Origin of the sequence: Caulobacter sp. 17J80-11, from assembly GCF_014349105.1 — a bacterium.
GTDB lineage: Bacteria > Pseudomonadota > Alphaproteobacteria > Caulobacterales > Caulobacteraceae > 17J80-11.
Window position 1 is genome coordinate 1 of sequence record NZ_JACSJI010000025.1, and the last position, 45,250, is coordinate 45,250.

The 45,250-nt window shown below is 70.3% G+C and carries 48 protein-coding genes; 19 read left to right on the top strand and 29 right to left on the bottom strand.

Annotated features, from left to right (window positions below):
• Window positions 1–154 precede the first annotated feature (154 nt).
• The 6 genes from H8B08_RS18115 to H8B08_RS18140 form a co-directional block, all read right to left on the bottom strand.
• Window positions 155–1,057, bottom strand: coding sequence for a DUF2092 domain-containing protein (locus H8B08_RS18115; RefSeq protein WP_187451604.1), 903 nt, complete (start codon window positions 1,055–1,057; stop codon window positions 155–157).
• Between the two features lie 332 nt (window positions 1,058–1,389).
• Window positions 1,390–3,786, bottom strand: a complete 2,397-nt coding sequence (locus H8B08_RS18120; RefSeq protein ID WP_304516291.1) for an arylsulfatase — start codon at window positions 3,784–3,786, stop codon at window positions 1,390–1,392.
• A gap of 71 nt (window positions 3,787–3,857) precedes the next feature.
• The gene (locus H8B08_RS18125) at window positions 3,858–4,829 is read right to left on the bottom strand and encodes a formylglycine-generating enzyme family protein (RefSeq protein ID WP_187451605.1); all 972 of its coding nucleotides are present in this window, start codon (window positions 4,827–4,829) and stop codon (window positions 3,858–3,860) included.
• A complete protein-coding gene (locus tag H8B08_RS18130) occupies window positions 4,826–5,299 on the bottom strand; it encodes a YidH family protein (protein WP_187451606.1) in 474 nt (157 codons plus the stop codon). The genes H8B08_RS18125 and H8B08_RS18130 overlap by 4 nt, the downstream gene beginning before the upstream one ends.
• Window positions 5,300–5,457: 158 nt before the next feature.
• Window positions 5,458–5,934 (bottom strand): hypothetical protein, encoded by a 477-nt coding sequence (locus H8B08_RS18135; RefSeq protein ID WP_187451607.1) that lies wholly within the window; start codon window positions 5,932–5,934, stop codon window positions 5,458–5,460.
• A gap of 184 nt (window positions 5,935–6,118) precedes the next feature.
• The gene (locus H8B08_RS18140) at window positions 6,119–7,117 is read right to left on the bottom strand and encodes an HAD family hydrolase (protein ID WP_187451608.1); all 999 of its coding nucleotides are present in this window, start codon (window positions 7,115–7,117) and stop codon (window positions 6,119–6,121) included.
• 171 nt (window positions 7,118–7,288) lie between these two features.
• On the opposite strand from H8B08_RS18140, the gene H8B08_RS18145 reads away from it, so the two are divergent.
• Window positions 7,289–7,633, top strand: a complete 345-nt coding sequence (locus H8B08_RS18145; protein ID WP_187451609.1) for a DUF1622 domain-containing protein — start codon at window positions 7,289–7,291, stop codon at window positions 7,631–7,633.
• A gap of 4 nt (window positions 7,634–7,637) precedes the next feature.
• On the opposite strand, the gene H8B08_RS18150 is transcribed toward H8B08_RS18145, so the two are convergent.
• The 4 genes from H8B08_RS18150 to H8B08_RS18165 all read right to left on the bottom strand — a co-directional run bounded on the left by H8B08_RS18150 (window position 7,638) and on the right by H8B08_RS18165 (window position 10,478).
• Window positions 7,638–8,021 carry an MliC family protein gene (locus H8B08_RS18150; RefSeq protein WP_187451610.1) on the bottom strand — a complete coding sequence of 128 codons (384 nt, stop codon included), beginning with the start codon at window positions 8,019–8,021 and terminating at the stop codon, window positions 7,638–7,640.
• Window positions 8,022–8,143: 122 nt separating this feature from the next.
• Window positions 8,144–9,001 (bottom strand): nuclear transport factor 2 family protein, encoded by an 858-nt coding sequence (locus H8B08_RS18155; protein ID WP_187451611.1) that lies wholly within the window; start codon window positions 8,999–9,001, stop codon window positions 8,144–8,146.
• Window positions 9,002–9,094: 93 nt separating this feature from the next.
• Window positions 9,095–9,814 (bottom strand): phosphoribosyltransferase, encoded by a 720-nt coding sequence (locus H8B08_RS18160; RefSeq protein WP_187451612.1) that lies wholly within the window; start codon window positions 9,812–9,814, stop codon window positions 9,095–9,097.
• Window positions 9,786–10,478 (bottom strand): dienelactone hydrolase family protein, encoded by a 693-nt coding sequence (locus H8B08_RS18165; protein ID WP_187451613.1) that lies wholly within the window; start codon window positions 10,476–10,478, stop codon window positions 9,786–9,788. Before H8B08_RS18165 ends, H8B08_RS18160 begins: the two co-directional genes overlap by 29 nt.
• Window positions 10,479–10,596: 118 nt before the next feature.
• On the opposite strand from H8B08_RS18165, the gene H8B08_RS18170 reads away from it, so the two are divergent.
• The gene (locus tag H8B08_RS18170; protein WP_187451614.1) at window positions 10,597–11,811 is read left to right on the top strand and encodes a glycine C-acetyltransferase; all 1,215 of its coding nucleotides are present in this window, start codon (window positions 10,597–10,599) and stop codon (window positions 11,809–11,811) included.
• Between the two features lie 26 nt (window positions 11,812–11,837).
• Window positions 11,838–12,875, top strand: coding sequence for an L-threonine 3-dehydrogenase (gene tdh / locus H8B08_RS18175; protein ID WP_370545533.1), 1,038 nt, complete (start codon window positions 11,838–11,840; stop codon window positions 12,873–12,875).
• A gap of 3 nt (window positions 12,876–12,878) precedes the next feature.
• On the opposite strand, the gene H8B08_RS18180 is transcribed toward tdh, so the two are convergent.
• From H8B08_RS18180 to H8B08_RS18195, 4 genes are all read right to left on the bottom strand, one after another.
• Window positions 12,879–13,844: a DUF5996 family protein gene (locus tag H8B08_RS18180; RefSeq protein WP_187451616.1), complete on the bottom strand. Its 966-nt coding sequence runs from the start codon at window positions 13,842–13,844 to the stop codon at window positions 12,879–12,881.
• A gap of 74 nt (window positions 13,845–13,918) precedes the next feature.
• Window positions 13,919–14,308, bottom strand: a complete 390-nt coding sequence (locus H8B08_RS18185; RefSeq protein WP_187451617.1) for a cytochrome-c oxidase — start codon at window positions 14,306–14,308, stop codon at window positions 13,919–13,921.
• 220 nt (window positions 14,309–14,528) lie between these two features.
• Window positions 14,529–15,572 (bottom strand): DNA topoisomerase IB, encoded by a 1,044-nt coding sequence (locus H8B08_RS18190; protein ID WP_370545528.1) that lies wholly within the window; start codon window positions 15,570–15,572, stop codon window positions 14,529–14,531.
• 17 nt (window positions 15,573–15,589) lie between these two features.
• Window positions 15,590–15,811, bottom strand: coding sequence for a hypothetical protein (locus tag H8B08_RS18195; protein WP_187451618.1), 222 nt, complete (start codon window positions 15,809–15,811; stop codon window positions 15,590–15,592).
• Between the two features lie 88 nt (window positions 15,812–15,899).
• On the opposite strand from H8B08_RS18195, the gene rlmJ reads away from it, so the two are divergent.
• From rlmJ to H8B08_RS18210, 3 genes are read left to right on the top strand one after another with little or no spacing between them, the layout of a single operon-like run.
• Complete coding sequence (rlmJ, locus tag H8B08_RS18200) at window positions 15,900–16,733, top strand: 23S rRNA (adenine(2030)-N(6))-methyltransferase RlmJ (protein ID WP_187451619.1); 834 nt, start codon at window positions 15,900–15,902, stop codon at window positions 16,731–16,733.
• Between the two features lies 1 nt (window position 16,734).
• Complete coding sequence (chrA, locus tag H8B08_RS18205; protein ID WP_187451620.1) at window positions 16,735–17,967, top strand: chromate efflux transporter; 1,233 nt, start codon at window positions 16,735–16,737, stop codon at window positions 17,965–17,967.
• Window positions 17,968–18,025: 58 nt separating this feature from the next.
• A complete protein-coding gene (locus H8B08_RS18210; RefSeq protein ID WP_187451621.1) occupies window positions 18,026–18,475 on the top strand; it encodes a hypothetical protein in 450 nt (149 codons plus the stop codon).
• Window positions 18,476–18,619: 144 nt separating this feature from the next.
• Here the strand turns inward: H8B08_RS18210 and meaB are convergent, their stop codons facing one another.
• From meaB to H8B08_RS18225, 3 genes are all read right to left on the bottom strand, one after another.
• Window positions 18,620–19,600: a methylmalonyl Co-A mutase-associated GTPase MeaB gene (meaB, locus tag H8B08_RS18215; protein ID WP_187451622.1), complete on the bottom strand. Its 981-nt coding sequence runs from the start codon at window positions 19,598–19,600 to the stop codon at window positions 18,620–18,622.
• Between the two features lie 52 nt (window positions 19,601–19,652).
• Window positions 19,653–20,642, bottom strand: coding sequence for an endonuclease/exonuclease/phosphatase family protein (locus tag H8B08_RS18220; protein WP_187451623.1), 990 nt, complete (start codon window positions 20,640–20,642; stop codon window positions 19,653–19,655).
• A 63-nt stretch (window positions 20,643–20,705) separates the two neighbouring features.
• Complete coding sequence (locus H8B08_RS18225) at window positions 20,706–21,023, bottom strand: heavy metal-binding domain-containing protein (RefSeq protein ID WP_163260318.1); 318 nt, start codon at window positions 21,021–21,023, stop codon at window positions 20,706–20,708.
• Window positions 21,024–21,137: 114 nt separating this feature from the next.
• Between H8B08_RS18225 and H8B08_RS18230 the strand changes: the two genes are divergently transcribed.
• Together H8B08_RS18230 and H8B08_RS18235 are read left to right on the top strand one after the other, a co-directional pair.
• Window positions 21,138–21,665 (top strand): DUF4112 domain-containing protein, encoded by a 528-nt coding sequence (locus H8B08_RS18230; RefSeq protein ID WP_187451624.1) that lies wholly within the window; start codon window positions 21,138–21,140, stop codon window positions 21,663–21,665.
• 70 nt (window positions 21,666–21,735) lie between these two features.
• Window positions 21,736–23,076: a M20/M25/M40 family metallo-hydrolase gene (locus H8B08_RS18235; RefSeq protein ID WP_187451625.1), complete on the top strand. Its 1,341-nt coding sequence runs from the start codon at window positions 21,736–21,738 to the stop codon at window positions 23,074–23,076.
• A 16-nt stretch (window positions 23,077–23,092) separates the two neighbouring features.
• On the opposite strand, the gene H8B08_RS18240 is transcribed toward H8B08_RS18235, so the two are convergent.
• From H8B08_RS18240 to H8B08_RS18250, 3 genes are all read right to left on the bottom strand, one after another.
• Window positions 23,093–23,365 (bottom strand): MoaD/ThiS family protein, encoded by a 273-nt coding sequence (locus H8B08_RS18240; RefSeq protein ID WP_187451626.1) that lies wholly within the window; start codon window positions 23,363–23,365, stop codon window positions 23,093–23,095.
• Between the two features lie 69 nt (window positions 23,366–23,434).
• Entirely contained in the window at window positions 23,435–24,112 is a 678-nt protein-coding gene (locus tag H8B08_RS18245; protein ID WP_187451627.1) for a TorF family putative porin, read from the bottom strand.
• Window positions 24,113–24,219: 107 nt separating this feature from the next.
• A complete protein-coding gene (locus H8B08_RS18250) occupies window positions 24,220–25,167 on the bottom strand; it encodes a nitronate monooxygenase family protein (RefSeq protein ID WP_187451628.1) in 948 nt (315 codons plus the stop codon).
• A gap of 131 nt (window positions 25,168–25,298) precedes the next feature.
• Here H8B08_RS18250 and queF point away from each other — a divergent pair, with 131 nt between their 5' ends.
• On the top strand, window positions 25,299–25,760 hold the full coding sequence (queF, locus tag H8B08_RS18255; protein ID WP_187451629.1) for a preQ(1) synthase: 462 nt from the start codon (window positions 25,299–25,301) through the stop codon (window positions 25,758–25,760).
• Window positions 25,761–26,010: 250 nt separating this feature from the next.
• Window positions 26,011–26,910 carry a DUF817 domain-containing protein gene (locus H8B08_RS18260; RefSeq protein ID WP_187451630.1) on the top strand — a complete coding sequence of 300 codons (900 nt, stop codon included), beginning with the start codon at window positions 26,011–26,013 and terminating at the stop codon, window positions 26,908–26,910.
• On the opposite strand, the gene H8B08_RS18265 is transcribed toward H8B08_RS18260, so the two are convergent.
• On the bottom strand, window positions 26,895–27,515 hold the full coding sequence (locus tag H8B08_RS18265) for a nitroreductase (protein ID WP_187451631.1): 621 nt from the start codon (window positions 27,513–27,515) through the stop codon (window positions 26,895–26,897). The two genes, H8B08_RS18260 and H8B08_RS18265, sit on opposite strands and share 16 nt — an antisense overlap.
• A 75-nt stretch (window positions 27,516–27,590) precedes the next feature.
• Here H8B08_RS18265 and H8B08_RS18270 point away from each other — a divergent pair, with 75 nt between their 5' ends.
• From H8B08_RS18270 to H8B08_RS18290, 5 genes are all read left to right on the top strand, one after another.
• Entirely contained in the window at window positions 27,591–28,217 is a 627-nt protein-coding gene (locus tag H8B08_RS18270; RefSeq protein ID WP_370545530.1) for an NUDIX domain-containing protein, read from the top strand.
• A 32-nt stretch (window positions 28,218–28,249) separates the two neighbouring features.
• Window positions 28,250–29,068, top strand: coding sequence for a serine O-acetyltransferase (cysE, locus tag H8B08_RS18275; protein ID WP_187451633.1), 819 nt, complete (start codon window positions 28,250–28,252; stop codon window positions 29,066–29,068).
• Window positions 29,069–29,182: 114 nt separating this feature from the next.
• On the top strand, window positions 29,183–29,389 hold the full coding sequence (locus H8B08_RS18280; RefSeq protein ID WP_163260306.1) for a DUF3126 family protein: 207 nt from the start codon (window positions 29,183–29,185) through the stop codon (window positions 29,387–29,389).
• A gap of 4 nt (window positions 29,390–29,393) precedes the next feature.
• Window positions 29,394–29,732: a cupin domain-containing protein gene (locus H8B08_RS18285; RefSeq protein WP_187451634.1), complete on the top strand. Its 339-nt coding sequence runs from the start codon at window positions 29,394–29,396 to the stop codon at window positions 29,730–29,732.
• Between the two features lie 97 nt (window positions 29,733–29,829).
• Complete coding sequence (locus H8B08_RS18290) at window positions 29,830–31,038, top strand: cation:proton antiporter (protein WP_187451635.1); 1,209 nt, start codon at window positions 29,830–29,832, stop codon at window positions 31,036–31,038.
• A gap of 70 nt (window positions 31,039–31,108) precedes the next feature.
• Here H8B08_RS18290 and H8B08_RS18295 read toward each other — a convergent pair whose 3' ends face one another.
• Entirely contained in the window at window positions 31,109–31,879 is a 771-nt protein-coding gene (locus H8B08_RS18295) for a PhoH family protein (RefSeq protein ID WP_187451636.1), read from the bottom strand.
• Between the two features lie 315 nt (window positions 31,880–32,194).
• On the opposite strand from H8B08_RS18295, the gene H8B08_RS18300 reads away from it, so the two are divergent.
• Window positions 32,195–32,725, top strand: a complete 531-nt coding sequence (locus tag H8B08_RS18300) for a gamma carbonic anhydrase family protein (RefSeq protein ID WP_187451637.1) — start codon at window positions 32,195–32,197, stop codon at window positions 32,723–32,725.
• A 196-nt stretch (window positions 32,726–32,921) separates the two neighbouring features.
• Here H8B08_RS18300 and H8B08_RS18305 read toward each other — a convergent pair whose 3' ends face one another.
• Entirely contained in the window at window positions 32,922–33,461 is a 540-nt protein-coding gene (locus H8B08_RS18305) for a PAS domain-containing protein (RefSeq protein WP_187451638.1), read from the bottom strand.
• 157 nt (window positions 33,462–33,618) lie between these two features.
• Here H8B08_RS18305 and H8B08_RS18310 point away from each other — a divergent pair, with 157 nt between their 5' ends.
• A complete protein-coding gene (locus H8B08_RS18310) occupies window positions 33,619–34,476 on the top strand; it encodes a hypothetical protein (RefSeq protein WP_187451639.1) in 858 nt (285 codons plus the stop codon).
• Window positions 34,477–34,602: 126 nt separating this feature from the next.
• Here H8B08_RS18310 and msrA read toward each other — a convergent pair whose 3' ends face one another.
• From msrA to hfaA, 6 genes are all read right to left on the bottom strand, one after another.
• Window positions 34,603–35,121: a peptide-methionine (S)-S-oxide reductase MsrA gene (gene msrA / locus H8B08_RS18315; protein WP_187451640.1), complete on the bottom strand. Its 519-nt coding sequence runs from the start codon at window positions 35,119–35,121 to the stop codon at window positions 34,603–34,605.
• A gap of 113 nt (window positions 35,122–35,234) precedes the next feature.
• Window positions 35,235–37,250 (bottom strand): S9 family peptidase, encoded by a 2,016-nt coding sequence (locus H8B08_RS18320; protein ID WP_187451641.1) that lies wholly within the window; start codon window positions 37,248–37,250, stop codon window positions 35,235–35,237.
• Between the two features lie 176 nt (window positions 37,251–37,426).
• Window positions 37,427–40,387, bottom strand: a complete 2,961-nt coding sequence (locus H8B08_RS18325; RefSeq protein ID WP_187451642.1) for a pitrilysin family protein — start codon at window positions 40,385–40,387, stop codon at window positions 37,427–37,429.
• 112 nt (window positions 40,388–40,499) lie between these two features.
• Window positions 40,500–41,723, bottom strand: coding sequence for a holdfast anchor protein HfaD (gene hfaD / locus H8B08_RS18330; protein ID WP_255500943.1), 1,224 nt, complete (start codon window positions 41,721–41,723; stop codon window positions 40,500–40,502).
• Complete coding sequence (hfaB, locus tag H8B08_RS18335) at window positions 41,650–42,678, bottom strand: holdfast anchoring protein HfaB (protein ID WP_304516292.1); 1,029 nt, start codon at window positions 42,676–42,678, stop codon at window positions 41,650–41,652. Before hfaB ends, hfaD begins: the two co-directional genes overlap by 74 nt.
• Complete coding sequence (hfaA, locus tag H8B08_RS18340; protein WP_187451644.1) at window positions 42,662–43,102, bottom strand: holdfast anchoring protein HfaA; 441 nt, start codon at window positions 43,100–43,102, stop codon at window positions 42,662–42,664. Before hfaA ends, hfaB begins: the two co-directional genes overlap by 17 nt.
• A 204-nt stretch (window positions 43,103–43,306) precedes the next feature.
• Between hfaA and H8B08_RS18345 the strand changes: the two genes are divergently transcribed.
• Window positions 43,307–43,993, top strand: a complete 687-nt coding sequence (locus H8B08_RS18345; RefSeq protein ID WP_370545531.1) for a rhomboid family intramembrane serine protease — start codon at window positions 43,307–43,309, stop codon at window positions 43,991–43,993.
• Between the two features lie 162 nt (window positions 43,994–44,155).
• Window positions 44,156–44,584, top strand: coding sequence for a CBS domain-containing protein (locus H8B08_RS18350; protein WP_187451646.1), 429 nt, complete (start codon window positions 44,156–44,158; stop codon window positions 44,582–44,584).
• Window positions 44,585–45,250: the final 666 nt, after the last annotated feature.

Consider the following 45,250-nt stretch of genomic DNA (forward strand, 5'->3'; position numbering starts at 1 on the left):
CCGCCGGCGCGGGCGCCGCCGCCCCCGCGCATGCTGCCGCCGCCGCCCCCGCGGGTGGGCCGGGCGTCGGCGTCGAACGGCGTCGAGATCACGATGAAGGCCAGGACGGGAACGAGGCCGCCGATCAGACGGGCGGCGCGCTTGGCGAAGGAGGTCATGGCGCGGTTCCTTCCTGCTGGAGGGCGCGGAGCGAGACGACCTGGATCGGCTTGGCGTCGGCCGGCGGGCTGAAGGTGAAGGCGTCGGCGGTGAAGTTGGGCCGCAGGCGCCAGTCCAGCCGGGCTTCGTATTGCGGCCGCTCGTCCTGGTCGGTGTGGATGATGACCAGCTTGCGGGGCAGGGGCTGGTCGCCGCGGTCGATCCACAGCTGCCAGTCGGCGCCGGGTTGGCTGAAGGCGAACTGGTCGGTGTCGTGGCCGTCGACCCGGGCGTAGCCGATGTATTGCGCGGAGGTCAGCTGGTTGAAGTCGGAGTCCGGCGTGCCCCAATAGAAAAGGTCGTCCAGCGGCATGTCGATGCCGAGGTCGTCCTGCAGCTTGTCCAGCAATTCCTTGATGGTGCCGGGCGCGGCGACCTGGGCGTAGTACTTCTGGCGCGGCGCGTAGATCGTGAAGGTCTTGCCGTCGTAGAAGTACTCGCGCCGCTTGCGGTCGGTGTCGACGTCGACGAACAGCGCGTCGGGGCGCTTGGCCTTATAGGTGTTCACGCCGTCGAACTTGACCACGGTGTCGTCGTCCAGAACGACGTCGTTGGTGGTCCGGGCGGTCAGCTCGAACACCTTCTGGTCGCGCAGGAAGGCGCTCATCTTGTTCAGCGCGTCCATGACCTTCGGGTCCACGGCCGGCGGCGCCTGAACCGGGCCGGCCTGGGCCGGAGCCGCGACCGGCTTTTGCACTGCGGGCTGGGCTGCGGGGGGCGTCTGGGCCGGTGTGGGGGGCGGAGTCTGGGCGGGGGCCGGGGCGGGAAGCGCCAGCACGACGGCCGTCGCGCCCGCCGTCGCGGCGAGCAGCCGTCGCGCCGTCGCGAAGTCCGTCTGAACCGCCGTGGTCCGTGGCATGGCCAACTCCTTCCGCCGAGGTACGACGGCAAAGTCGCCTCGGGGCGGTCGCCCGCCAATCAGGTCAAACCCTCAGGCGGGGCGGCGGAACGCCGGAATAACGCGGCTATTTTTCGTGTCGACCGCCGCGCGCACAAGAAGGAGGCGGCGCAGGGGATGCGCCGCCTCAGGCCTGGGAGGAAAGAAAGCGGATCAGGCGCCGCCAGCGCCGGGCCGGTCGGGGGAGGGCCGACCCGGGCGCATTCGACTACGTTCGCGCCTCGGGGGACATCGGGTCTGGACCGGACACGGACGGCGGACATGCCGGATTCCGCGTCGGAAACACCCGACGCCTACTGCCGGGCCATGGCGACGGCCAGCGCCTGCTGTGGGTCGACGAGGTGGTCGGCCGACTTGGCGTCCTGGGCGATGGCCAGTTGCACGCCGCGGACCATGCCGTTGAAGGCGTTGCCTTGCGCGCCGTAGTCGGGCGACACCGGCGCGGCGCTGTCGCGGCCCACGTCCAGACCGTCGTCGGCCGAGAAAATGATGGCCGCGGTGGCCTCGACCCGGCCCTCGCCGACCTTCTTGCCGTCGACGTAGAGGGTGGCGGTCCCGCCCTTGCCCGGGCCGCCGCTGTCGTAGGCGAATTCCATGCGCACCTGACGCTTGCCCGGCGCCAACGGCGCGTCGGCCTCGACGAAGTACTGCTTCAGGCCCAGGAAGTTGTAGCAGTACTTCAGCTTGCCGCCCGTGGCGTACAGGCTCCAGCCGCCGATGTTGCCGCCCTGGGCGACGATCACGCCCTCGGCGCCTGCGTCGGGCACGTCGATCTCGGCGGTGACCGAGTGCGACTTGTTCTTCAGGTTAAGCACCGAGTTCTCGGACAGCCGGCCCATCGCGCCGAGCAGGATCTGACTGTTCCCGCGGATCAGCACCGGGCGGCCGGCGATGTCGGGATCGCCCCGCTCCATGCCGCGGTCGTCGAGCGGCAGGACGTTGTGGCGGGCCGCCTCGATCAGGAACAGCCGCTTCAGCTCGCGCAGCTTGTCGGGAAACTGCTTCGACAGATCCTCGGCCTGGGTCCAGTCCTTCGAGGTGTCGTAGAGCTCCCAGACGTCGTCCTCGAAGGCCGGCGTCTTTTCGCCGACCAGCAGCCAGGGCGTCTTGTGCCGGGTCACCGCGGTCCAGCCCTTGTGGTAGACGCCGCGGTTGCCGAACATCTCGAAGTACTGGGTCTCGTGCCGCTCGGCCGCCTTCGCGTCGTTGAAGGCGTACAGCATGCTGACCCCTTCGATCGGCTTCTGCTGCACGCCGTTGACCATCACCGGTTCGGGGATGCCGGCCGCCTCCAGGATGGTGGGGGCGATGTCGATCACGTGGTGGAACTGGGTGCGCAACTCGCCTTCGCCGCGCACGCCGTGCGGCCAGTGCACGATCGTGCCGTTGCGGGTGCCGCCGAAGTGCGAGGCGACCTGCTTGGTCCACTGGTAGGGCGTGTCCAGGGCGTGCGCCCAGCCCACCGCATAGTGGTTGTAGGAGGTCGGCCCGCCCAGCTGGTCGATGTGGGCGTTCAGGAACTCGGGCGTCTCCAGCGCCGAGGCCCCGTTGAAATTGATCATCTCGTTGAAGGTGCCGTTCAGCGTGCCTTCGGCCGAGGCCCCGTTGTCGCCGATGATGTAGAACACCAGCGTGTCCTCGAGCACGTGCAGCTTGTCGAGCGCGTCGACCAGCCGGCCGACGTGGTGGTCGGCGAACTCCAGGAAGCCGGCGTAGACCTCCATCTGCCGGCGCAGCACGGGCTTCAGGTCCTCCGGCATGTCGTCCCAGGCGGGGATCTCCTTGTGCCGGGGCGTGAGCTTGCAGTCCTGGGGAATGACGCCGAGCTTCTTCTGCCGGGCGAAGATCTCCTCGCGCAGCGCGTCCCAGCCCGCGTCGAACTGGCCCTTGTACTTGTCGGCCCAGTCCTTGGGCACGTGGTGCGGGGCGTGGGTGGCGCCCGGCGCGAAGTACATGAAGAACGGCTTGTCCGGCATCAGGGCTTTCTGCTGCCCGACCCAGGCTATCGCCTTGTCGGTCATGTCGGCCATGAAGTGGTAGCCCTGTTCGGGCGTCTTCTCGGGCTCGACCGGCGTCGTCCCCTCGTAGATCGAGGGGTACCACTGGTGCGCCTCGCCGCCGATGAAGCCGTAGAAGTACTCGAAGCCGCCGCCGCCGGTGGGCCAGGCGTCGAAGGGGCCGGCCGGCGACGTCTCCCACACCGGCACTTCATGACACTTCCCGAACTGGGCCGTGGCGTAGCCGTTCAGCTTCAGGGTGCGGGCGATCGGCGAGCAGGTGTTGGGCAGCACCGAGGAATAGCCGGGCGCGCCGGTGGCGATCTCGGTGATGGCGCCCATGCCCACCGTGTGGTGGTTGCGGCCTGTCAGCAGCGCCTGGCGGGTGGGCGAGCACAGGGCGGTGGTGTGGAAGCGGTTGAAGCGCAGGCCGTGGCCGGCCAGCCGCTCGGCCGTGGGCGTGGCGCAGGGGCCGCCGAAAGCGCTGGCGGCGCCGAAGCCGGCGTCGTCGATCAGCACGATCAGGACGTTGGGCGCGCCCTTCGGCGGGCGCAGCTGCGGGATCGGCGGGAACTTCGCCTCGGGATCCTTGGCGTCGTAGGCCACGAAGCCTTCGTACGGCTGCGAAGGGATGGGCAGGATTTCGCGCTGGATGTCGGCCATGGCTGCGCCCTCGGTCTGGAGAGCACGCATTGGCGCAGATCACGCCCGCATCCGGCATCGGGGGCGGCCCGAGGGCCCGGTGCGGAACTCCCTAGGGGCTCCTAGGCCCGCTGCACGCAGCGGAAGCCGACGTGGCTGGTCGAGGTGTCGATCGGCTCGGCGTGGCGGGCGGCGGGGCGGTAGCGGCGGCAGTAGCTGGGCGCGCACAGGTGCGAGCCGCCCTTCAGCACCTTGCGCGGGATGCGGATCAGCGGCTGGGCCGGGTCGTAGCTGTCCTCCTCGCGGCCGCCGCGTGGATTGCGCGCGCCGCAGCAGGGCTTGTCGGCCGCGACCGGCCGGGTCGCCGACCACCAGTCCTTCGTCCACTCCCAGACATTGCCGATCATGTCGTGGAGGCCGTAGCCGTTGGGCGGATAGCTGCCCACGGGCGAGGTGCGCACGAAGCCGTCCAGGGCCAGGTTCTCCCAGGGGAAGCGCCCCTGCCAGACGTTGGCCATGTGCCGGCCCTCGGGCTCCAGCTCGTCGCCCCAGGCGAATTCGGCCTCGTCCAGCCCGCCCTTGGCGGCGAACTCCCATTCGGCTTCGGTCGGCAGGTCCAGGCCGGCCCACGCGGCGTAGGCCTCGACGTCGCGCCAGGCGACGTGGACCACGGGGTGATCGTCCAGTCCGTCGATGGAGCTGTCCGGTCCGGTCGGGTGGCGCCAGTCCGCTCCTGCCTGGAAGCTCCACCAGCTGAAGCAAGCGCGCAGGTCGACCGGCCCCTTGGTCGGGGTGAACACCAGCGAGGCGGCCCTCAGCATTTCGGGAAGGGCGCCGGGATAGTCGTTCGGGTCGGGCGGAAGCTCGGCGAAGGTGGTCCAGCCGGTGGCGTCCACGAACTCGGCGAAACGGCGGTTGGTCACCGGTTCGGCGTCGATCCAGAAGCCGTCGACGCTGACGCGCCGGGCCGGGGCCTCCTCCGCATAGTGACGGTCCGAGCCCATGCGGAAGTCGCCGCCCTCGATCCACACCATGCCGGGGCGCGGCGGCGTACGCGTGGCGGCGGGCTCTGCGGCGAAGGTTTCGGCGGTCATGAGTTATAGGCGATCCGGATGAGGATGCTGAGCGCGGCGGCGACGCCGATGGCCAGCAACAGGGCGGTGGTGATGAAGGTCGGCGTCATGCGGTACTGCACCGAGCGGCGCATGAGCTGCGCCGAGTAGAGCCGCTCGCGCCGGTCGGTCAGCTCGTGGCTGAAGCGCGAGTGGGTGACCAGGCCCATGACCAGCATGGCGACCCCCAGCAGGATCAGCGCCAGGCCGAAGTTGCGGGCCGAATGGTCGCCCACCGCCAGCGAGCCGGCCTTGTGCAACTGGTGAAACGCCTCGGAAATGGTGAAGCCGAAGCCGATCAGCGACAGCGCCGTGCGCACCACCGACATCAGCGTGCGGTCGGCGCTCATCCGCGTCCGCTCGAACGACAGGGCGGTGCGGTTCGACGAGAGGGTGGTGCTCGCGTCGCCGCCGATCAGGACGTCGGAGGTCGGGGGAGTGGGATCGGCCATCGCTGCCGCGCTCCTGCCGCGGAACGCTCAGTAGGGCACGGACGCGGACGCTGGGGGATCGGGGGATCGCCTGAGCCTGCGCGGCGGGCGCCCCGAGAAGCCTGGCCGTAGCGGTCCGCGCCCGGGGGTCGGACCCGGGCGTGCGGACGGCGCGGGGATCAGCGGACGGCGCCGATCACCACGACGGAGTCGGAGTTGCGCTCGGCCTGCTCGACATAGACGTAGGGCTGGCGGCCCTGACGGAACTGCGTCCACGGGGCCACGCCCGAGGGGGTGATGAAGGCGACGCGCAGCAGCACGGTGCGGGCCGCGACGCTGGAGGGAGGCTTGGGGAGGTTGTCCAGCCGGTTGGCGGCGGTCATCAGCATGGCGTCGGCGTTGGCTTCGCCGGTCGAGCGGGTCATCTGCGGGTTGGACAGGTCGCCGCGATCGTTCATGGCCATCGACACTTCGCCGATCTTGGTGGCCGGACGGCTCGAGGCGGGGAGGTAGTTGTCGCCCAGCGCGCGGTCGAAGCGGCGTTCGGACGCCTGGGTCCAGTTCTGGCGTTCGAACAACGGATCGGAAGCGAACACGGTGGCGGCGGGGACAAGCGTTGCGACGGCGAACACGGCGCCGGTGAGGAGCTTGCGCATATCGAAACCTCTTGAGTGCAAGTTGTCGGAATGTTTTCGGTAGAGCTTCCGTCGAGGAAGTCCCGCATTTTACCACTGTGGTAGGGGTGATGTTCCGGGTGCGGCCGTGAACTTTTGGCAATCCAAAATATTCGGGCGCGGACAACGGGTTCCGTTGCGACGCTGTGCGGTTAATAATTGGTAACTATTCGGGCGGGAAGATTTGCTTCCACTCCCGCCGCATGCTCACCACCGTCCAGCCGTTCTTGACCGCCGCGTCCCACGCCTTATCCAGGCGTCCGATCTTGGAATCCCGATCGTAGGCCCATTCGCGCACCGCGTCGTCGTGGTGGACCAGCAGCATCAGCCGCGCGCCCGGTCCCGCCTGCGTCCACTGCAGCATCTCCAGGTCGCCGTCGGAATTGCCGAAGGCCAGGATCGGCCGGCGCCCGATCTGCAGGTCGATGTTGATCGGCTTGCCGTCCTTGTCGTCGACGCTGCTGACCTTGGGCAGCTTGACCAGGACGGGGACGCCCTCGCGCATCTCCCAGCGGGTCTCGACGCTGGAGCCGATCACCTGCTCGGGCGGCACGCCGTAGACCGGCTCGGCGAAGGCCCGCATGAAGTCGACCCCGCCGCCGGAGACGATGAAGGTCTTGAAGCCCTCGCGGCGCAGCCAGGCGAGCAGTTCCAGCTGCGGCTGGTAGACCATCTGGGTGTAGAGCCGCTTGGTGGTCGGATGCCGGGCGGTGGCGAACCATGCCCGGGCGATCTGCTGGAACTGCTCGGTGGTCATGCCCGAGTGGGTGACGGCCACCAGCTCCACGACCTGCGCCTGGGTAAGGCCGGCCAGCCCGGCCGCGCCTTTCTCGACCAGCGACTTGAACGGTTCGCGCGCGGCCAGGGCCGGATCCTTGGCCGCCAGCTCGCGCCCCCGGTCCACCGCGAACAGGACCTCGAAGTAGACGGGCATTTCCGCCCACAGGGTGCCGTCGTTGTCGAAGGTGGCGATGCGCTCGGCCGGCGCCACGAAGTCCGGGCCCTGGGTGGTGACGCGCCGGACGAAGGCCTGCAGGGCGCGCTTGGCGGGACCGTCGTTCCAGGACGGCAGCGGATCCTCGGCCGCGCTGACGGGCGTGGCGAGGCCGAGGGCGGCGGCCAAGCCTGCAAGGCTGAAGCTGCGGCGGTTGAGCTCGAACGTCACAGACGGCCTCCGGGGCGAGGGCGGAATGCATCATCGCAGCCGCTCCCCCGCCATCCGGAGAAATCCGGAGCGGATGTCCCGGGGCCGGGGGCCTTTCTCGCCGCGGATCGGGAATAGCCCCGATGTCGTTACGCCCTGCGGGCTGCTCTGCTCACGCCCGTGGAGGCCGGCATGCGCACGTGGCTGGAGGTGTTGGTCGAAGTGGTCGCCCGCGGCGCGGAGTTCGCCACCGTCGCCCTGGTGGCGATCGGCGCGCTGGAGGCGGCCGGCCGCCTCGTCTGGCAGGCGGTTCACCGCACTGGCACGACGCAGTCCAAGCGGGAGATTTGGCTGCGCTTCGCCTCCTGGATCCTGCTGGCCCTGGAGTTCGCGCTGGGCGCCGACATCGTCCGCACGGCGGTCGCGCCGACCTGGGACGACATCGGCCAACTGGCGGCCATCGCCACGATCCGTACGGCGCTGAGCTGGTTCCTCGAGCGGGACCTGTCGAGCTTCGAAGAGGGCAAGAAGGCGTGAGCCGTCAGGCGCCGGCGCGGCAGTCGCGCACCTTGCCGTCGGGGCTGGTCAGGGTGGCGGCGTCGCCCTTGCCGCGCAGGTCGTAGCCCTGGCCGGCGTAGTGGATGCCCGAGCCGACCGGCTGGCCCTCCAGGATCGGCGAGGGGGCGTTCTGCAGCAGCAGGGTGGCGGTGGTCCGGGTGGTCGGCACCGTCCGCTTGAAGGTCATCACCTGCTGCGTCTCGGTGGTGAAGCGGACGCCGAAGGCGAAGCCGTCGGTGCAGGTGTAGCGGGCGGAGGTGGTGGTCGCGCCCGAGCCGGCCGACGACGACATCTCCGCGTCGCTGGCGCAGCCGGTCAGCGCCGCTGCGGTCGCGAAGGCGGCGAGGGGGAGGAAGGCGCGCTTCATGGGCTTCTCCGGGCGCGGACCCGGCCGCGCGGGGCGGAAACCGGCGGCGAGCCGCGCGGTTTCGCCGCCGCGCTCGGGCCGAACCCGGAGGGCGCGGCCGGAGAAGCTGTAGGCGGCCGGGCTCAGCCTGGCTGGCGGACCATCACCACCTCGTCGAAGATCAGCCGCCAGCCGCCGGCCCGCTTCTGCCAAATGCGCACGTAGTGGCCGCGCCGCGGGCCGTTTTTGCCGGTCCAGCGCACGTCGCCGTAGGTGTAGGCGAAATCGCCGGCCTTGGAGGCGGCGCCGGAAAGCGGCGTGGCGGTCATGCCGCTCGGACGGCGGGCGAGGGCGGCGACGGCGGCCTCGCGGCCGGCGGTCAGCTGCGTGCCCAGGCCCATGACGCGGGTGTCGTCGACCAAGACCGCGGCGAAGGCGCCGGCGGGGTCGGCGGCCAGACCGGCGTTCAGGCGGGCCTCGGCGGCCTGCACGCCGGCGAAGGCCCGCTTTGCGGACGGCGAACGCGCCGACGTGGGGGCCAGGCGGGCCAGCGGGGTGTCGACGCCCGGCAGGTCGCCCGTCGTCGGGCCGGAGCCGTGGTCCAGCAGCCACTTCCAGGTGCCGTCCGGCTGCTTGGCCCAGACGGTGAAGTAGTAGCCGATGGATTTGTCGTCATAGGTGGCCGGGCCGGTGGTGAAGCCGAGGTCGCCGGAGGCGGCCACGCCGGCCCAGATCGGCCACCACTTCAGGAAGGGCGGCCCCTTCTCGCTTTTCTGCTTCGCGAGGTCGGCCTGGGCGTTGGTCGGATCGGGGGTGAAGACGATGCCCTCGGGCGCGGCGTTGGCGCGGAAGCTGTCCACGACGCCGACCTCCTGCGCCAGGGCGGCGAAGGCGCGCTCGGCGGCGGCGACGTCGTCGGCGGTGGCGGCGGGGGTCTTGGCCGACGCGGTGGTCGCCAACAGGACGGCGATCACGCCGCCTAGGATCGTGGTGCTGCGCATTGGGCGATTATTCTCCTCCGCCTTCGCGGCGGAAGGAGACATAGCCAAGTTGCAGTCGCCAGCACGGTGCGACGAAGGCCGACGCCGGGAGGATCAGCCGCGCGGCGAGGGGCGCGGTTCGGGCCCGCCAGGACGGTTCGCTGCGGACGCCGGCGCCCAGGCGCGGGCTTCCTTGAGCAGGCGCACGACCTCTTCGTCGCCGGTCTGGGCGAAGTCGGCGTAGAAGATTCCCACCGCCATGAACGGGTCGGGAGTCTCCAGGCAGACCACCTCGTCGGTCTCGCCCTTCAGCTGGGCGATGGTCTCGGGCGGCGCGACCGGCACGGCCAGCACCACGCGCCGGGCGCTGGAGCGGCTGAGCGCCTTCAGCGCCGCGTGCACCGTGCCGCCGGTGGCGATGCCGTCGTCGACCACCACCGCGGTGCGCCCTTCCAGGGGGACCGGCGGGACGTCGCCCAGATAGAGTTTCCGCCGCCGCTCGATCTCCTCCAGTTGGCGTTTCGCGCCCTCTTCGATCCACGCGCGGGTGAGGCCGAGGTGCTGAGCGATCTCCTGGTTGACGACGATCTGCGGCTCCGGCCCGTCGACCACGGCGCCGACCCCTAGCTCCTCGTGGCCGGGCGCGCCGATCTTGCGCACCAGAAGCACGTCCAGCGGCGCCTTCAGGGCCTTGGCCACCTCGAAGCCGACCGGCACGCCGCCGCGCGGCAGGGCGAGGACGACCGGAGCCTGGTCCTTCAGGTGTTCGAGGGCGGCGGCCAGCCGGCGGCCGGCGTCGCGGCGGTCAGCGAAGATTTGGGCGCGGAACGCCACGGTGGTCCTCCCGTGCCGCGGGCCCGGCGAAGTGCCGGCCGAAGAAGTCGATCGCCTGGCGCACCACCTCGTCCATGGCGCCGGGCTCCTCAAACAGGTGGCCCGCGCCCGGCACGATGATCAGCGTCGCGTCGCTCAGCCGGTCGTAGGCCATCTTGTTCAGATCGATGACCGGACCGTCGAGGCTGCCGACCAGCAGCAGCACGGGGCTGCGCACCTCGGCCAGGTATTCGCCAGCCAGGTCCGGACGGCCGCCGCGCGAGACCACGCAGGCCGGGTTCAGGTGCGGATCGGCCGCCGCCACCAGGGCCGCGGCGGCCCCGGTGCTGGCCCCGAACAGGCCGACGGGCAGGTCGCGGGTCTTGGGATACTCCGACGCCCATTGCGCGACCCGCAGAAGCCGCTTCGACAAGAGCTCGATGTCGAAGACGTTGCGCCGGTCCTCCTCCTCGCCGTGGGTGAGCAGGTCGGCCAGCAGGGTCGCGAAGCCGGCGCGGTTCAGCTCCTTGGCCACATAGGCGTGGCGTGGGCTGAAACGGCTGGAGCCGCTGCCGTGCGCGAAGATCACCAGGCCCTTGGCGCGGTCGGGCACGTCCAGGAACGCGCCGACGCCGGGGGGATCGATCACCACCTCTCGGGGTTGCGGGGCTTTGCTTTCGGCCATGGCTCGCCCTCCGTTCCGGGCTCAACCCCATCGGGGAGGCATGGTTCCTGCGGCGGAGGAGGTGGTGGAAATGGGAGCGCGAACGCAGTAACGGTCCCGCCGACGAAAGGACGCCCGCATGCGTGAAGATTTCTACGGCCGGGTTCGCAGCGAACTCGCCGACATCGATGCCCAGGGCCTGACCAAGCCCGAGCGCGTGATCACCTCCCGCCAGGGCGCCGAGATCCGGGTGAAGCTGCCGGGCGGCGGCGAGCGCGAAGTGCTGAACTTCTGCGCCAACAACTATCTGGGACTGGCCGGCGACGAGCGCGTGACCCGCGCCGCGATCGAAGCTTCCGAGCGCTGGGGCGCCGGCACCGCCTCGGTGCGCTTCATCTGCGGCACCATGGACATCCACAAGCAGCTGGAGCGGGCCATCGCCGACTACCTCGGCTACGAGGACTCCATCCTGTTCGCGGCCGCCTTCGACGCCAACGGCGGGGTGTTCGAGCCGCTGCTGGGCGAGGAGGACGCCATCGTCTCCGACAGCCTGAATCACGCCTCGATCATCGACGGCGTGCGCCTGTGCAAGGCCAAGCGCTACCGCTTCGCCAACAGCGACATGGCCGACCTGGAGGCCAAGCTGGCGGAGGCCAAGGCGGCCGGCGCGCGCCAGATCATGATCGCCACCGACGGCGCGTTCTCGATGGACGGTTACATCGCCAAGCTGGACCAGCTGTGCGCGCTCGCCGACCAGTATGACGCCTTGGTCATGGTCGACGACTGCCACGCCACCGGCTTCCTGGGCCCGCAGGGCCGCGGCTCGGGCGCCTGGAACGGCGTGGAGAAGCGTGTCGACATCGTCACCGGCACCTTCGGCAAGGCGCTGGGCGGAGCCATGGGGGGCTTCATCTGCGCCCGCAAGGAAGTGGTCGCCCTGCTGCGCCAGCGCGCGCGGCCGTACCTGTTCTCCAACGCCCTGTCGCCGGCCGTCTGCGGCGCCAGCCTGGAGGCGATCCGCATCGCCGCCGGCCCGGAAGGCGACGCGCTGCGCAAGAAGCTGTTCGACAACGCCGCCCGCTTCCGCGCCGGCATGGCCGCGGCGGGCTTCAAGCTGCTGGAAGGCGAGCACCCGATCATCCCGGTGATGCTGGGCGACGCCAAGCTGGCCCAGGACATGGCCGCCAAACTGCTGGAAGAAGGCATCTACGTGATCGGCTTCTCCTTCCCGGTGGTGCCGCGTGGTCAGGCCCGCATCCGCACCCAGATGTCCGCGGCCCACGAGCCGCACCACGTCGACGCCGCGATCGCCGCCTTCACCAAGGTCGGCCGCGAGCTGGGCGTGATTTCCTGACTGTAGAGGTAGCCATGACGTCGACCATGAAGGCCCTGGCCAAGATGAAGCCGGCCGAGGGCCTGGAGCTGATCGAGGCCCCGATCCCGACCCCGGGTCCCGAGGACGTGCTGATCCGTGTGAAGCGGACCGCCATCTGCGGCACCGACATCCACATCTGGAACTGGGACGAGTGGTCCCAGAAGAACGTGCCGGTGCCGATGATCACCGGCCATGAGTTCTCCGGCGAAATCGTCGAGATCGGCAAGGACGTCGACCGGCCGCTGAAGATCGGCCAGCGCGTCTCGGCCGAAGGTCACGTCATCGACCTGAACAGCTTCGCCGCCCGCGCCGGCCACTTCCACCTGGACCCGAACACCCGCGGCATCGGCGTGAACCGCCAGGGCGCCTTCGCTGAATACGTGGTGGCCCCGGCCTTCAACGTGATCCCGCTGCCGGACGACGTGTCGTTCGAAGTGGCGTCCATGCTCGATCCGTTCGGCAACGCCGTGCACACCGCCCAGCAGTTCGACCTGGTGGGCGAGGACGTGCTGGTCACCGGCGCGGGGCCCATCGGCATCATGGCCGCCGCCGTGGCGCGCCGCGCCGGGGCCCGCACCGTGGTGCTGACCGACGTCAACGAGTACCGCCTGGACCTGGCCCGCAAGGTCGCCGACGTGCGCACCGTCAACGTCGCCAAGGAAGACCTGAAGGACGTCATGAAGGAGCTGGGCATCCAGGTCGGCTTCGACGTGGCGCTGGAGATGTCGGGCGCTCCGTCGGCCTTCAACCAGTGCGTCGACACCCTGATCATGGGCGGCGGCCTGGCCCTGCTGGGCATTCCGTCCCGGCCGATGGAGACCGACTGGGGCAAGATCATCCTCAAGGCGCTGACCATCAAAGGCGTCTACGGCCGCGAGATGTTCGACACCTGGCGCAAGATGCTGGGCCTGCTGAAGGCCGGCGTCGACCTGACCCCGCTGATCACCCACCGCCTGAGCTACGACCGCTACGTCGAAGGCTTCGAGGCGATGAAGTCGGGCCGTTCGGGCAAGGTCGTGCTCGACTGGGACAAGGCGGCCTAAAGCTTACGCGTTCAGGTGCGGCGTGGCCCGCTCGGACGGGGGCGGGATGTGGGCCTGGCGCTCCAGCGCCGCGCGGTCCCAGTCGCCGAGTTCTGCGGCCGCGTCGTAGGTGGATTGCAGGAAGGCCAGGAGGGCCGCGTCCGGATCGGGCGCGGCCCTCAGCGTTCCATAGGGCAGCACGAATTCGCCCAGGCTCGTCTCGTAGCGCGCGCCCTCGGGCTGCACGTCGGCCATGTTGAAGCCGGCCGGCTCCGGATAGGCGTAGGCGTAGAACATGGCGTCGGCCTGGGGCGAGCCCGGCCAGAAGCCGGCGCTGTAGCACTCGTGCGAATAGGCCTCCTGCACGATGCGGTCGGGGGTGTTGGGCACCGGGCCGTGATGCGGCGCCGTGCGGCCGGAGAAGCGGGTCGAGGCCAGGTCGAAACCGCCCCAGAAGAAGTGCGTCGGGCTGGCCTTGCCGAGGAATTCCCCGCGGAAGCGGTCCATCACCCGCCGCGCGCTCAGCAGCACGCGGTGGAAGCGCTCGGCCGCCGCCGGATCGTAGGCGTGGTGCAGTTCGTCCTTCTCGAACGGGATCGGGTTGGGAATTTCGCACGGCGTGGTCCACACGTGCGGCTCCAGCCCCAGGCCGCGCAGGCCTTTCATCAGCTTGGCGTAGAAGTCGGCGACGGTGCGCGGCTTGAGCGGCTTGGACCACTCCTCGCCGGCGTCGGTGCGCACCACCAGCCGGTGCTCGACGAAGTCGAAGGTCGCCTCGAACCAGCGGTCGCCGCAGGGCACGGGCCCGGTCGTGAGGCCGCGCTCGTCCGGATAGAGGGTGACGTGCCACCAGTGGTTCACCGGCGCGGCGTAGGCCAGCCGCACCTTGCCGACCACCTGGGTCCACATGTGCAGGGTCTCGACCGTGTCGGCCCAGTCCGCGTAGCGCAGCTGCGGCCAGACGGCGGGGTCGCGGGCGAGGCGGGCCATGGCGGCGTCCTTTCGAAGAACGCCGCCATTTATGCCCGAGGCTCCGCCGCCTCGCGAGCGGAGCCGTTGTAAAATCAGGCCGTGGCGGGTTTCGCCGAGGTGGCCTTGAACACGACGACCACGAAGATGGCCATCGACAGCAGCACGACGACCGAAGCGACCCCGAGCACCGGCGCGACTTCGGTGTGGCCCAGGATCTCCGCGGCCAGCGACGGCACCATGATCAGGAAGCCCAGCACGGCGACCCAGAAGTGCACGACGGCCAGCTTGGTCTGACCGGCCTGCGGGAAGGCGCGGTAGAACAGGCCGTAAAGCACCATCGACACCCAGCCCAGCAGGTTGATGTGGGCGTGCACCGGCGACAGGGTGAAGTTCTGGGTCGCGCCCATGTAGACGCCGAGGGTCATGCCGGTCAGCGCGGCCAGCACGCCCAGCTGCAGAAAGCGGTCGGAAATACGTTTCATGTCGTCCCAATCCCCCGATTGACGGACCGGTGTTCTCCCGGTTCGCGGCGGGGGTCAAGTTTCCTTCTCCCCTTGAGGGAGTAGGACGGGCCCGCGCGCCGGAGGGCGTCAGCCCGCATGCCTGCGCGGGAGGATGAGGGGTTTCGCTACGCCTCCGTAACCTGGCGAAGGTCGAGGCGGGGGGGAAGGTCGGCGCGACCCCTCATCCTCCCGCGCGGACCTACGCCCTTCGGGCTCCGGTGCGCGGGCTCCGTCCTTCTCCCTCAAGGGGAGAAGGATCCGCCTCCAGCAGCTTGATCAGCTCCGCCTCGAACTCGTCCGCTTCGGGATCGGGCAGGACCTCAGCCAGGCGGCCGTCGACGTAGGCCTCAAGCACGGCTGGGTGGACGTAGGCCGAGCGGCAGACGGCGGGCGTGTTGCCCAGCACGCCGGAGACCGCCTTCACGCAGCGGGTGACCACGTGCTTGGCCTCGGTCTTGGTGGAGGGCGGCGGCTCCAGGCGCAAGGCGCGGGCGGCCGAGACCGTGCCGGCCCAGGTGCGGAAGTCCTTGGCCGAGAACTCCTCGCCGGCGATCTCGCGGATGTAGGCGTTGACGTCGGCGGACTCGACGGACACCAGCGCGCCTTCCTCGTCGCGGTACTTGAACAGGTGCTGGCCGGGCAGGTGCTGCAGGTCGCGCAGGATGCGGGCCAGGCGCCGGTCGCGCACGCTGGTCTGGTGGTGCACGCCGCTCTTGCCCTTGAAGTGGAAAGCAAGCGCCGAGCCGTCAACGTCCAGGTGGCGCTTCTCCAGGGTGGTCAGACCGTAGCTGCGGTTCGCCCGCGCGTACTCGCGATTGCCGACCCGGATCAGGGTGAGCTCCAGCAGGCGCACGACGGTGGCCAGGATCTTCTCGCGCACCGGGCCGCGCCGGCCCAGGTCGGCGTCGATCCGCTCGCGCACCTGCGGCAGGGCCTGGCCGAAGGCGGCCATGCGCCCGTACTTGGTCTCGGCCCGGGCGGCGCTCCAGTCGGGGTGATAGCGGTACTGCTTGCGGCCCTTCTGGTCGCGGCCGGTGGCCTGGATGTGGCCGCGCGGGTCCGGACAGATCCAGACGTCCTCCCAGGCCGGGGGGATGGCCAGGCGGCGGATGCGCCCCAGCGTGTCGGGATCGCGCACCGTCTCGCCGTCGGGACCGCGATAGCTGAATCCCGAGCCGGCCCGGCGACGGCGGATGCCGGGGCCGAGGTCGTCGACATAGACCAGGTCCAGGGACTCGGGCACGCGCTGGATTTAGGGCGTCAGTGGGCCTTCGGCTCGCCGGCGGGCTTAGATTTTTTCGGCCGCACCTTCGGGGCGGTGGCGCGCAGGCCCATAAACTGACCGGAATAGGCCGGCATCATCGGCCCGCTGTGCCGTTCGACCGCGCCCTTGGGGGTGAAGGTGGCGCCCAGGCGCGTCAGGCCGACGTCGTCGCCAAAGCGCCACTTCATCATGTCGCCTTCGTAGGCGGTCTCTTCCATGTCACGGCTCCGGTTGCCCAGCAGCAACCGCCGTCGAGGGCGCCGGTTCCAACTTGACGCGCGTCGCGGGCGAGGCGAGGAGGCGCGCGTGAACTATCGCCACGCCTTCCACGCCGGAAACTTCGCCGATCTGGTCAAGCACGCCGCCCTGACGCGGGTGCTGGCGACCCTCATGGCGGAGCCGTCCCCCCTGACCGTGGTCGACACTCATGCGGGCGCGGGCCTCTACGACCTGACCGACCCCGCCCAGGTCCGTTCGCGCGAGGCGGAGCAGGGGGTGGCGCGGTTGATGGCGGCTCAGACTCCGCCGGTGTTCGACGCCCTGGTCGCCGCCGTGAAGGCGCGCAATCCGAAGGGCGGGGTGAAGGTCTATCCCGGCTCGCCGGCCCTGATCCTGGACGCCCTGCGTCCGCAGGACCGCTACGTCGCGTGCGAACTGCGCGAGGACGTGCACGCCGACCTGGCCGAGGTGGTGGCCGCCGCGCGCAAGCCGGCCGAGGCGCGGGCCGCCGACGGCTACGAGCAGGCGGCGAAGGTCGCACGCCAGACCCGCGGGCGGATGTTCCTGCTGATCGACCCGCCGTTCGAGCGCGCCGACGACTATGTCCGCGTGGTCGAGGCCGTGCACGACGTGCTGCGCGCCCGCCCCGAGGCGGTGGTGGCGATCTGGCTGCCTCTGAAGGACCTGGAGACCTTCGACGCCTTCGTGCGCCGGCTGGAGGCTATCGAGCCGCCGAAGACCCTGCTGGCCGAGGTGCGCCTGCGCCCGTTGGTCGATCCGATGAAGATGAACGGCTGCGTCATGGCCGTGGTGAACCCGCCGGCCGGGGCCGCGGCCGACCTGCAGGCGATCGGCGATTTCGTGGTCGAGGCTCTGGGCGAGCGGGGCGGCAAGGCCAAGCTCTGGTCCGTCGGCGGCTGACATGAAACCGAGCTTCGCCGAAGCCCTGCGCGTCTGGCTGAAGGTCGGCGTGCTCGGATTCGGCGGCCCGGCCGGCCAGATCGCGCTTCTGCACCGCGAGGTGGTCGAGCGCCGGGCCTGGTTCGACGAGGCCCGTTTCCAGCACGCGCTGAGCTTCTGCCTGCTGCTGCCCGGGCCTGAGGCCCAGCAACTGGCGACCTATCTCGGCTGGCTGCTGCACGGCGTGCGCGGCGGCTTGGCGGCGGGCCTGCTGTTCGTCCTGCCGGGCTTCGCCGTCATCGTGGCGCTCAGCGCCGCCTACGTCACGATCGGCGACGTGCCGGACGCGCAGGCGGTGATGCTGGGCGTCAAGGCGGCGGTGGTCGGGATCCTGCTGCAGGCCCTGATCCGGGTGGCCTCGCGCAGTCTGACCGGCTGGCCCGTGGCCGCCGTGGCCGGGGTCGCCTTCGTGGCCATGACCCTGTTTGCCGCGCCGTTCCCGCTGGTGGTGATCGCCGCGGGCCTGCTCGGCTTCGTGCTCGCGCCGCGTGGCGCGCAGACCGAGGCGGCGGCCCCGGTGAAGTGGGGGCCGACCCTCGTGACCGTGCTGGTCTGGACGGCGGTCTGGCTGGTCCCGCTGGTCGGGATCGGCCTGCTGTTCGGGGCGCAGAGCAGCCTGGCGGAGATGGGCGGCTTCTTCAGCCGGCTGGCGGCCTTCAGCTTCGGCGGCGCCTACGCGGCCCTGGCCTACGCCAAGGACGCGGCCGTGAACGTGTTTGGCTGGCTGGACGCGGACCAGATGCTGGACGGCCTAGGCCTGGCGGAGACCACGCCCGGGCCGCTGATCCTGGTGCTGGTGTACGTGGGCTTCGTCGGCGGCTGGAACACCGCGCCGGCCGGGCTGTCCTGGCTGTGGGCCGGGACGGGGGCGCTGGTCGCCGGCTGGGCGATCTTCGCGCCGTCCTTCCTGTGGATCTTCGCCGGCGCGCCGCACGTGGAGCGGCTGCGGGCCTCGGCCCGGCTGAGCGGCGCGCTGCGGTTCGTCGGTGCGGCTGTCGTGGGAGTCATCGCGTCGCTGGGCGTGTGGTTCTGCGGGCGGCTGCTGATCGGGGAGGAGGGGGCGCTGGAGATCCCCGCCGCCGCTCTTACGGCCATCGGATTGCTGGCGACCTTCGGTCTGCGCTGGGGGGTGTTGCGCACGCTGACCCTTTGCGCGGCCGCCGGATGGGCGTGGGGGCGGCTCGGCTTGGCCTGAGCCGGAACCGTGTTATGCTGCATCGCAGCAAACTGCCGCGCCTGCGAAGGAGAGTCCGATGGCCTGGTCCGCCCCGTCCGCCGATCGTCCCCTGCCGAACGAAGGTCTGCTGCGCTACGGCCTAGCCGCCGCCGCCCTGCCGCTGTACGCGCCGTTTCTGGCCGCAGCGGGCGCCGGAATGGCTTGGTGGTGGGCCACCGCCTGGACCCGCGCGCCGCGCTCCGTGTTCGCGCCCGCCGCGCCGAGCGCCCGCCGCATCGAGGTGACCTCCGCCCCGCAGACCGTCTCGCCGGCGCCGGCGCCGAAGACGATCGAGCCGGTGCTGCAGGCGCCGGTCCCGCCCCCGGCCGACGTCTCCGAAGTCGCCGCCGACGTGCACGCCGTGGCGGCGCTGGAGACCGCGCCCCTGCACTCCGACGCGGAAGCGGTGAAGGCCGCCGTGGCCGACGTGATCGCCGCCGCCAAGGCGCCGCGCAAGAAGCCGACCGGGCCGAAGGCGACGGTTTAATTCCTCCCCCTAGCGAAGCGCTGGGGGAGGGGGACCACCCGAAGGGTGGCGGAGGGGGCTCCAGCTTGGCGCAGCGGATTCCGTCGCGCCAGGGCGAGCCCCCCATCGCCGCTTAAGGCGGCTCCTCCCCCCAGAGGGGGAGATCTATTTCGCAGCAAAAGCCTCCAGCAGCCGCTCGGCTGCGGCGGACGGCGGCGTCTTCCCGTCGCGCACCGCCCGTTCCAGCTGCGGCGCGATCGCGGCCACGGCGGGGGAGGCGCGCAGCAGGGCTTCCAGGCCGTCGGCCACCACCGCCCACATCCAGCGCGCGTCCTGCTCGGACCGCCGGCGCGCGCGCGCGCCGTTCGCGCTCATCACCTCGCGGTGGCGCATGACTGTGGCCCAGACCTCGTCCAGGCCCTGGTTGAGCAGGCCCGAGGCGGTCAGCACCGGCGGGGTCCAGTCGGGCAGCTCGGGCGTGAGCAGGTGCAGGGCGGCGCGGTAGTCGCGCTGCGCGCGGCGCGCCTTGTCCGGGTCGGCGTCCGCCTTGTTGATCAGGATGGCGTCCGCCCGCTCGATCACGCCCTTCTTGATGCCCTGCAGCTCGTCGCCGCCGCCGGGGATCAGCACGACCAGGAAGAAGTCGACCATGTCGGCCACGGCGGTTTCGGCCTGGCCGACGCCCATGGTCTCCACGATCACCACGTCGAAGCCGGCCGCTTCGCACAGCGCCATGGCCTCGCGGGTCTTGCGGGCGACCCCGCCCAGCGCCCCGCCCGACGGCGAAGGGCGGATGAAGGCGTCGGCCTCGGCGCCCAGGCGGGCCATGCGGGTCTTGTCGCCCAGGATGGAGCCGCCGGTGCGGGTGGAGGAGGGGTCGACCGCCAGCACCGCCACCTTGCGGCCGGCTTCGACCAGGTTGCAGCCCAGGGCCTCGATGGTGGTCGACTTGCCAGCGCCCGGCACGCCGGTGACGCCCAGCCGCTGGGCGCGGCCGGCGTCGGGGGCCAGAATCTCCAGCAGCTCGCGGGCGGCGCGGCGGTGATCGGCGCGGTTGGATTCGACCAGGGTGATGGCGCGGGCCAGCGCCGTGCGGTCGCCCGCGCGCACGCGCTCGGCCAGGACGCTGGGATCGGGAGCGGTCATGGCCGGGCTTTAGCGCGGTTCGGGTCTAAGTCGAAGGCGCTGGCGACGGCGCTCAGAACCCGGCCTGGAACCGGCGGTAGGGGCCGTCCTCGTCCTGGTGACGGCGCACGGCCGGGGCGACCTCGAACACCAGCGGCCGGTGGTCGGAGCCGTTGGCCTCGCCGACCGCCCGATTCACCACCGTCAGGTCCTCGCTGACGAACACGTTGTCGATACCCAGCCGCAGCACGCCGGGCAGCATGGCCGGCCAGGTGCCGACCCGGGCCGGCGCGGCCGTCAGGCCGGCGTCCTGCTGAAACTGCTGCAGCAGGTCGCCGCTGAGGGTCGAGTTGAAGTCGCCCACCACCACGGTCCGTTCCGGCAGTCCTTCGTCGCGGATCCGCTGGACCAGCCGCTCCAGCTGGGCGCGCTGGGCCTGGTCGTCGGTGAAGGGCCAGGGCCGGGTCAGGTGCACCACCACCAGGCGGAACTGGCGCCCAGGCGCGTGGACCATGGCCTCGACCACCGAAAGTCCGTCCTGATTGCGCCCGCGCATGCGCTCCAGCGGCCAGCGCGAGGCGATCAGGTTGCCCGACATGTCGCCGCGACGGCCGCCGCCGATCACGTAGGGATAGTCTTCGAAGATGCGTCGGGACTGGCGCAGCTGCGGCTCGGCCGCCTCGACCAGGGCCACGACGTCGGGCTGGGCGTCGGCGATGGAGCGCGCGGCGTCGTCGAGCTGGTCGTTCTTCACCCACAGGTTGGCGAAGTAGACGCGCACCGGCTTCGCGCCCGCCTCGGCCGCGGGGGCCGAGGGCAGCCACTGCCGGCCCAGCGGGGCCAGCAGCAGGGCCGCGGCGGCGAGGAAGGCCATGAGGCTGCGGGCGCGGCCCATGACCTTGGCCAGGACGGCGCCGACGAGGGCGAGGACGAAGGCGGGACCGGCGAACTGTTTGCTGAGCGCAAACCCGGGGTGCATGTCGCTGAGCCATACGCCGGAGGCCGCGATCAGCCCCACCAGACCCAGCTTGCTGCCGAGCACGAGGCCCAGCAGCCCCGGCATCTTCAGCTTCTTCCCGCCCTTACCGCCCCCGCCGCCACCACTCGCCGCGCCGGACACTTCACATCACCCCAAGCGTACTGCCGTACCGGATACAGTGACCATCAACATCGTCCCCTGCCCGACGGTTTCGTAATCGAGGTCGACGCCGACCACCGCGTCGGCGCCCTTCTTGGCCGCTTCGGCCTGCATTTCGGCCAGGGCGGCGTCGCGCGCCTGGCGCAGCACCTGCTCGTAGGACCCCGAGCGGCCGCCGATCACGTCGCGGATGCCGGCGAAGAAGTCGCGGAAAATGTTGGCGCCCAGGATGGCCTCGCCGGTGACGACGCCGAGGTAGTCGCGGACCGGCTTGCCTTCGATGGTGGGGGTGGTGCTGACGATCATCGGTCTCTCCTGAGATTCGTGGCCAGAGATTCGGGTAACGAGGATCGCTTATGCCCGCGCTTGCGTTAAGGTGACGCCTGTCCTGGCGGGGACCGGACGGGCTATGGAGGAACCATGCGCGCGCGTTCCTTGAGCGAGGTCGAACAGTCCTGGTCGGCGGTGGACGGGGTCCGCAAGGTGTCCGACCGGGTGATCGGCCTGGGGCCCTTCGGCATCGGCCTGGACGGCCTGATCGCCATGACCACCGCCAGCGGCGTCGCCGCGCCGGTCGGCGTCGCGGCCAGCACCGTCTACACCTGGGGGGCGGGGCTTTTCCTCGTCTACCACGCGATCCGGGCGCACGCCTCGGCCTGGACCCTGATCCGGGTGGCGATCTACCTGCTGCTCGACACGGTGATGGGCGCGGTGCCCTTCCTCAGCGCCATCCTGGACGTGTTCTTCCAGGGCCACCTGTACGCGTCCCGTGCGATCCAGAAGGAGATCGAGCGCACCCACTGGGTGGGCGAGAGCCTGGCCGGCGCGCGAGCCGGCGGGCGGGTGGAGCAGCACCTGGCCGACATGCGCGCCAATCGGAAGAAGCGCGTGGTGTTCCTGGGCGGCGGGGTCGCCGGCGGCGTGCCCGCGCCGGCCCCGGTGGGCTGAGACTTCCGCTACCCGATTGTCTGCGGCCCCGCTCGGCGTCATGGTCTCGCCTGAACGGTGGAGACTCAACATGCGCGCGGCGGGGGCGGTTCTGGCTTTGGTGGCGGCGATCGGCGTAGGCACGCCGGCCCTGGCGTCGCCCTTCGCGAAGGCCGCGGCGGCGTCGCACGGCGCTTCCGCGATCGAGGCGCGCATGACCGCCACGGTCGACGCCAACACCGAGGCCTCCTACGTCCTGCTGCAGCGTCTGGTGGACGTGAACAGCGGCACCATGAACCTGGAAGGCGTCCGGGAAGTCGGGCGCATGATGAAGGCCGAGCTGGAGCCGCTGGGCTTCGAGGTGCGCTGGGTCAACCAGGACGCGGTCGGCCGCGCCGGCCACCTAATCGCCGAGCACAAGGGCAAGAAGGGCGCGAAGCGGCTCCTGCTGATCGGCCACATGGACACGGTGTTCGAGCCGTCGAGCCCGTTCCAGAAGTTCAAGCGCGAGGGCGACTGGGCGGAAGGCCCGGGGACCAGCGACATGAAGGGCGGCCTGGTGGTCATGGTCGAGGCCCTGCGCGCCATGAAGGCCGCCGGCGCCCTGAAGGACGCCAACATCGTCATCGTGCTGACCGGCGACGAGGAGCGTTCGGGCACGCCGCTGGCGACCGCCCGCGCCGACCTGATCGCAGCCGGCAAGGCCAGCGACGTGGCGCTGGAGTACGAGGCGCTGGTGCGCTCCGAAGGCAAGGACTGGGGTTCGATCGCGCGGCGCAGCTCGTCGGACTGGACCTTGAAGGTCAGCGCCAAGTCCGGCCACTCGTCCGGGATCTTCAAGCCGGAGGTCGGCGACGGCGCGATCTACGAGTTGGCCCGGATCCTTTCGGACTTCCGCAAGGAGCTGCCGGAGCCCTACCTGACCTACAACGTCGGCGTAGCCGGCGGCGGGGCGAGCGCGGCGTTCAACGCCGACGAAACCGCCGTGACCGCCACCGGCAAGGACAACATTATTCCAGCCGCCGCCATCGCGCGCGGAGACCTGCGCACCCTGACCGACGAGCAGACCGAGCGGGCGCGGGCCAAGATGCGTGAGATCGTGAGGCGCCACCTGCCCGGGACCGAGGCGGAGATCACCTTCGAGGAAGGCTATCCGGCCATGGCCCCGACCGAGGCCAACCGGGCGGTGCTGGGCGAGCTGAACGGCGTCAACCGCGACCTGGGCCTGCCGGAGATGCCGGAGCTGGACCCGTCCAAGCGCGGGGCGGGCGACATCTCGCACGTGGCTCCGTTCGTGCCCGGCCTGGCCGGGGTCGGGGCGGCCGGCACGGGCGCGCATGCGCCGGGCGAGCGGGTCGACCTGACCAGCCTGCCGCTGCAGGCCAAGCGCATGGCGGTGCTGATGTACCGCCTGTCGCAGGAAAAGCGCTGAGGCGCGCGCCTTCGGCTCAGTGCCGCTGGTCGGTGGGGCCGAAGGCGACGACCTTGCCGTCGTTCAGGCGCACGAAATAGTCGTCCCGGCGGATCCGCCAGCCGGACACGGCGTGGCGCTCGTAGGTGAGCTCGGTCAGCCGGCCCTGGATCTCGCGGGTGTCGGGTTTGCCGAGCGCGTCGATCACGGCGCTCTCGGTCATGCCGGCCTGCACCTCGGTGATGTGGCTGGCGCAGGCGCCGGCGAGGCCGCCGGCGAGGATGATGGCTGCAACTGAGGCGCGGTTCATGGCTGTTCCCCCTCTGCCGGAGAGGGAACGCCCAAGCTCGGCTGTTTGTTCCTGGAGAGCGGAAGGGCCCTAGAGGCGCAGCTTCAGCGCGCCGACCACGCGGGCGTCGTAGACCTCGCCGAACTCGTGGCCGTTGGTGTCGTAGTAGCGCACGTCGGCGGCCAGCTTGTCGGTCAGCTTGTAGTTCACGCCCAGGTTCCAGGCCCAGTAGTCCGTGCCGCCGTCCTGCTCGCGATAGCCCACCGAGCCGCTGGCGCGGGTCTTGGGAGAGAACTTCCAGCCGCCGGTGGCCTCGGTCCACCAGGCCTGCTCGGCGCCGCCGTAGTTGTCGGGCGTGTAGTTGACCAGGAAGCGCAGGTCGGCCGGGCCGATCGAGCGCTTAACCGCGCCCTGGAACTCGACCATGGTGTCGTCGACGCCCGCCACCGTGCCCGGGAAGGCCTTGCCGATCACCGCCCAGTCCCACTCGTAGCCCCAGGCCTCCGGCGCCCAGCCGGTGGTCAGCTTCACCTCGGCGTCGGCCCCCGGACCGAAGTCGGCGTTCGAGATCCACGGGGTGACGTAAAAGTCGCCACGCGCCGCGGTCCAGCCGGCCTGCAGGGCCGGGTCGCCGTTCGTCTTGCTGATGCCCTTGGAGATGTAGTCGGTGGTCGCCGTGATCTCGCTGGAGATCTTCCAATCGTTGTCCTGGGCCAGGGCGGGCGCGGCGATGGAGACCGCGATCGCGGCGACGGCGAGGACTTTCATGAGGGATCCCTGGCTTCGAATCGGGGCGGACTCTCCCCGGAAAGTCCGCACTTAGCTCCGGGTTCCTTTATGACGACTTGATGACGACTGGATAGGGCGCTGCGGCCTCACGCCGCCGCAAATCGACGGGCGAACTGGTCCGCCGCTTCGTCGAACTCGCGGCGCAGGCGCCCGACCAGTTCGGCCACCGGCACGACGTCGTGGATCGAGCCAGCGCCCTGGCCGGCCGACCAGACTTCCTTCCAGGCCTTGACCTCGTGGTCGAGCTCCTTGCCCAGGTCGACCTTGGACTTGTCGGGCATGGACTTCGGGTCCAGGCCGTTGGCGATCAGCGATGCGGTGAGGAAGTTGGCCGGAATGCCGGAGATGGCCGGGGTGTAGGTGATGTCCGCCGCGCCCGCCTGGATGATCATGTCCTTGTAGGCGTCCGGGGCCATGGCCTCGGTGGTGTTGATGAAGCGGGTGCCCAGATAGGCGAAGTCCGCGCCCATCATCACGGCGGCCGCCACGTCCCGGCCGGTCGACATGCAGCCCGACAGGATGATCGTGCCGTCGAAGAAGCTGCGGATCTCGTTGACCAGGGCGAACGGGTTCCAGGTGCCCGCGTGGCCGCCGGCGCCGGCGGCGACCAGGATCAGGCCGTCGACGCCCGCCTCGGCCGCCTTCTTCGCATGGCGCAGGTTGGTCACGTCGTGGAACACCAGTCCGCCGTAGGAGTGCACGGCGTCGACCACGTCGCGCACCGCGCCCAGCGAGGTGATGACCAGCGGCACCTTGTGCTCGACCGTCACCTGCATGTCGGCCATCACCCGCGGGTTGGTCGGGTGGACGATGATGTTCACGCCATAGGCCGCGTCGTTGGGGCCCAGCGCCGCCTTGATCTGCTCCAGCCACGAGGCGTAGCCCTCGGTGGTGCGGTGGTTCAGCGCCGGGAAGGTGCCGATCACGCCCGCCTTGCAGGTCTCGATCACCAGCTCGGGCCCCGACACCAGGAACATCGGCGCGGCGATCACGGGCAGCTTCAGGCCGCGTGCGAGCTGGGCGGGAATGGCCATGGCGGAGACTCCGAAACGGGTTGCGTTTGACTACCGATAACCGGGGCCGCGGCGGCCGGAAAGTGCACGTAGGGGAAGCCGCGACGTCAAAAACCTTTTCCCGCCGGACTTTACCCCTTAACTGCGCCGCCATGACCACCGACGTCTCCAAGCTCACCCAACTGGGCGGCCAGGTCCGCGGCTTCGACACGCCCGAGCAGGCGGTGATGGAGCGCGTGCCCAACCCGCACGCCGACACCCTGTACCTGGCCCGCTTCACCGCGCCGGAGTTCACTTCGCTGTGCCCGGTCACCGGCCAGCCGGACTTCGCCCACATCGTCATCGACTACGCGCCGGGCGAGTGGCTGGTGGAGTCCAAGAGCCTGAAGCTGTTCCTGCAGAGCTTCCGCAACCACGGCGCCTTCCACGAGGACTGCACCGTCTACATCGGCAAGCGGCTGGTCGAGCTGCTGAACCCGAAGTGGCTGCGCATCGGCGGCTACTGGTATCCGCGCGGCGGCATCCCGATCGACGTGTTCTGGCAGTCCGGCCCCGCCCCGGAAGGCCTGTGGCTGCCCGACCAGGGCGTGCCGACCTACCGCGGGCGCGGGTGAGGGGGCGCCGGCCTTCGAGCGCTACAGCCACCGAAGGATCGTCACCCTCGGGCTTGGCCCGAGGGCCCATCGGTCCGGAACTCCATCCTTGTCAGGAACGAGCGCGGCGTTCGTCGTGCGATCAGTCTTCGGGGCAGCGTGTCTGAAGCCTGGGCCCTCGGGACAAGCCCGAGGGTGACGAAGATTGTGGGGCGGTCACGCCTGAGGTGACGGATTGTGGTGGGTCCGCCGTCCCGCCAAGCTCGGCCGGATGACCGAGTCCCCGATCTCCGCCCACGAACCCCGTCTGCCGCTCGAGCGCTGGGGCCGGCGGCTGCTCGCCGCCCTGCAGGCCCGCGCCGACCGCACCCGCGTCGGGCGCTGGGCGTTCGAGTTCCTGATGTTCGGGCTGAAGCAGGGCTGGGCCTGCGTGTTCGGCGCCCTGATGCTGGGCCTGCTGTTCGCCACCCGCTTCGTCTGGCCGGAGCAGGCGCCGATCGCCCGTTACGACTTCCTGGTGATCGCCGCCGTGACCATCCAGGCCGCCATGCTGCTCCTCAAGCTGGAGAGCTGGGAGGAGGCGCGGGTGATCTTCGTCTTCCACGTGGTCGGCACCATCATGGAGCTGTTCAAGACCAGCGCCGGGTCGTGGATCTATCCGGAGCCGGGCCTGCTGAAGATCGGGGCCGTGCCGCTGTTCTCGGGCTTCATGTACGCCGCGGTCGGCAGCTACATCGCCCGCATCTGGCGGATCTTCGACATCCGTTTCACCAACTACCCGCCGGTGTGGACCACGGTGGTGCTGGCGGCGGCCATCTACGTGAACTTCTTCAGCCACCACTGGCTGCCGGACGTCCGCTGGGCTCTTTTCGGGGCGACGGCGCTGATGTTCTGGCGGGGGCGGTTCCACTTCACGCCCGACCGCAAGACCCGCTGGATGCCGATCCTGCTGGGCCTGTTCCTGGTCGCCCTGTTCATCTGGATCGCCGAGAACGTCGGCACCTACTCGCACGCCTGGCTGTATCCGGGGCAGGAGGGCGGCTGGCGGCTGGTTTCGCTGGCCAAGCTCGGAAGCTGGTATCTGCTGATGTTCATCAGCGTGGTGCTGGTCTCGCTGGTGCACCGTCCGCAGGCGTACGAGCCGGAGCCTGAGCTTCAGCCCGCCCAGTAGCTGACCACGTCGCCCAGGTCTGGGCGGGCCCGCTCCAACGGCGCGGCGGCCTGCGTGCCGACGTGGACGAAGCCGGCTACGCGCTCGCCGTCCTCAAGCCCCAGCAGCTTCACCGCGTCGGCGTCGTAGGCGTACCAGTCGGTGATCCAGCTGCCGCCGTAGCCCAGCGCGTCGGCGGCGTGCAGCAGGTTCATGCACACCGCGCCGGCCGACAGCTCCTGCTCCCAGGCCGGGATCTTGTGGTCGCGCGCGGGCTGGGAGACCACCACCACGGTGAAGGGCGGGGCGGCCAGCTTGGCCAGCTTGGCCTTGGCGGTCTCGGCGTCCGGCCGTCCGGCGGCGATGGTCTTCAGCTGCTCGACCAGCGCGGTCTTGGCCGCCGGCGGGATGACGATGAAGCGCCAGGGGGTCAGCTTGCCGTGGTCGGGCACGCGCGCGCCGACGCGCAGGATGGCGGCCTGCTCCTCCGGCGTGGGGCCGGGCTGGGTCAGGGCCTGGGCCGAGCTGGAGCGGCGCAGCGCCAGCGCCTTCAGCCGTTCGGGCGAGGGCTGGGCCGGCAGGGCGTCGGTCAGGTCGGGCTCGGCGGGCAGGATGGCGAGGGACATCTGGCGCTCTCTGGACGGAACGGGTCGGCACGGCGCACATAGCGCGTTCAGCAAAAGTGGGAAGCGGTTTTGCGCGTGAAACCCGACGACGCCGACGAACCGGCCTGGGCCGTGGGCCGCGAGCGGCCGCCGGCCTGGCGCAGCGGGGAGGGGCGGGTCAGTTTCGACAACCCCTGGATCGGCGTCACCGAGCACGACGCGGTCGCCCCCACCGGGCGGCCCGTCTACTACGGCGTGGTGCGGTTCAAGAACGTCGCGGTCGGCGTCCTGCCGCTGCACGAGGACGGCACCGTCACCCTGGTCGGCCAGCAGCGCTTTCCCTTGCGCAACTTCTCGTGGGAGATTCCGGAGGGCGGCGCGCCCTTCGACGAACCGCCGCTGGAGGCCGCCCGCCGCGAGCTGCGCGAGGAGACCGGCCTGGAGGCGGCCCAGTGGCGCGAGATGCTGCGCATGGAGCTGTCCAACTCGATCACCGACGAGCGGGGCGTGTGTTACCTCGCCACCGGCTTCAGCCACGGCGAGGTCGAGCCGGACGAGACCGAGGCGCTGGACGTCGCCCGCGTGCCGTTTCGCGCGTTGCTGGACGCGGTGGTGGCCGGACAGGTGCGGGACTCGTTGACGGTGGCGGCGGTGCTGCGCGCCTACCATATGGCCCGCGAAGGCGAGCTGCCGGGCGAGCTGGCCCGGGCCATGCTAGACTGACGGACAGGCCTGACGGCCGAAGGAGCGAATTGATGGCGCATCGCCTGGAAGTCGTGCGCGGTTCGGTGGTCTGGTCGGCCCTGCGCGAGGAGGCCGCCGCGGCCGCGCGCACCGAGCCCAGCCTGGCCTCGTTGCTGAACGCCGTGGTGCTGTCGCACGACGACCTGGGCTCGGCCCTGTCGTTCCAGCTGGCCCGCAAGCTCGGCGACGCCGAGCTGAACGCCATGACCGTGCGCGAAATCTGCCAGCAGGCCTACGCCGACCCCGCCTGCCTGAGCGCGGCCGAAGCCGACCTGCACGCGGTGTTCGAGCGCGACCCGGCGACCAAGGGCTACCTGCAGCCCTTCCTGTTCTTCAAGGGCTTCCAGGCCCTGCAGATCCACCGCGTGGCCCACCGGCTGTGGGGTCTGGGGCGCGAGACCCTGGCCCTGCACCTGCAGAGCCGCATGTCGGAGCTGTTCCAGGTCGACATCCACCCGGCCGCGCGCTTCGGGAAAGGCGTGTTCATCGACCACGCCACCGGCATCGTGATCGGCGAGACCGCGGTGGTCGGCGACGACGTCTCCATGCTGCACGGGGTGACGCTCGGCGGCACGGGGGCCGAACGGGGCGACCGCCACCCGAAGATCGGCAAGGGCGTGCTGCTGGGCGCCGGCGCCAAGGTGCTGGGCAATATCGAGATCGGCGACTACGCCAAGATCGCCTCGGGCTCGGTGGTGCTGAAGCCGGTGCCGGCGCACTGCACCGCCGCCGGGGTGCCGGCCCGCATCGTCAACTGCCCCTCGTGCGAGGAGCCGGCCAAGACGATGGACCAGACGCTGTCGGACGCGGCCTACGACTACGTGATCTGATCGGGAACCCGGCCGCGCTTGTCCCCAGTTGGGGAGCGCGGGCCGGGCTTTCGGCGTTTGCCCTCCCGTGCGTTCCGCCCTAAACGGTGCGCCCGAACCGAGGCGAGGTCCGACGTGAACGACAAAGACATCCAGCGCATCGAAACGCACCTGAAGCGCACCTTCGCCAACGCCCAGATCGGCCTGAAGCCGCGCCCGAAGCAGAAGGACTCCGCCGAGGTCTACATCGGCGAGGAGTTCATCGGCGTGGTCTACCAGGACGAGGACGAGGACGGCTCGTTCATGTTCGAAATGGCCATCCTGGCCGAAGATCTGGACTGATCCGGTGGCGGACCCGGGCGAACCGCTGAAGTTCGACCTGTGGGACGCCATGGACATGATCGGCGGGGTCGACCGGCCGTTCGACGTGGTGTTCGAACGCGGCGACCTCACCCTCGAATTCTACAAGCCGCCGGGCGCCGACCTGCAGGAATCGACCCACACGCGCGACGAGCTCTACGTCGTCGCGCGCGGCTCGGCGCGTCTGCACCGCGGCGACGAGATCGCCGATGTCGAGGCGGGCGACGCCCTGTTTGTGCCGGCTGGGGCGACGCACCGGTTCGACCGGCTGAGCGAGAACTTCGCGACCTGGGTGGTGTTCTTCGGCCCGGAGAAGGCGAGATAACAACTCCGTAGGAGAGGCGGAAAGCGATCCCGCAGGGGTTGCGCCTTGGCCGTTCGCAGGCCAAGTCGGGGGCTCGCCCACAATCGCAGGAGACCCGATGCCGCATTCCGACAGCCTGATCCTCACCCTGGTCGGCGCCTTCGTGCTGGCCTTCGTGTTCGGCATGTTGGCCTTGCGGTTCAAGCTGTCGCCATTGGTGGGCTACCTGCTGGCCGGCGTCGCGGCCGGTCCCTTCACCCCGGGCTTCGTCGCCGACGCCGAGCTGGCCCCGCAGCTGGCCGAGATCGGCGTCATCCTGCTGATGTTCGGCGTGGGCCTGCACTTCTCGCCCCAGGACCTGATGCGGGTGCGCAAGGTCGCCCTGCCGGGCGCGCTGGTGCAGATCGCCGCCGCCACCGCGCTGGGGTGGGGGCTAGGGTTGGTCATGGGCCTGCCGCAGCTGGAGTCTTTCCTGCTGGGCTTCGCCCTGTCGGTGGCCTCGACCGTGGTGCTGCTGCGCGCGCTCGAGGAGCGCAAACAGGTCAAGACCGAGACCGGCGCCGTGGCGGTCGGCTGGCTGGTGGTCGAGGACCTGGTCATCGTCATCGCCCTGGTGCTCCTGCCGCTGCTGGTCAAGGCCAAGGGCGCCTACGATCCCGTCGCGGTCGGCATGAGCATCGGCTGGACCCTGGTGAAGGTGGCCGCCTTCGTCGCCCTGATGTTCGTGGTCGGCGGGCGCGTCCTGCCGTGGGTGTTCGTACGCATCGCCCACACCCGCTCGCGCGAGCTGTTCACGCTCGGCGTGCTGGCCATCGCGCTGGGCATCGCCTACCTGGCCTACGCCGTGTTCGGCGCCTCCTTCGCGTTGGGCGCCTTCGTCGCCGGCCTGGTGTTGAACGGCTCGGCGCTGGGCCACAACGCCGCCGAGCGGGCCATGCCGCTGCGCGACGCCTTCGCCGTGCTGTTCTTCGTCTCGGTCGGCATGCTGTTCGACCCGACCATCCTGGTGCGCGAGCCCCTGGCCGTCGCGGCGGTGCTGGCCATCGTGCTGGTCGGCAAGTCGATCGCCGCGCTCGTCATCACCACCCTGTTCAAGCTGGAGCGCCGCGCCAGCTTCATGGTCGCCGCCAGCCTGGCCCAGATCGGCGAATTCTCCTTCGTGCTGGCCGCAGTGGGAATGACGCTGGGCGTGATGAGCCGCCAGACCCACGACCTGATCCTGGCCGCGGCCCTGTTGTCGATCGCGCTGAACCCGTTCGTGTTCAAGCTGGCCGACCTGCTGGCCGGCAAGGCCGAGGCGCGCGCCGCGGCGGTCGAGGCGTCCTGAAACGAAGAAGGGGAGCGCGGACCGCGCCCCCCTTCACCACGCTTTCGCGTGGTCCCCCTGGTTCGCCCCTTCAGATCACCCCCACCATGCTGGCCACCAGCGGGTGGCGGACGATGTCCTGCTCGGCCAGGCGCACGACCGACACGTCCGGCAGCACCTGCAGCTTCTCGGCGATCTCCGCCAGTCCGCTCATGCCCGGCAGCAGGTCGGTCTGGTTCGGGTCGCCCGTGACCACCATGGTCGAGTGCCAGCCCAGGCGGGTCAGCAGCATCTTCAGCTGCGTGTAGGTGCAGTTCTGGGCCTCGTCGATGACCACGAAGGCGTTGTTCAGCGTGCGCCCGCGCATGTAGCCGACCGGAGCGATCTCGATCGCGCCGTCGGCTATCAGGTGGCGCACCTGCTTCATCGACAGCCGGTCCGACAGAGCGTCGTAGAGCGGGCGCAGGTAGGGGGCCAGCTTGTCCTCCATGGCTCCGGGCAGGAAGCCGATCGACTCGCCGGCCTCGACCGCCGGGCGCGACAGCACGATCCGGTCGATGCGGCCGGCCTCCAGCGCCTCCACCGCCTTGGAGATGGCCAGATAGGTCTTGCCGGTGCCGGCCGGCCCCAGCGCCATCACCAGGTTCTTGGCGTCGATCGCCTCCAGCAGGCGCGCCTGGCCCTCGGACTTCGGCTTCAGCGTCTTCATGTACGACTGGTCGCGTCGTTCGCCCCGCTGCGGCTCTCCAGACATCGGCGACCAGCCCCGCTCCACCGGCAGGCGCCGAACTTTGGCGTCTTCGAACTCGGCGACGTTGAACGAACCTTCGCGGGTCGAACGTTTGAGCGCACGTTTCGTCATGGGAGCCTCCGTCGGGGCATGAAAAAAGGGCGAACCGCGGTGCGGTCGCCCTTCGAACAGGTCGCAAGGAATCGGCGCTCAGGTGAGCCGAAGCCGGGCGGCTCGGTTGCGAGCCGGGGCTTCAGTGGTCCATCGTCCCGTCGGAAGGCCGAGCGCGACACCCTGAACTCCGTGGTCTGCACCGGAGCGGGGATCGCGCCGGCCGCTGTGCTTTCATTGGATCGAATCAGATCCGCCGAACCACATGGTCAGAATGATGGCATGTGGTTATCGGCTGGTTAAGTGACAGTTAGACGTCAATTGCGGGGTGTTCGGATGAATGTTTATCGGTTGGGCGACAAGCAACCTCAGTTGCCGTCGGAGGGCGATTACTGGATCGCGCCCAATGCGACCGTCCTAGGAGACGTGATTCTCGAAAAGAACGCGAGCGTCTGGTTCTCGGCCGTGGTGCGCGGCGACAACGATCCGATCACCATCGGTGAGAATACGAACATCCAGGACGGCTCGGTGCTTCACTCCGACGTCGGCCTGCCTTTGACCATCGGCAAGGACGTCACCGTCGGCCACATGGCGATGATCCACAGCTGCGAGATCGGCGACAACAGCCTGATCGGCATCGGCGCCATCGTTCTGGCCCGCGCCAAGATCGGGAAGAACTGCCTGATCGGCGCCCACGCCCTGATCCCCGAGGGCAAGGAGATCCCCGACAACAGCCTGGTCGTCGGCGCGCCCGGCCGCGTGGTGCGCCAACTGACTCCCGAGCAGATCGCCTTCCTTAAGCTGTCGGCAGATCACTACGTCGAGAACTGGAAGCGCTACGCGCGGGATTTGAAGACGGTGGGGTGAGCGTCTCCTCCCCTGTGGAGCGCAGCGGAACGGGGGAGGGGGACCGCCGAAGGCGGTGGAGGGGGCGAGCCGGAAGCGCGGCGGCCCTCGGTATTCGCAACGTGGACGTCTCAGATCGGAACGGGCGCGGTTCCCCCCCCCCCGCCACCATGCTTCGCATGGTCCCCCTCCCCCGGGGCGCAAGGGAGGAGAGGGGTTACGCCCTCAGCCGCCCAGCTTCCGACACCGACGCGGCCAGCTTGGCGTCGCCGCCGCCGGCGTAGACGGTCAGGCGGGCGTGCAGTTCGGTGAGCGGGCGCTGTTCCAGGACTTCGGTCCCGGTGGTCGGCTGGTGCAGGCCCAGCAGCCGGTCGACCACGCCGGACGGACCGACCAGCGGGGCCAGCAGGATCTCAAGCCCCAGACGGTCGCCGGCCTGGGTGCGGCCCTCGGTCATGATAACTACCGGCTCGACCCCGCGCACGGCGGCCACCGCGGCGTCGCGCGCGGCGGCGCGGCTGGGCGAGGCCCACATCGACAGGAAGGGCGCGGCGCGCAGGGAGCGGCCGTGCAGTTGAATGACTTCGTCGCCGGCCAGCCGCAGCGGCAGGCCGCCAGGGCCGCGTCCCACCATGAACACCTGAGGCAGGAGCTTGTGCAGGACCATCGGGTCGAAGGCCGCGCGCGACGGCGCGGACGGCCCGGTCCGCAGGCTGCGCCAGTAGTCGATCACCCGCTGTGTGTTGGTATGGAACACCCGGCCCTCCTGTAGGCGGGGACTCGCAAGAACCCGACCGCGAGCGGGCATAACGGCGCCGCTCTGGCTTTGTTGCAGGCCTCGCGGGGCCTTAACCACGAATGTGGCGCGGTCCGGATTTTGCTGAGGCCTCCGGGAGAGTTTCGGAGGGGCACGCATGCTCGCACGATTCAACACCTGGCTGGCCGCCGCCGCGGGCCTGGCGCTGCTGGCCCTGGCCGGACCGGCCGCGGCGCGCTGCTGCACGCCGACGCCGCCGTGCTGCGCCCCGCCGCCGCCGCCTCCGCCGCCCTCGACGCCCTGCTGCACGGGCGGGCACACGGTCAACGTGCCCGGCGTGAACGTGGTGGTTTCCGGCGCGGTGGTGGTCAACGCCTCGGCCTCCGCTTCTGCGAGCGCCTCGGCCGGCGCGTCGGCGGGCGGGGTGATGTTCATCGGCGGCGGCTCGTCCTGGTACGTCGACCAGCCCCAGCCCGGCCTGATCCAGGGCCTGAACGTGGAGACGCAGGCCGAAGCCGAGGCCAGCGCGCACGCGGTCGCCGCCGTCTCGACCCGCACGGTGACCAGGCGCGTCGCCATCCAGGCGGTCTGCCTGGACGACCGCGCGGTGCCGCACCCGGCTTCCCAGGTCCGCCCGGACCGCGAGGTCGACGAGACCTATGACGGCGAGATCTTCCGCTGCCTGGCCGGCAGCCGCATGCAGGCGACGGTGGCCGACTATTCCGAGGCCCTCAGCTTCGACCGCGGCGAGACCATCGCCTGCGTGAAGGGCGAGGCGCTTTATCATTCGCCGGGCGGCCAGGTGGCCTGCCGCACCCAGAAGCCGGCGCGCGACTGCAACGAGCGGTCGCTGCTGCGCCGCTATGGCGCCGGCGTGAAGGTGCTGACCATGTCCCGAACCGAGACCTACCGCCGCGAGGAGACGGAAGCCTCCGCCTCGGCGTCGGCCAGGGCGTCGGCCGGCTCCTCGCTGAGCATCAGCCTCGACGGCGGGGTGGGCGGGATCGTCCGGTAAATACCCGGTTCAGGCCCGGTTCAGGCCCTAGGGGCCAGGATGCGGGCGTCGACCCTCTCCGTCGACATTGTCCTGAGTGCGAAACTGCCCCCGAGCCTTCCGGCGCGGGGGCTTTTTCGTGGGCGTTCAGCCCGCCTTGGCTTCGGCGCGGCGCGGCAGCTTCCAGTCGGGGCGGGGGAAGTGGCAGGTGTAGCCGTTCGGGATTCGCTCCAGGTAGTCCTGGTGCTCGGGCTCGGCCTCCCAGAAATCCCCGACCGGCTCGACCGCGGTGACCACCTTGCCGGGCCACAGGCCGGAAGCCTCGACGTCGGCGATCGTGTCCAGGGCGACCCGCTTCTGCTCGTCGCTGGTGTAGAAGATGGCCGACCGATAGCTCAGGCCGACGTCGTTGCCCTGCCGGTTCAGCGTCGTCGGGTCGTGGATCTGGAAGAAGAATTCCAGCAGGTCGCGGAAGCTGGTCACCGCCGGATCGAACACGATCTCGATCGCCTCGGCGTGGGTGCCGTGGTTGCGGTAGGTGGCGTTCTTCACGTCGCCGCCGCTGTAACCGACTCGGGTCGAGATCACGCCGGGACGGCGGCGGATCAGGTCCTGCATTCCCCAGAAGCAGCCGCCGGCGAGGACGGCGCGCTCGGTCGTGGACATGGCGTTCCTTTCGGTCGAGGCCGCCATGGTGACGGCCGTCCCTCGACAGATTGGGCCGCCGCCGCCGGCCGCAAGCCCCCGCGCCGTGCGGCGCGGGGGCTCCGGGCTTCGGCTTACTTCGCCGCCGCCGCCAGGCCGGGCACGTGAGCCTGGCCCTGGACCACCTGCATCGACGAGGCCCGGATCGCCTCGCCGATCGGCTCGGCCCGGCCGCCCAGGCAGGGCTGCAGGAAGTTCTCCGCCGCCGCCGTGAAGGCGATGTTGTTCTCCGGCCGGCGCCAGCCATGCCCTTCGTCGGGGAACATCAGGTAGGTGACGGGGATGTTCTTCGCCGTCAGGGCGGCCACGATCTGCTCGGACTCCGCCGGGCGCACGCGGGGGTCGTTGGCGCCTTGGCCGATCAGCAGGGGCGCCTTGATGTCGCCGGCCTTCCACAGCGGCGAGCGCTCCTTCAGCAGGGCCCGGCCGGCTTCCGTCGTCGGGTCGCCCATGCGCCGGTAAAACTGCGCCTTCAGCGACTCCCAGTAGGGCGGCAGGGTCGAGAGCAGGGTCTCCATGTTGGAGATGCCGTACTCGTCGATGCCGCAGGCGTAGCGGTCCGGCGTGAAGGTCATGCCCGCCAGGACCGCATAGCCGCCGTACGAGCCGCCGTAGATCGCCACCTTGTCGGGCGTGGTGACACCATGCTTGACCGCCCAGTCGACCGCGTCGTCCAGGTCGTCCTGCATCTTGCGGCCCCATTCGAGGTCGCCGGCCGAGATGAACTTCTTGCCGAAGCCGGCCGAGGCCCGGAAGTTGGGCGACAGCACCGCATAGCCGCGGTTGGCCAGCCATTGGGTTCTCGGCGAGAAGCCGTAGTTGCTGCGCCCCCAGGGCCCGCCGTGCGGCGTGAGCACCAGCGGCACCGGCTTGTCGGGCAAACCGTCGCCGTTCGCGTCGGAGCCCGGCGGCAGGGTGAGATAGGACACCTGCACCAGGCCGTCGCGCGAGCGGATCTCGATCGGGCGCATGGCCGCCAGCTCGGCGCCTTCCAGCTGCGGCCGGGTGACGAACAGCCTGGTCAGCGTCTTCGTCTTGCGGTCGAACTTGTAGAAGGCGGTCGGCGCGGTCACCGGGTCGGCGCTCAGCACCCAGACGGAATCGTCGGCGCTGCGCGAGGTCACCTGCGGCGTGGCGTGCAGGCGGTCCGCCAGCCAGGCGAGGTCGGCCTGGGTGCGGGCGTTCAGGCCCTTCCAGGTCTCGGTCAGGTAGTTGACGCTGTAGGCGTCGATCCGGCCGGTCTTCGGGTCGGTCATGTAGTCGCCGATGTCGGCGCGGGCGTCCTGGCCCAGCACCGTGACCTTGCCCGTCGCCCAGTCCTGGGCGGTCAGGGCGGCGGTGTCGCGGTCACGCGAGTCGATCCAGTAGAGGGTCTTGCCGTCGTCGGAGAAGCCGGCCGGGAAGGTGGTCTGCGAGTCCTCCAGCCCGATGCTGGCGAACGGCTTGGCGGCGGGCTTGCCGCCCTCGATCCGGTAGAAGTCCGTGCCGCCGTCCTCGCGCGGCCTGGAGGCCATGCGCGGGGTGAGGGTCCCGTCGGCGGTGAAGTCGGCGAAGCCGTCGTTCTGAAGCACCAGGGTGAGCTTCCCGCTCTTCAGATCCAGGCTGTAGAGGTCGTGCCACTTGGGATCGCGGTTGTTCAGCCCGATCAGGAGCCGGTCCTTCACGTGCCGGACGATGCCGAAGAGGTTGGCGCGGGTGTTCTCGAACGGGGTCAGGTCGCGGACCACGCCGGTGACGACGTCGGCGCCGTACAGGTGGAAGTTCTCTTCGCCGCCCGCGTCGTTGATGAACAGGATCATCGAGGAGTCCGGCGCCCAGAAGTACTGCGGGATCGGACGGTTCTTTTCCTGGGTGAGGGGCCTGGCCGCCGTCGGATCGGAAGCCGGCGCGACCCAGACGTTCAGCACCCCGTCGCGCGGCGCGACCCACGACAGCCACTGGCCGTCGGGGCTGACCTTGGCCTGGGTGCGCTCGGGATTTCCGAAGAAGACCTCGCGCGGGATGAGCGGCGGCTGCTGAGGCGCGGCCAGGGCGGCGGCGGACGAAGCGGTGAGGCCGGCCGTGATCGCGGCGGCGAGCATGAGACGCATGTTGTTCTTATTCCCCGTCGGCGGGGCGAACGCCGATCGTCCGCCGCCCCCGGGAGTGAGAGGCGCGCGCGCGGCCGCACGGATGCGCGCGCCGGGGTTAAATCGCGTTCATGCAGGCTGGGGTTGGCCCCGGCGCGCCGCTTTTCAGCGCGCCGGGGACCAGTTCGGCAGGCAGCCTACTTAGTCGCGCCAGCCTTCATGAGTTGCGCTTCCGGCACCACCACCAGCTTCCAGGACTGGTCGGTCAGGTAGGCCTGGGCGGCCTTCTGCACGTCGGCGGGGGTGACCCGCTCCAGGCCCGGGATCGAGGCGCGGATGGCGTCGAGCTTCTTCGGGTCGGTCTGGGCGCCGCTGAGCTGGCCCAGCCAGTACTCGTTGGTGGCCTTGGCCTTCTCCAGCGCCTCGACGCGCGGGCGACGGGCGCGGTCCATCTCGTCGGCGGTGGGCGGCTTGGCGCGCAGGTCGGCGGCGATCTTGGCCACGTCCTTGAAGAAGCCGTCCAGCTTCTCCGGCGGCGCCTCGATCGAGGCCGACAGGTAGCCGTAGCCCGGGAAGGTCCAGGACGACTCGAAGGCGGTGGAGGGCGAGTAGGTCACGCTCTGGTGCTCGCGCAGCTCCTCGGTCAGGCGCAGGTCCAGCACGCGCTCCAGCATGCGCAGGGTCCGCGCCCGCTGCGGGTCGCTGGGGAAGTCGGGCGTGGCCCAGGCGACGTAGGCCAGGCCCTGGTCGGCGCGGCCCTTGTGGGTGAAGCGCAGCGGCTGGGCGTTCGGGGCCGGGAAGGCCACCTTGGCGGCGTCGGCCGCCGGCGCCACCGGATGGCGCGCGGGCAGGGCGCCGAAGGTCAGCGCCGTCTGGCGGATCGCCTCGTCCAGGTTCACGTCGCCGACGATCACCACCTCGATCGGGCCGTTCTGCAGCGGGCCGGACACCAGCGACTTCAGCTCGTCCAGGCTGGACTTGGCCATCTCCTCGCGGCTGGGGAAGGCCCAGCGCGGGTCGCCGTTCTTGACCAGCGAGGCCAGTTCGCGGCCCAGCACGCCGCCCGGGGTGGATTCCAGCTGGGCGTGCAGGGTGGCGCCGTAGGTGCGGGCCCGCTGGAACGGCTCCGGCCGCCACGCCGGGTCGGTCAGGTAGGCGGTCAGCACCTGCATCTGCAGGGCGAAGTCCTCGGGCCGGGTGCGCCCCGACAGGGTGAAGGCTTCCTCGCCCAGCGACAGGCTGGCCCCGTAGACGTTGGAGGCCAGCACCTGCTCCATCTCTTCGGCGGTCAGCTTGCCGAGGCCGCCTTCGGTGAAGGAGGCGCTGGTCGCCCAGGCCGAGGTCTCGTGATCCTTCGGCAGGTCGAGATAGCCGTCGCCGACACGGACCGAGACCAGGATCTGGTCGTCGCGGAACTTGGTCGGCTTCACCGTCAGGCGCACGCCGTTCTCGAAGCGGACGAAGGTCGTCTCCAGGTCGAGGACGTCGCGTTCCTCGGCGACCTTCCCGGCCGGGCCGAAGTCGGTGTAGGCCCAGGTCTTGGCGCTGACGGCGGTCGGCGGCGCGACCTCGGCGGTCTGCGACTGGGCGAAGGCCTGAGCGACCTTGGTCTCGCCGCCCTCGATCGGGGTCGGCGAGGTGACGAACACCAGCGGGCCCTGGCCCGCGAACTGGGCCTTCAGCGTCTCGGAGACGGTGGCGGCCTTCAGGCCCTTCACCGTCTCTTCGAACAGGGCCAGGTCGTCGGCCGGCGAGGTGTAGACCTCGTGGTCGTCGACGGCGTCGACCAGGCCGGCGGCCAGCACCGGCGTGCGGCGGGTGGCGGCCCCGGCCACGCCCTGGGTCAGGGCGGCGCGCAGTTCGGAGATTTCGCGGTCCAGCTCTTCCTGCAGCACGCCGTACTTGACGATACGGCGCTCTTCCTGCTCGGCCGCCGTCATCGCCTCGCGCCAGTGGCCGGGCTGGGTGGTCATGGTCAGCAGGGTGACGTCGGCGGAGTCGAGCTCGGTGTAGCGATAGGCGGCGGCGCCGAGGAACGGCGGCTCGCCGGCGCGGGCCAGGCGCTCGTAGCGGCGGTTCAGGACGGCGAAGCCCAGCTGGCGGATCAGCGCCTTGCGCCGGTCGGCCTTGGTGTCGGGATCGCGGTCCGGCGGGTTCAGCCAGCCGATCTGCACGGTCGAGGCGCCGCCGGGCTCGACCACCACCTCGGCCTCCTGGCCGCGCGGGGCCAGCTGGCCCTGGTCCGCCTTCGCGCCGGCCGGGCCTTGCGCGGTCCAGCTGGCGAAGCGGCCCTTGATCTTGGCCTCCATGGCGTCGACGTCGAAGTCGCCGACCGCCACCAGGGTGGTGTTCTCGGGGCGGTAGTAGGCCCGGTAGAAGTCGACCAGCGGCTCGCGCGGCGCGTTCTTGATCACCTCGGTCGAGCCGATCGGGAAGCGCTTGGGCGCCAGCTGGCCCTTCAGCAGGAAGTCGTAGCGGGCGTGAGCGATGCGCATGCCCGGGCCGTCGCGGGTGCGCTCCTCCGACAGCACCACCCCGCGCTCACGGTCGATGGCGTCGGACTTCAGCAGCGCCTCGCCGACCGCCTCGCGCATCAGGAACAGGCCGGTGTCGACGGTGGACTCGTCGGTCTTGGGCAGGTCCAGCTGGTAGACGGTCTGTTCGAACGAGGTGAAGGCGTTGGTGTCCGGGCCGAAGGCCAGGCCGGCGCGCTCCAGGATCTTGACCATGTCGCCTTCGGCGACCTGGGTCGTGCCGTTGAACACCATGTGCTCGATGAAGTGGGCCAGGCCCAGCTGGTCGTCACGCTCGTTCAGCGAGCCGGCGTCGACCCGCAGGCGCAGCGACGCCTGGCCGGGCGGGGTGGCGTTCTTCATCAGCACGTAGCGCATGCCGTTGGGCAGCACGCCGTAGCGTACGGCCGGATCGGGCGTGAGATCGCTGCCGTCCTGGGCCCATACGGTCTTCGCGGCCGGCGCCGGCGTGGCCACGATCGGCGCGGGCGCGGGCGCGGGCGCGGCGGGTTTCGGCGCAACCGGGGCCTCGGCGGTGCGGGTCGGGGCGGGCGTGTCGGAATGGAACACGCGCTCGACCATGGCGCACCCGGACGTCGATCCGGCGATCAGGGCGGCCGCGAGCACGCGTTTGAGGTCGTTCATGGACGTCTCGTCTCCTCCGACCGCGCGAAAGTGACCGGACGGCGTGGCCGATACAAGGCGCTGCGGCGAAATTGCATTGGGGCGCGGGAACGCTTTCGAAGCCGGCGCGAAGTCAGCCGCCCGGGTTGCTCACATAGAAGCTCGCGGTGTTGCCGATGGCGGTGGACGTGCCGACCACGGCCCGGTTCGATCCCGTGATGTTGATCGAGGCGCTGGCCGAAATGTCGGCGTCGTTGATCTGGCGGCTGGTCGCGTTCAGCACGCCGGCGCATTCCGAACAGGCGTAGCCGGTCGTGGCGTTGCCGATGGCGGTGGCCGAGGCGTAGCCGTCGTAACCGGCGTGGCCTGTGAACTCGGACGCCGCCTCCACCCCGCCGGTGTTGAGCTGCAGGTTGTCGACCGTGACGACCACGTCGTTGTTGCTGGCCACGGACGAGTTGCCGACGCCGTAGGCCATGGAGGAGGCCGCGCCGAAGTCGTAGGCGCTGACGCTCGACTGGGCCAGGACCGCGCCGCCGTTGGTCTGGTCGAAGGCGGCGACCAGGGATCCGCCCTGGTTGGCGACGGTGGCGGTGTTGGCGGCGGCGGTGGCGGTCCCGGCCAGGTTCCAGGCGTTGCCGGCGGCGACCTGGGTCACCGCCTGGGTGCGCGGGCCGCCGCTGGTGCGCTGGACGACACGGGCTTCCTGGGCCGCGTTCGCGCCGCTGGCGGAGACGCTGTTCGACACCGCCGAGGTGGTGAAGGCGGCCGGCGCCGGGACGTATTGCACGGTGGCGCTGGTGGCCGCGTCGACCTGCGCGCCGCTGACCTGCTCGACCGCGTAGGTCGCGCGGCCGTTCTCGACGCCGAAGGCCTGGGCGTTGGCCAGAGCCGTGGTCGAGACGCCGGCGCCGCCAAGGTAGCGGCCGGCCGGCGTATTGATGTCGCTCCGCGCGTTGATCCAGGTCGAGCCGGTGGTCTGGGCCACGTCGGCGGTCAGGTCCGCGCGGTAGGCCGCAACGTCGCCGGTGTTGCCGACCGCGGTGGTGACCAGCGTGGTCGCGCCGCCGACCTGGCCGGCGCTCATGGTCGTGGTCGCGTCGACGCGGGCGCGCAGCTGCTGGTCAGAGCGCAGTTGCAGGCGGCCGTTCTGCACCGCGCCGGACAGGGCGTTGCCGGTGGCGGTGGTCGCGCCGGTGACCTGGTCGTCGACCGAGACGACGTTCAGGGCTTGGCCGGAGAACACGTCTCCGGTTTGGACCTGCTCGCTGTCCAGGCTCTGGCTAGTAGCGGCCCCGACGAAGGTTGTCGTCGCGATCAGCGTTCCAGCGAGAAGGGTCCTGACGGGTCGCGGCATTGTTCGTTCCGAGATTGTCGTAGGCCGGGATGAAGGCGCCGGTGACGCCGGCGGTGTTGGTGCGCCCGCCCAGCGGGTCGTTGGCGGCGTCGAGGCACGCTTCGGGGCCGCCGACTCCGTAGAGGTTGGCCATCATCTCGACGACCGCACGCTCGACCACGGCGCGGACGGCCAGCTGCACCGGCTCCAGCCCGCCTTCGCCGGCGGAGATGTCGATGACGTTGCCGTCGAAGAAGTCGAACAGGCCGCCGCTGACTTCGCGGCCGATGATCTGCTTCTGGTAGGAGACCACGTCGACCACCTCGAGGGTGCGGGTCTCGACCAGGCGCAGGTCCAGGCCGACGTTCATCACGAAGGTCCGCCCGCGCGCCACGCCCTTCAGGCCCTTGGTCGCGCTCTCGCCGCCGGCGACGTCGAAGCCGGCCGAGCGGATGTTGTAGTTCAGCTCGGTGACGCCGCCGACCAGATAGAAGTCGGAGCCGGGCACCTGGCCGGAGGTGATCTTCCGATAGCTCTGCGGCTGGCCCGGGGTGGCCAGGGCCTCGTCGGTGATCAGCTTGTTGTTGGCGTACTTGAGTTCCAGCTCCGACACCGAGGTGTCGTAGCGCTCGACCAGCCGCGCGCCGGACTTGGCCAGCGCCGAGATGGCCATGAGCGAGGCGCCTTGCGTCACCTTGCGTCCGCCCTCGGCTTCTTCCTTGCCGGTGTAGTCGCTGATCCGGCCGACCGCGATGCGCGGCGAGGGCAGGTTGTGGCGACGGGCATAGTCGCCCAGGCAGACCAGGGCGGCGGAGTACGGCGTCGGGTTGGCGGTGACCGGCGCGTTGCCGATCGGCTGGGCGTAGACGCCGCTCGGGCCCGCCACCGGCGAGACGCAGGCGGTCAGCGCCAGCGAGGCGACCGCCAGGACCGCGGGCGCGCGCAGGCGGCGCTTGAAATCACTGCGGGCCGTCAAGGTCGATGCTCCCGTTGAGGTCGGCGCCGGCGACGACGTCGCCGTTGTTGATCTGGGTGGAGTTGATGATCACCGTGTTCCAGGAGCCCTGGACGATGACCGACAGGTTGTTGCCGATGGCGGTGGCCCCGCCGAGCGCGCCGGCTCCCGCGTAAGCGTCGCCGGCCCCGAAGGCCGAGGCGCGGGCGTAGACGCTCTGGTCGGAGCCGATCTGCATCACCCCGTCGACGATCACCCGGTTGCCGTTGGCGTCGCGGGTGGACGGGTTGACCGGGCGGTTCTCCTGGCCCGGCGTGCGGCCGTAGCCGGCGTTGTACTCGGCCGAGGTCGACGACATCGACTGGGCGGCCGCCCCGGAAGCGCACAGCGCCAGCGCCAGGGCGCCCAGGGCCGCGGCGCTCGCGTGGCGTGGTGTCTCGAACATGGACGTCTCCCCCGTCGGGCGAATTCCTGATGCCTTCGACAGCAACGGGCGTGCCAAAGTCGAACGAGGTTCTTATGAGACGGCTTGAGATTCGGATCGCGCTCGCCAAATGGGCCTGACCCAAACGGCTCGACTCCGGGCGAAACCGGCGCGGGGCGCGCACGCTTTAAGGAAGGACAAGGTCGGCCGATGCAGGAGGGCGTGGTGAGCGGCAGGCGAGGCGAGCCGATCTTCAGCGCGCCCTGGCCGCCGGTGGCCCTGGCCGCCCTGATCCTGGGCGGCTACGCCTGGCAGGCGTCGCTGCCGCTCGAATTGAACCAGCAGGTCCAGCAGATCTACGGCCTGGCGCCGCGCGACCTGGAGCAGGGGCGCACCATCGGCCTGTTCACGGCCCTGCTGGTGCACGGCAACTGGGCCCATGCGGCGCTGAACGCGGTCGGCGCCTTCACCTTCGGCGTGCCGGTGGCGCGGCTGTTCGGCCAGTCGCCGCCGCGCGCGCTGGCCTTCTTCGCCTTCTATGTTTTGTGCGGCGTGCTGGCCAGCTGGGGTTACGCCCTCCTGCATCCCGGCAGCGAGGTGGTGATGGTCGGGGCGTCGGGGGCTGTGTCGGGCCTGATGGGCGCGGCCGCGCGACTGCTGGAAGGGCGCGGGCGGCTGGGGCCGGTGTTCAGCCGCACGGTCGTGGGCATGGGCGCGGCCTGGATCGCGGTGAACCTGCTGGTCGGCGTGGTCGGCTTCGCGCCCGGATCAGCCGGCCAGGCGATCGCCTGGGAGGCGCACATCGTCGGCTTCTTCGCCGGCGTCCTGTTGATCGGCCCGTGGGCGGCCCTGTTCGCGCGCCGGCCGCGGCCGCTCGTCGACGACGCCGATCCGTTCGCCGGCACGAATTGATTCCGACGCCGCTTTGGGCGAACCTCGATCACGTGAAGAGGACGCCGGAGCGCGGCCCGCCAGGCGCGAGCGCGCTTCTGACGCAAAAAATTGGAGCCTTCCGGCCCGTTTCGGACGTTCCCCGCTGACGGGAGGGCTCCAGGCACGCTCGGGAGGCGCCGCATGCTCGTCACTGAGATACTGAAGGCCAAGGGCGACGAGGTGTTCACCTGCGCCCCGGACATCTCGCTCCAGGAGGCCGCGCGCGAGCTGCAGGCCCGCAAGGTGGGCGCGCTGCTGGTTCTCGAGAAGGACCGCGTGGTCGGCATATTCTCGGAACGGGACGTGGTGCGCGCGGTGGCCGACGACGGGGCCCCCGCTCTCGAGCGCCCGGTGCGCACATATATGACCAAGAAGGTGCTGGTCGCCCTGCCGACCGAGACGGTCGACGAGCTGATGGGGCGGATGACCGACCGGCGGGTGCGCCATCTGCCGGTGATGCGCGAGGAGAAGCTCTGCGGCATCGTCTCGATCGGCGACCTGGTGAAGAGCCGCATCGCCGAGACCGTGCTCGAGGCCGAGACGCTGAAGCACTACATCGTGCACGGCTGACCGGGGCGGGGGAGGGCGGAGGCCCGCCCGGAATTGTTCGGTTCCAAAATGTCGCGCTGAGGCGCCTTGCGTGGCGGCGAGCGGGTCCGTATATCCGCCCCTCGCTCGGGGACGGGCGGCGCCGGTCGGCCGAAAGGGGTAGCAAGCCTCTTGCGGCCGTTGCGCGCTTTCGCTATCGTCCCCAGCCTCAATCGAATCGTCCGGATTTTGGGGGTAGCTCCTCGGCGCCCGCGACGACTTTTGCGTTCTGAATTCCGGCTCGCCGGGGAGGCGCAAATTTCCTGAAAAGGATCGGTTGACACCGGATCGGCGGATCAATAGATACGCCGCTCCTCGCGGGATCCGGAAGTATTCGGATAACGCGGTGAAGTAAAAAGCGGGTCGATCGAAAGAAAAGCCCGCTTGACACTGGAGCGACGGATCAGTAGATACGCCGCTCTCCGCTAGATCCGGAAGTTTTCGGTTCTGGCGGCAAGTGAAAAGCAGGTTCTTCGAAAGAAAAACTGCTTGACACTGGATCGGCGCTTCAATAGAAACGCCGCTCCTCGCAAAGGCCGGAAGCATCCGGCCGGAGCGAAAAGTGAAAAGTGGTTCTTCTTCAAAAAGAACTGCTTGACACGGAAAACGGGGCGGAATAAAAGCCGCCCTCCTCGCCGCCACCGGGCG

What these genes read in the sequence shown, in the direction of transcription:
- H8B08_RS18210 (WP_187451621.1), top strand. Translation starts at nt 18,026, where the DNA reads ATGGCCTGGTCCGCCCCGTCCGCCGATCGTCCCCTGCCGAACGAAGGT.
- hfaD (WP_255500943.1), bottom strand. Translation starts at nt 41,723, where the DNA reads ATGCCGCGACCCGTCAGGACCCTTCTCGCTGGAACGCTGATCGCGACG.
- H8B08_RS18220 (WP_187451623.1), bottom strand. Translation starts at nt 20,642, where the DNA reads ATGCCGGGGCTGCTGGGCCTCGTGCTCGGCAGCAAGCTGGGTCTGGTG.
- H8B08_RS18235 (WP_187451625.1), top strand. Translation starts at nt 21,736, where the DNA reads ATGCGCGCGGCGGGGGCGGTTCTGGCTTTGGTGGCGGCGATCGGCGTA.
- H8B08_RS18350 (WP_187451646.1), top strand. Translation starts at nt 44,156, where the DNA reads ATGCTCGTCACTGAGATACTGAAGGCCAAGGGCGACGAGGTGTTCACC.
- H8B08_RS18155 (WP_187451611.1), bottom strand. Translation starts at nt 9,001, where the DNA reads ATGCGCAGCACCACGATCCTAGGCGGCGTGATCGCCGTCCTGTTGGCG.
- H8B08_RS18295 (WP_187451636.1), bottom strand. Translation starts at nt 31,879, where the DNA reads ATGACGAAACGTGCGCTCAAACGTTCGACCCGCGAAGGTTCGTTCAAC.
- H8B08_RS18290 (WP_187451635.1), top strand. Translation starts at nt 29,830, where the DNA reads ATGCCGCATTCCGACAGCCTGATCCTCACCCTGGTCGGCGCCTTCGTG.
- H8B08_RS18265 (WP_187451631.1), bottom strand. Translation starts at nt 27,515, where the DNA reads ATGTCCCTCGCCATCCTGCCCGCCGAGCCCGACCTGACCGACGCCCTG.
- msrA (WP_187451640.1), bottom strand. Translation starts at nt 35,121, where the DNA reads ATGTCCACGACCGAGCGCGCCGTCCTCGCCGGCGGCTGCTTCTGGGGA.
- H8B08_RS18225 (WP_163260318.1), bottom strand. Translation starts at nt 21,023, where the DNA reads ATGATCGTCAGCACCACCCCCACCATCGAAGGCAAGCCGGTCCGCGAC.
- H8B08_RS18310 (WP_187451639.1), top strand. Translation starts at nt 33,619, where the DNA reads ATGCTCGCACGATTCAACACCTGGCTGGCCGCCGCCGCGGGCCTGGCG.
- H8B08_RS18250 (WP_187451628.1), bottom strand. Translation starts at nt 25,167, where the DNA reads ATGGCCATTCCCGCCCAGCTCGCACGCGGCCTGAAGCTGCCCGTGATC.
- H8B08_RS18180 (WP_187451616.1), bottom strand. Translation starts at nt 13,844, where the DNA reads ATGGCCCGCCTCGCCCGCGACCCCGCCGTCTGGCCGCAGCTGCGCTAC.
- cysE (WP_187451633.1), top strand. Translation starts at nt 28,250, where the DNA reads ATGGCGCATCGCCTGGAAGTCGTGCGCGGTTCGGTGGTCTGGTCGGCC.
- queF (WP_187451629.1), top strand. Translation starts at nt 25,299, where the DNA reads ATGACCACCGACGTCTCCAAGCTCACCCAACTGGGCGGCCAGGTCCGC.
- chrA (WP_187451620.1), top strand. Translation starts at nt 16,735, where the DNA reads ATGAAACCGAGCTTCGCCGAAGCCCTGCGCGTCTGGCTGAAGGTCGGC.
- H8B08_RS18130 (WP_187451606.1), bottom strand. Translation starts at nt 5,299, where the DNA reads ATGGCCGATCCCACTCCCCCGACCTCCGACGTCCTGATCGGCGGCGAC.
- H8B08_RS18145 (WP_187451609.1), top strand. Translation starts at nt 7,289, where the DNA reads ATGCGCACGTGGCTGGAGGTGTTGGTCGAAGTGGTCGCCCGCGGCGCG.
- H8B08_RS18185 (WP_187451617.1), bottom strand. Translation starts at nt 14,308, where the DNA reads ATGAAACGTATTTCCGACCGCTTTCTGCAGCTGGGCGTGCTGGCCGCG.
- H8B08_RS18230 (WP_187451624.1), top strand. Translation starts at nt 21,138, where the DNA reads ATGCGCGCGCGTTCCTTGAGCGAGGTCGAACAGTCCTGGTCGGCGGTG.
- H8B08_RS18115 (WP_187451604.1), bottom strand. Translation starts at nt 1,057, where the DNA reads ATGCCACGGACCACGGCGGTTCAGACGGACTTCGCGACGGCGCGACGG.
- meaB (WP_187451622.1), bottom strand. Translation starts at nt 19,600, where the DNA reads ATGACCGCTCCCGATCCCAGCGTCCTGGCCGAGCGCGTGCGCGCGGGC.
- H8B08_RS18135 (WP_187451607.1), bottom strand. Translation starts at nt 5,934, where the DNA reads ATGCGCAAGCTCCTCACCGGCGCCGTGTTCGCCGTCGCAACGCTTGTC.
- H8B08_RS18240 (WP_187451626.1), bottom strand. Translation starts at nt 23,365, where the DNA reads ATGAACCGCGCCTCAGTTGCAGCCATCATCCTCGCCGGCGGCCTCGCC.
- H8B08_RS18325 (WP_187451642.1), bottom strand. Translation starts at nt 40,387, where the DNA reads ATGAACGACCTCAAACGCGTGCTCGCGGCCGCCCTGATCGCCGGATCG.
- H8B08_RS18300 (WP_187451637.1), top strand. Translation starts at nt 32,195, where the DNA reads ATGAATGTTTATCGGTTGGGCGACAAGCAACCTCAGTTGCCGTCGGAG.
- H8B08_RS18320 (WP_187451641.1), bottom strand. Translation starts at nt 37,250, where the DNA reads ATGCGTCTCATGCTCGCCGCCGCGATCACGGCCGGCCTCACCGCTTCG.
- H8B08_RS18195 (WP_187451618.1), bottom strand. Translation starts at nt 15,811, where the DNA reads ATGGAAGAGACCGCCTACGAAGGCGACATGATGAAGTGGCGCTTTGGC.
- H8B08_RS18120 (WP_304516291.1), bottom strand. Translation starts at nt 3,786, where the DNA reads ATGCGTGCTCTCCAGACCGAGGGCGCAGCCATGGCCGACATCCAGCGC.
- H8B08_RS18165 (WP_187451613.1), bottom strand. Translation starts at nt 10,478, where the DNA reads ATGGCCGAAAGCAAAGCCCCGCAACCCCGAGAGGTGGTGATCGATCCC.
- tdh (WP_370545533.1), top strand. Translation starts at nt 11,838, where the DNA reads ATGAAGGCCCTGGCCAAGATGAAGCCGGCCGAGGGCCTGGAGCTGATC.
- H8B08_RS18170 (WP_187451614.1), top strand. Translation starts at nt 10,597, where the DNA reads ATGCGTGAAGATTTCTACGGCCGGGTTCGCAGCGAACTCGCCGACATC.
- H8B08_RS18260 (WP_187451630.1), top strand. Translation starts at nt 26,011, where the DNA reads ATGACCGAGTCCCCGATCTCCGCCCACGAACCCCGTCTGCCGCTCGAG.
- H8B08_RS18245 (WP_187451627.1), bottom strand. Translation starts at nt 24,112, where the DNA reads ATGAAAGTCCTCGCCGTCGCCGCGATCGCGGTCTCCATCGCCGCGCCC.
- H8B08_RS18125 (WP_187451605.1), bottom strand. Translation starts at nt 4,829, where the DNA reads ATGACCGCCGAAACCTTCGCCGCAGAGCCCGCCGCCACGCGTACGCCG.
- H8B08_RS18150 (WP_187451610.1), bottom strand. Translation starts at nt 8,021, where the DNA reads ATGAAGCGCGCCTTCCTCCCCCTCGCCGCCTTCGCGACCGCAGCGGCG.
- hfaA (WP_187451644.1), bottom strand. Translation starts at nt 43,102, where the DNA reads ATGTTCGAGACACCACGCCACGCGAGCGCCGCGGCCCTGGGCGCCCTG.